Raw genomic sequence first — 57,195 nt, forward strand, 5'->3', positions numbered from 1 at the left:
GTGCATCAATAGTTCCAGTGGTTGGATCCATATGACCTTGAATCAGTGCATGATAAATCTTGTCCACAGTGCGATTTCTAAAGGCATCCTTTAACACAGTAAATGCTCGATCACTTTTAGCAACAATCATTAACCCGCTAGTGCCAACATCTAGGCGATGAACAATGCCTTGTCGCTCTGCTGCCCCACTTGTTGAAATTGAATAACCGGCTGCCATCAATGCACCGACAACAGTTGGTCCCGTCCATCCTGGACTTGGATGGGCAGCACAACCCACGGGCTTATCAATAACAACGATTGCATCATCGTCATAAACAATTGAAAGGCCCTCTAGCGGAGTGAGCGGAATTGGATCTTGATTAATTGGAGCTGGCATCAACACATCAATAACTTGGTTGGCGCTCACGCGATCTGATTTAGCCATGGCTTTTCCAGATGTTCTGATATCGCCATCTTCGAGCAGCTTAACTACTGCTGTGCGCGAAAGGCCCAGCACACGGGTGAGAGCACTATCGATTCGCTCACCAGCAACGCCTTCTGGCACTGACAGGGTGCGCTGTTCTCGATTACTCATATCAACTCTTCTTTTTTAATTGGTGGAATGTTTCGCGCAGTTAAAACAACAGATATAAAGGCAGCAACCACGATTGCGGTGTCTGCAATATTGAATATAGGCCAATTAGGCAGTTGTAACCAATCAATAACATGGCCACGAAGCAATCCTGGCTCTCTGAATATGCGATCAGTCAGATTTCCTAAAACTCCACCCATTACTAGGCCTAAAACAACTCCCCAACCCTTTGAGGTCAATGCAGGTGCGTAATAAGCAATTGCGATTAATACAGCAATTCCAAAGAGAGATAGAAACAGAGTTGCCCCTTCAGCAAAAGAAAAGGCAGCTCCAGAGTTTCTCACGAAGGTGAGTTGAAAAAGTGAGCCAATGACTTTTACTGGACCTCGGTTGGACAAATAATCTACTGCCCAGATTTTGGTTGCTAAATCCGCAAGCCAGATAAGCAAGGCAACACCTAAGAGTGTGCGCCACACGCGCACTGCTAGCGCCGTTCTTCCTTCTGCTTGCAGATCATGCACAAAGTGGCCCGGGGAAATACTTGTAAACGGGCCTTTCCAATTGCACTTCCACATTCTTCGCAGTTTCCATAGGTCTTAGAGTCAATTCGATCTAAGGCACGCTCTGTTTGCAAAACCATGTCACGAGCATTAATCACTAGCGACATTTCATGTTCACGTTCAAAAGTCTTAGTACCTGCATCTGCTTGGTCATCTCCGGCGCCTTCACCAGATTCTTGAATAAGTGAATCCATCTCCACTTCAACTTTTTCCAGCTCAACGCGAAGACGTGCCAACTCTTTAGAAATCTCAGTACGAATGCTCTTAAGCTCTGCTGCAGTCCATGGTGATTCACTCTCACTGACCACAATTGGTGTTGGAGCAACTTTAATTGGCTTTAGTGGTGCAACCTTTTTACCGCTCTTAGCTGGACGCGGTGGTGGTGGCATTACCAATCGGCGCTCTTCTACTACAGGGGCAGCAACTGGCGCAGAAATCGTTGAGACTGAAACTGTTTGAGATTTTTCATCAACAGTCAGAGTTGTCTTTGATGGAAATGGCTTACCTGGTGCCTTTTTGACTGGAATGCTCTTTACCGCTGCTTTTTTAGCAGGTGCTTTCTTGGCAGGAGCCTTTTTAGCTACGGCTTTCTTAGCCACTGCTTTCTTGGCTGGTGCTTTTTTTGCTGGAGCCTTTTTAGCTACCTTCTTCTTTACGGCAGCCTTCTTAGCAGGAGCCTTCTTGGCTGCTGCTTTCTTGACCGGCTTCTTAGGCATGTCGCGAACCTTAATGCTCTTCAGGGGCTGTTACCAATTAGCCACGGGCATTTTTTGGCTTAACTAGACGATAGTATTGAGCCACTACCGCAAATGAGCATTGACGGGGCCATCACCTCACGAGCTTGCTAGAAGAAATGGTGCAAACCATCTAGAACTAGCCGCGGATAGAAAAGTGAAGTGGCGTGAGTTTCACGCAAGGCGGGTGGTACCGCGAGATCTGCGCCAGCAGGTCACGTCCCTCCAGAGTTCTTTCCTACTCGTGGAGGATTTTTTATGTCGTTTCGCGCAATTCCAGCAGCAGTTGATCTGCCTGCCGTCGAGCACGAGATTTTAAAGTTCTGGCGCGATAACGAGATTTTTGAAAAAACTCTTGCGGCCCGTGAAGGTGCACCTGCATGGATGTTTTATGAAGGTCCGCCAACTGCAAATGGAATGCCTGGCGCTCACCATATTGAAGCGCGTGTATTTAAAGATGTATTCCCCCGCTTTCACACAATGAAGGGAAAACATGTAATCCGCAAAGCTGGTTGGGATTGCCATGGTTTGCCCGTTGAAATTGCTGTTGAAAAAGAGTTGGGCTTTGCCGGTAAAGGCGATATCGAAAAATATGGAATCGCAGCTTTTAATGACAAGTGCCGTGAGTCAGTCCAACGCCATGTTGGTGCATTTGCCGACATGACACATCGCATGGGCTTCTGGGTTGATTTCGATGAGGCGTATTGGACTATGTCACCTGAATATGTGGAGAGTGTGTGGTGGTCTCTCAAAGAGATCTGGAAAAAGGGATTACTCGTTCAAGATCATCGCGTTGCACCATATTGCCCGCGCTGTGGAACTGGACTCTCTGACCATGAATTGGCACAGGGATATGAAACTGTCACAGATCCTTCGGTCTATGTTCGTTTTCCAATTACATCAGGTGATTTAGTAGCACTCAACGCCAGTTTCCTAGTGTGGACCACGACGCCATGGACCTTAGTTTCAAACACTGCAATCGCAGTGCATCCAGAAGTGGATTATGTAGCTGTTGAAGTTACTGTCGATGAAGCCAGTGAAGTTCTAGTCGTTGCCGAGGCCCTACTGGAGAGCGTTAAGGGCGAGAAGAAGATTCTCAAGAAAATGCTTGGAAAAGAGCTAGAGCGCACAACGTATAAGCGCCCCTTTGATTTTGTAGAGATTCCTGATGCGCATTACGTTGTTCTTGCAACGTATGTGACAACTGAAGATGGAACTGGACTCGTTCACCAATCTCCAGCATTTGGCGCCGATGACTTAGCGGTCTGCCGTGCATATGGATTGCCTGTTGTTAATCCCATCGCACCTGATGGACACTTCTTAAAGGAAGTAGACGTTGTTGGCGGAATCTTCTTTAAAGAGGCAGATAAGTTATTAGTCAAAGAGTTAAAGGCCCGTGGTGTTCTCTATAAGCATCAACCATATGAGCACACCTATCCGCACTGCTGGCGCTGTCACACACCTTTGATGTATTACGCACAACCATCCTGGTATATCCGCACCACGTCAATTAAGGATGCTCTGCTTCGCGAAAACGCAGCTACTGATTGGCACCCAGAGACAATTAAAGAGGGGCGCTATGGCGATTGGCTCAACAACAACATCGACTGGGCACTTTCACGTAATCGTTATTGGGGTACTCCCCTTCCTATTTGGCGCTGTGAAAACAAGCACGAAATCTGTGTTGATTCACTAGCCGAGTTAGGCGCACTTGCTGGGCAAGAGCTCTCAAATCTTGATCCTCACCGCCCATTTGTTGATGACATTACTTTTGCTTGCGCTGATTGTGATTCCACGATGGTGCGTGTTCCAGAAGTTATCGATTGTTGGTATGACTCTGGAGCCATGCCATTTGCCCAATGGGGATATCCGCACAAGGAAGGCTCTGTTGAAAAGTTTAAAGAGTCATATCCTGCTGACTTTATTTGTGAAGCTATCGATCAAACACGTGGCTGGTTCTACACACTCATGACTATTGGCACTTTGGTCTTTGATAAATCCTCATATAAGACAGTGCTCTGCTTAGGACACATCTTGGATAAAGATGGTCGCAAGATGAGTAAGCACGTGGGTAACGTCCTAGAACCAATGGCCCTTATGGATCAACATGGCGCAGATGCTGTTCGCTGGTACATGTTGGCTGCAGGCTCACCTTGGGCTGCGCGCCGTGTTGGCCATGATGCAATCAATGAAGTTGTTCGAAAGACACTGCTTACTTATTGGAACACCGTTTCTTTCCACGCCCTTTATGCCAATGCTTCTAACTTTGATTTAAGCCAGCGCACAAAGATTGCAGATCGACCACTCATGGATCGCTGGATTATCTCTGAACTCAATCTCTTGATTGAGGAAGTAGATGTCGCACTCAGTGATTTTGATTCACAGGTTGCAGGTCGTGCACTAGCAAGGTTTATTGATGATCTTTCAAACTGGTATGTGCGCCGTTCACGACGCAGGTTCTGGGATGGAGATGTCAGCGCCCTTTCTACTCTTCACGAGTGCCTAGTAACTCTGACTCAACTTCTCTCTCCTATGGTTCCCTTTATTACAGAACAAGTCTGGCAAGAGTTGGTAATCCCTGCCGATTCTTCTGCAGTTGCTTCAGTTCACCTTTCTAACTTCCCAGTTGCAGATGCAGCAGTCATTGATCGCGAACTTGGAAAGCAAGTTGCACTCACCCGTCGCATCGTTGAACTGGGTCGTGCATCTCGCGCTGAATCTGGCATCAAGATTCGTCAACCTTTGGGCCGTGCCCTGATTGCTGCAAGTGGTTGGGCATCTTTGCCTGAACAAATGCGTGAGCAGATTGCAGATGAGCTCAACGTTATTGATCTCCAAGACATCGCTAGCGCCGATGGAGATTTAGTAGATATCTCCATTAAAGCTAACTTCAAATCACTAGGTGCAAAATTTGGTGGCGCAGTCCAAGAGATTGCTAAGGCAATTGCGGCCAGTGATGCAACTGCCCTTGTGAAAACTCTGCGTTCCTCTGGCACAACCCAGCTAGGTAGTTGGGAAATCGCTCTGGACGATCTGGTTATTACAGAAGTTCCAAAGTCCGGCTGGATGGTGGCCTCTCATGAGGGTGAAAGCGTGGCACTTGATCTAGAGCTCACCCCAGCACTTATTGCTGCTGGGCATGTGCGCGAAGTTATTCGCTTTATTCAAGAGCGCAGAAAGAGTGATGGTTTTGAAATCTCAGATCGCATTAATGTGAAGTTCAATGCAACTGCCCAAATTGCTGCAGCCATTGCCAGCGATGAAGCTCATATTAAGGATGAAGTACTAGCACTCTCCATGGTTCAAGACTCTTCACTTACAGTTGAAGATAATGAACTTGGTATTGCAGTCACACTTACTAAAGCGAGCGAACTAACCCCATAAGTAATTGCACTCCGAAGAAGAGAACAATAAAAGATAAATCTAGGCTCACTGCTCCAAGGCGAAGTGGCGGGATGTAGCGTCCGACAAATGCCATTGGCTTATCTGTGATGCTATAAACAAGTTCCACTAGCAGCAGACCAATACCTTTAGGTCGCCAGTTGCGTGCAAACATACGGACATAATCCAGGATTAAACGAGCTAGTAAAGCAAAGAGAAATAACTGCAGGACGTTAGCAAGTAACGCTCCGATACTCACTGAGATCAGCTCTGATTAAAGAAGCTTGCTTGAGCTGCAGCTGACTTGTCTTCAACATCGATTGAAACATTAGCTGGAGACAAAAGGAAAACCTTCTTTGTCACTCGCTCAATTGTTCCGTGCAAACCAAATGCAAGTCCACTTGCAAAGTCAACTAAGCGCTTGTGCTCTGACTCATCCATGTCTGTCAAATTAATGATGACTGGATTGCCTAAACGAAAGTGCTCACCGATTGTGCGGGCCTCGTTATAAAAACGTGGGTGCAATGTGACGATGCGATCTAGGACTGGTAAATCTAATTGCGGTGCAACTTCTACAGAAGAGGTTGTCACAACTGAAGAGACCGGACGTGGTGAGCGCGGTTTGATTCGCACATCACTTGATGTCGTTGCTGGAGCAGTTGAAGTTGCAATTGGTGTATCGAATTCTGGGTCGTCCATCAAACCTAAGTAGTTCGCGACGCGCTTGAGTGCATTAGCCATAGGTAAACGGTACCTGTAGCCCTAGCGCGAACCCAGGATTTGGATACCTATCCGAATATGTGTCGCACCATGGGCAATGGCCTCTTTAAAGTCCCCACTCATGCCAGCAGATAATTTATTTGCCTTTGGAAAATCGGCCATAAAAGCCTTATGTATCGCTGATAATTTTGAAAATGCAGTTGCAGGATCAACACCTAAAGGAGCAACGGCCATCAGACCTTGAAGTCTGTGGGTCGGCGATTTCTCTATCTCCTTGGCCAGTTCATAGAGCTTTTGCTCACTTACTCCCCCGCGCCCCTCTGAACCATCCAGTGAAACCTGACAGAAGATATCGAGAGCATGCGCAGCGCTTTTCTCAATCACTTCAAAATGTCGAATCTCATCCAAAGAATGAATCACATTGGCCCAAGAAGTAATTGATTTCAACTTATTACTCTGTATCTGGCCTTGAAAATGCCACGTTCCCGAGATTGCAACCGCCTTTGGCGCTGCATCTGAATCTCTATTTTCACCAAAATCACTCACACCTAGGTCCTTCAAAATCTCAACATCACTTGCTGGAAAAGTCTTAGTCACTGCAATAAGTGTTATCTCATCGACTGACCTGCCCGCACTTTCAGCAGCCTTTGATATCTGCTCACGAACTGCCTCTAAGTTGCCTGCAATCTCACTTCTGCGATCTATAGCCACACCACACCTGCATTTCTTCCCGTGATGTTATGGCGGCGATAGGAGAAATACTCATCATTTTCCAAAGTACAGATTGTTGAAGCTTCATAGGTAACACCGATTGCTACTAAATCTGCAATCAAAGCTCTCGGTAAATCCAACGCCGGGGTTAAGTTGTTAGTCAGAGATGATGCCGCAGGATGCTTAGCAACTACTTCATCGGCTAACTCTTGTGGAACTTCATAACACCGCCCGCAAATAGATGGACCTAACTGGGCATGAATTTGATCTGCACCTAGTGTTCGCATCGCATCGACAGCTTTAACCGCCACTGAATTCATGAGCCCACGCCTGCCAACGTGGACTGCGCCAACAACTGTTGATGATGAGAGCAAAAGCGGAATGCAGTCAGCAACCATCACCGCTAAGGCAATTCCTGGCTCACGTGTAATCAAGGCATCACAGGTTGGGTCATCACCAATACTCTTTACTTCAACAACTTCATCACGATGGACTTGATTCATAAACTGAATAGGTCCAGTAATTTTCGATAGAAGTTCGCGATTACGTGCAACAGTCTCAGCACAATCACCCACATGTTGAGCTAAGTTCAATGACTCATAGGGCGCAAGGCTTGCGCCATTGCGCCTAGTAGTAAAAACGCTAGGCAATTGCCCTTACTTCATGAAGTCTGGAACGTCGATCTCATCCTCGGCGACGAGTTCTTCAAAAGTAACTCGGCGGCGTGGAGTTGATTCAGAATCTAAATCCAAAGCAACTGAGATTGGGTCATTGCTTGGAATTGGATTAGCAACCCCGCCCAAAGTCGCAGCATCAATAACTGGAGTCACAACCTTGCGCGGTTCCCCACCTTCAAAGCCAGCTGCAACAACAGTGATACGAACTTCATCACCTAGAGCATCATCAATTGTTGTTCCGAAGATGAACTTGGCATTTGGGTGAACAGCAGATTGAACTAACTCACAGGCCTCATTGACTTCAAAGAGACCAAGATCAGATCCCCCAGAAACTGAAAGCAAGACTCCCATAGCACCATCAATGGATGCTTCAAGAAGTGGTGAAGAAATAGCTAACTCAGCAGCACGTAGTGCGCGATTTTCTCCCCGTGCAGAACCAATTCCCATTAACGCAGAACCTGCTCCGGACATAACTGCTTTCACATCTGCAAAGTCAAGATTGATTAATCCAGGCTGAGTGATGATCTCTGTAATTCCTTGAACACCAGAGAGTAGAACTTGGTCTGCACTCTTAAAGGCATCTGCCAAAGTAATGGTGCGATCTGAAATCGCAAGAAGGCGATCATTTGGAATAACAATTAAAGTATCAACTTCTGCGCGAAGTGCTTCGATGCCAACATCTGCTTGAGCTGAACGAAGTTTTGCTTCAAATGAGAATGGGCGTGTAACAACACCAATAGTTAGTGCACCAATATCTTTAGCAATCTTTGCAACGACAGGTGCTGCGCCAGTTCCAGTTCCGCCACCTTCTCCTGCGGTAACAAAAACCATATCTGCACCGCGCAAAATTTCTTCAATGTCATCTGCGTGATCAAGTGCTGCTTCGCGTCCCTTATCTGGATCCATACCTGCGCCAAGACCACGTGTTGTTTTTCTACCAATATCTAATTTCACATCTGCATCACTCATTAATAAATGTTGTGCATCTGTGTTAATTGCAATGAACTCAACACCTTTGAGTCCAACATCAATCATGCGATTGATTGCATTTACTCCACCGCCACCAATACCAACAACCTTGATGACTGCCAAATAATTCTGCGGTGAAGCCACTTGTATCCTCCTTGGGAACCATAAACCTCTACTTGAGCCTTATAATTCAACGTTTTCTATAAGGCGAACGTAAAGTGCGCAAGGCTCTTAATCAAACACCGACATGATTTATTTATTGTGTCGTTTAAAAAACTTTATTTAACGATTGGTGCATGTGGTGCAGAGAGATCCATCCTCTTTAACTTTGCATTTTCTGGTTGTTCCAATAAAGCCTTATAAACCTTTGCTTTTAACTCATTCTCTGTTGCAAATCCCCAACGAACTTCGACCTTTCGGCCCTGCACATCAACGTCCATGACATAAGCCCCTGTGCTTCGAACCTTAAGAATCTTTAGATTCGACCTAATCTCCTCCGGTAATGATTTCATGAACTCCACGGCCGCCACGGCAATTTCAACTGAGCCAGCCTGAATCTGTGGCAAAGCGGCTGGCAGCTGGCCCTTAACTACAAAAGCTTTTCCTGAATCATCTATCGCTTGATTTTTGAAGATGGCAACTGGGGTTCTTGATGTAATAGAAATCGTAACTTTGCCTGAAATCCAATTTCTACTCACTTGTGCATCTTGCACAAATGCAAACTTTTCATAGGTCGCTGCAACTGCCCGCGGTTCCACTCGTGCCAGCTTCTCTCCGACCTTAATACTTTGAGGCAATCTTTGATCTGTCCCCGTTACTTCAACAGAGCTGACCGTGAAAAGAGTTGACCAACCCAAGGCATAGGAGGCAGCTCCTACAAAGATCGCGGTAGCAAGTGCTATGAGGCGTTTGTTTTTCATTTATCCGAAACGACGGCTCAGACCGTCAACGATGATGGGTGCCAAAGAACTGACATCTCCTGCGCCAAGAGTGATGATCACATCTTGTGGCTCTGCTGAATCAATAACTGAATCTGTGACCTCAATGAAATTAGGTATGTACTCCCCATGGCTCATTGCATCTGTAATCAAACGGGATGTAACACCGGCAATTGGTTTTTCACTTGCTGCATAGACCTCTAGAACAATCGCTCGATCTGCCATATCGAGCACTTTGGCAAACTGGGATGAAAAAGCTTTAGTTCGTGAATAGCGATGTGGTTGGAAGATAACGATTAAGCGTCCATCACCTGCAAAGCGACGTGCAGCTTTTAATGTCACATCAATCTCTGTTGGGTGATGTCCATAATCATCTATAACTCGGATTCCATGCACTGTTCCCTTGAGTTCAAAGCGTCGTCCTGTGCCCCTAAAGACAGCCAATCCCGTGAGTAATTCAGGGGCAGCAAAACCAAGATTTAATCCTGTTGCAAGTACCGCAGCGGCATTAAGTAAGTTGTGATGGCCTGGTACTTGAAGTTCAATGAAACCAACGACTTTACCCCGCCAAATTGCACGGGCGCGTGAGCCCATTGCCTCTAACTCAATGGAATCTAATCTCAAATCGCACTCTTCGCCAACTCCATAAGAAATCAACGCACACGTTGTAATAGTTGAGGCCAAGGCCTTAGCGCCTTCATCATCTGCGCAGTATGTAAGGAAGCCTTCAGCCTTAATAGTTGCAGCAAAATCTTTAAAGGCTTGGGCGACGTCGGCTGGAGTTGCAAAGAAGTCAACATGATCATGTTCAACATTTGTCACTATTGCGGCATATGGATGATATTCAATAAATGAGCCATCAGATTCATCGGCTTCTGCAACAAAGATTTCACCTGTTCCGCGGTGAGCGTTAGAGCCAGAAGCAGTAATTGTTCCGCCTATTGCAAAAGATGGATCAGCTCCACATGCCTGTAATGCAACAGCCATCATCGAAGATGTTGTGGTCTTGCCATGGGTGCCTGCCACAGCAATACTCTTTGATTCAGACATCAATATTGAAAGTGCGGCAGCGCGTGTAAGAGTCATAAGTTTTAACTCTTGGGCTCGCATAAGTTCTGCGTTAGAAGTTGAAATCGCAGTTGAGTAAACAACTAAATCAGCACCATCCACATTAGCGGCGGCATGCGTTGTTGAAATAGTTGCACCGAGTGCCTGCAGAGCTTTAACCACTGATGAATCTTTAGCATCTGAACCACTGACAGTGATTCCGTGAGAGAGTGAAATACGAGCCAAACCGCTCATACCTGCGCCACCAATGCCAATAAAGTGAACGCGCTTGCCAATCAGAGATTGCAACGTTGGCTTATTCATCGAGCCTCCAGTGCATGCTGGCCTAAAGCTGCGATTTTTAGAGCTGCATCTGCATCTAGCGTTGATCCCTCAAGGGGTGCTGAGTTACTTGAAGCAAGTAGGGCATCAATATGAGTGTGCAAATAGCTGGTTGTGAATTCCTTTTGATCAATAACTTCAGCTCGCCCATCTGCGACTAAACCACGTGCATTGTGGAACTGTTCTCCGTTTCCAATTGGCAGTGGCACAAAAAGAGCGTAACGGCCAAGGGCCCTAAATTCAGCGCAAGTCACTGCCCCACTGCGCGCAATAATCAGGTCAGCAGCTAAATAGGCATCAGCCATCTGGTCCACATATGCCACTGGGCGATAGAGATCAGTAGCTGGTGGCAACACATTTGCACGACCCACTGAATGCATCACGGCAATACCTTTGGTTGAAAACATCGGCACGCCTTGCTCTATCACTTTATTTATTGCAACCGATCCTTGTGATCCGCCCATGACGAAAACCAAAGGTGTAGCAGGACTAAAACCCAAACGAATCTTTGCCTCTGCTCTGGCTTTGTGCCAATCAGCTCCAGCGCTCTTGAGCGCAGCGGCAACATCACTTCGAAGTGGTAAGCCCGTAATCAAAGCTTTACTAAACATGCCTGCGTTAACTCCATGAGCAACTGCTAGATAAGGGGTGAAGAGTGCGCCTAGTCGATTTGCCCATCCAGGCTTTGCATTGGCCTCATGAATAATCGTTGGAACGCCGAGAATGCGAGCTGCGATATAGGCAGGTGCACTGACATAACCACCAAAGCCAATGAGTAAATCTGCACCTTTCAAGAGCGAATGGCAGGCCTTTACTGATGCAACTAAGTCAAAGGGAATATTCAACCAAGAAGGCGAAGGCTTTCTTGAAATTCTAACCTTTGGAATATTGCTAACGCTAAAGCCTGCAGCAGGAATCAAAGTATTTTCTAAACCTTGCGCAGTTCCTAAAAAGCTAATTTCATCTTTTGGATTAGCGCTTTGCCACACACGTGCCACAGCCAGCGCTGGTTCAATGTGGCCTGCGGTGCCCCCGCCAGCAAGAACTATCGAAGCCATTTAGGTATTCCTGTTTTTTCCAGTTCTCTATAAATTGCTGGATCTCTACGGGCCGCACCAATAACAAATGCAATTCCCATATACGTAGCAATCAACGCCGAACCTCCATAGGAAAGTAGTGGCAAAGTTACACCCACCACTGGAAGAACGCTGACTGCAGAGCCGATGTTGAGCACAGTTTGAACACCTATCCAGCACCCAATGCCTGAACAGACATAGCGCACCATGGGATCTTGGGTTCGCAATGCAATTTTAAATATAGAAAACAAAAGTGTTGAAAGCATTAACAAAGTTGCGATAGTTCCAAACAGACCTAACTCTTCACCGATGACAGAGAAAATAAAGTCGGTATGGGCTTCAGGAAGATTTCCCCACTTTTGGCGACTAGCTCCAAGTCCCACACCAAATAAGCCACCACTAGCTAGGCCTAAAAGGCTGTGAGCAGGCTGCCAACCCACTGATTTGTATTGATCTTCAGCAAATGGATTGAGAAAAACCGAGAATCGAGCAACGCGATAAGGAGCCGAAATAATCAATGCTGCAATACCCAAAAATCCCACTGCTGAAATCGCTGCAAATAGTTTGAGGTGGACTCCAGAAACCCAGAGCATTCCTGCCAAAACAAAGGCAAATACTGAAGCTGTTCCTAGATCTTTTCCAAGTAGAACTAAAAAGATACAAAGTAAGAATGCTGGAGCAATCAGTTTAAGAACATTAGCTTGAATGTCTCCAGCGCTCTCTCGTTTAGCCAAAATTGAGCCCGCCCACAAGATCATTAAGAACTTGGCGATTTCACTGGGTTGAACATCAGCAAAGCCAAGTGATATCCAGTTGTTATTACCATTCACACTTTTGCCCACACCAGGCAATTGCACGACAGCAAGTAATCCTACTGAAGCTAGAACACCAAAGCGGGCAAAGAATTTCCATCTAGCTAATGAAAAGCGAGAGAGCACCCATGCCATAGGAAGTGCTAGAACTAAGAATATGAGTTGGCGAAAGAGAATTGCCCACGTTGCGCCCTTGTTTTCAAGAGAGTAAATAGAGGAGGCAGAAAAAACCATGATGAGTCCAAAAATGCTCAAGGCCATCGTGCTGCCAACTAACATGTAATAGAGATTGATGGGGCGTGAGAAAAGCGTGCTTCGCTTTTGTACTTTCATTTGCTCACAACCTTCTTCACTGCCGCAGCAAAGCGATCACCGCGATCGGCATAGGAAACGAATTGATCCATAGAGGCACATGCCGGTGCTAGTAAAACCGTATCCCCTGATTGAGCAAAGCCTTGGGCCGCACTCACTACTTTTTCCATTAACTCCTGCGATGAATTACCATCGATTAGAACACGTGGAACATCTGGGCAGAACTTGATAAGTGCAGCTTCAATGAGAGCTCTATCGGTGCCAATGAGAATGGCAGCTTTAATTCGCTTGGCAGTGCGCTCTACTAACTCTTCCATCGCTGCACCTTTAGCCAATCCCCCAGCAATCCAAATCACTGACTCATGTGAAAGTAGTGATGCAGTCGCCGCATGCGGATTTGTGGCTTTGGAATCATCGACCCAGTTGATTGAATCAGCTGTATGCACTGTTTCAATACGGTGGCGCCCCGGTCTAAAGGCCTTGATTGCACTTCGAATATCTTCATGAGAAACACCAACGGTTCTGGCAAGAGCAGCAGCGGCCAAAGTATTGGAAACATTATGTGGGATTGTTGGTTTTACTTCAGCTAACTCAGCAAACATAGATGCTTCTTGTGGATCTTGAACAAATGCACGATCAACCAGTAGTTCTTCCACCAAGCCAATCTCACCTGGTGCTGGAGTCTCTAAGCTATAAAAGACTTTGCGGCCCTGCCAATGGCTTGAGCGCTTAAGAATTTCACCATCACTTGCATTTAAAACCGCAGTTGTTGCACGATCAAGGATTGTCAGTTTGGCTTTAGCGTAAGCATCAAAGCTTCCATGCCAGTCAATGTGGTCATCGGCAATATTGAGGATTGCACATGCCACAAATTGAGCCTGCTTAGACCAGTGAAGTTGAAAAGAGGAAAGCTCAAGAACTAGTACATCAAAAGCATCACTGCGATCAACGACTTCAATAACAGTTTCACCAACATTGCCACAGGCCGTTGCCTTGAGCCCACCACTTTTTAGCATTGCTGCAACCATTTCAACTGTGGTGGTCTTTCCATTGGTGCCAGTTAATGCCAGCCACTTTTGCCCTGGTGCAATCTCGCTCTTAATCTGCCACGCCAAATCAACTTCATTGAGAAGTGTTAGACCTGCCGACATTGCTGCAACCACCAATGGGTGATCTTGTCGCCAGCCTGGTGAAACGACTACTGAATCAAAATCCTTAATTACTACATTCTTAGCATCAATAACTGTGTGTTCTGATTTAGCAGCTGGGTTTTCATCAGCGATGCTTACAGCAGCACCTCTTTTCACAAGTGATCGGGCAACAGCATTTCCCGTAACACCTGCGCCAAGAATAAGAATTCTCTGGCCATCAAAAGAGAGTGGCATGGTTATTACTTAGCTACCCACTGTGCATAGAACAGACCCAAACCGCCTGCAACGCACAGTCCAGCAATAATCCAGAAACGAATAACAACAGTTATCTCAGCCCAACCCTTTAACTCAAAGTGATGATGTAGCGGTGCCATACGAAAAACACGCTTGCCGCCACTGAGCTTGAAGTAAAGAGTCTGAATCACTACTGACATTGTGACAATAACAAATAGGCCGCCAAGTGGAATCAAAAGCAGTTCCACTCGAAGCGTTGTTGCAAAGCCTGCAATAGCTGCTCCAAGGGCTAGTGATCCAGTGTCTCCCATAATGATTTTGGCAGGTGCGGTGTTCCACCAAAGAAAACCTGTGCAACCTCCAGCAAATGCGGCAGCTAGAACAGCTAGGTCAAGTGGATCTCGAACTTGGTAACAGTTAGCTGTTGTGATCGCATCGATTGAGCAACTTTGACCAAACTCCCATACACCGATTAATACAAAAGCTAGGAAAGTCATGATGGTTGCACCTGTTGCTAAACCATCTAGACCATCAGTCAAATTCACACCATTACTTGCCGACATCACCATCAGGATTACAAAGGCGATAACTAGTCCAGTACCTAGGTAGATTGAAGTTTCTTTAACCGTTGAAAGATATTGCGAAATTGGAGTGAGTTTGTATTGATCAGCAAACTGCAGACCTGCATAACCAAAGACACCAGCAAGTGATGCCTGGGCTAGAAGTTTGTAGCGTCCCTTAAGGCCACGAGAGTTTTGACGTGAAACTTTGAGCCAATCATCAAGAAATCCAACAAAACCTAAACCAACAACTAAGCCAATAACTAATAAGGCCGAAGCCGTTGTAGGGGTACCTGAAATAAGGTGAGCCATGAGATAACCAAAAATTGCTGCAAGGATAAAAATGATGCCGCCCATTGTTGGCGTGCCATGCTTTGTTTTATGTGTTGATGGTCCATCGTCTCGAATGATCTGACCGTAACCACGTGCTGCAAGAATTCGAATGAGAACCTTTGTGCCAAAGAGGGCAAAGGCGAGAGCGAAAGCTCCTGCGATAAGGATCTGTCTCATGAATCGACTCCACTCTTTTCTTTCCAGGCACGTTCTAGTGATTCTGCGAGAACTTCAAAACCTTGCGAACGAGATGCTTTCACTAGAACAACATCACCAGGTGCGAAGTAGTCCACTAAATCAAGAGCTGACTCAATCGTTGGGCGTTGGTGAATCACCATTGCGCCAACAGGTTCTCCATATTCAGGAGCATTGATTTCAACTAGATGATCAATTCCTAATTCAACCGCAAGGGCCCCAATTGCAGCGCTCTGTGGTGCCTGTGTCTGGCCAAGTTCATTCATCTTTCCAACAAAAGCCCATGCAGAACCCCCACGTTCTTGGGCAAAGAGAACAAGTGCGCGCATTGCAGCACTCATCGATTCTGGGTTGGCGTTATAGGCATCATTTATAATGAGTAAATCAGCGCTTTCATGGAGTTCCATGCGCCACTTACTCGATATTTCAGCTGTAGATAAAGAACTAGCAATCAACTCCAACGGCAGTGCTAACGCAGTTCCCACTGCAGCAACTGCAAGTGCATTTGCTACCTGATGGGCTCCCACTGCGCGCATTCCCACGGCATCTCTTCCAGCTGGTGTTACTAGATCAAAGTGTGGTCGTCCTTCGCGCATTTCAATATCGGCAGCGCGCACCTGAATATCTGCTTTTTCACCAAAGAGAATTACTTGGCCTTGATGCTGAGATGCCATCTTAGGTGTGAACTCATCATATGTTCCTAGGATTGCAATCCCGTCTTTATCAAGTGATGCAATCAGCTCACCTTTTGTCTGTGCAATTACTTCACGAGATCCAAACTCACCAATGTGAGCAGTTCCAACGGTGAGAACAACACCAATGTTAGGTTTTGCAATCTCACACAAACGAGCAATATCACCCATATGTCGCGCACCCATTTCAAGGATACAAAAACGAGTGCGATCATCACATTGCAGCAAAGTGATAGGTAGACCTAAGTCATTGTTAAATGATCCAGCAGGAGCAACGGTTGGACCCACTGCGCCCAACATGTGAGTCAACAAATCTTTTGTACTGGTCTTTCCTTGAGAACCAGTAATACCAATGACCACTAGTTTGTCTAAGCGCTTTCTAACAAAAGCTGCCAGGATAGATAGAGCCTCCAGAACATCTTTCACAACAATGCATGGGCCATCAATGCGCTGTGATGTAAGGGAGAACATCGCACCGTTTCGATAAGCATCGGCTGCAAATTCATGTCCATCAGCGTTCTCACCTTTAAGGGCTAAAAAGAAACATCCAGGTGTTGCTAAACGTGAATCAAATACCGGTGCCTTTGAAATCAGTAAATCCCTATCGCACAACAGCTCTCCGCCAACTAATAGGGCGATCTCACCTGCAGTTAAAGTGATCATTTCTTATCTTCAATCGCTTTAGCTAATTCAATGCGATCATCAAATTCATGTACTTTTCCATTAATCTCTTGGCCTTTTTCGTGGCCCTTGCCCAAAACCATCACAACATCGCCGGCTTGGGCCAGATTGACCGCTGCACGAATAGCTTGGGCTCTATCAACGATTACTTCACTAGGTGGCACCACATCTATATCTAAAACCATCTGAACCAGAATCTCTTCAGCTTTCTCAGAACGTGGATTATCACTGGTGTAGATAGCAATGTCAGCGCCTTCATGGAGTGCTTGACCCATCAAGGTGCGCTTTGTTTTATCTCTATCTCCCCCGCAACCGAGCACGGCAATTACTTTTCCATCACTTATCTCAGCTGCAGCTTCCAATACTCGCTTTACAGCATCTGGTGAGTGGGCATAATCAACGAGTGCTGTGAAGTTTTGTCCAAGGCGCACAGCCTCTAATCGCCCAGCAGCGCCGGTGAGTGTTGGCAAGATTGCAGCGATATCAATGGGATCAATTCCACTTTCAACTGCAATGGCAACTGCCATCAAAAGATTGTCATAATTAAATCCGCCATGCAAAGCAGTCTTACCTTCAATAAGAATTCCGCCGCTTCCGCGGATGGAGACTGACGCACCAACATAATCAGAGGCAATCGATGCATAGTGCCACGTGGCGCTTGTATCTAATCGAGACAAAGTAACCACAGGGAGTTCTGTTTGTGCCGCTAGACGCTTTCCATAAGGGTCATCAAGATTGATAACTGCTAAGTCTGCATATTCAAAGGTAAACAGTTTGGCCTTTGCCGCAAAGTAATCTTCCATATCTTTATGAAAATCTAAGTGGTCTTGCGAAAGATTGGTAAATCCGACAACAGCAAAGTGGCTTCCACGAATGCGCTCTAGCGTTATTGCATGGCTTGAAACTTCCATAATCAGATTGCGCATGTGGCGCTCACGCATCACTGCAGAAAGCGCCTGCAAATCAGAGCTTTCAGGGGTAGTGCGCTTACTAGCAATGCTCTCAACGCCAATGCGAGTTTCAACGGTTCCGATTAACCCGCTATCTCTGCCAGCTGCGGTCATGATTTGATGGAGCAAGGTTGTTACAGTGGTTTTGCCATTAGTTCCTGTAACACCAACGCTATAGAGATCTCGCATTGGTTCTGAGTAAAACCAAGCACTGGCTATTCCAGCAGCTCTGCGAGGATTTGTGGAAACAAGAACTGGAACACCTTTTATCTCTTTAGCACCGATGGCATCAGTAAGAACTGCAACTGCTCCACGTGAAATGGCATCGGAGGCAAATTGCGCCCCATGGACCTTTTCACCAGGCAGAGCGATAAAGAGATCTCCCGGTAAAACTGAATCACTAGCTTGGGAAATTCCGCTGACTTCAATACTTTCTAGCTCTTTAAAAGTTGAATCAGCCCCAACTATGGCGCATAGCGCAGAGAGTTTTTTCTGATGGCTAGTTATTGGCCGTTGCATCCTGGGCCTTCTTTGCAGCTAACGCTTTTTTATCCAAAGGAATTGGTTCAAATGCTGTGCCAGTCGGTGCAATATGGCGAGACTGTAAAACAAATGACATTACTTTCTTAAATACTGGCCCACCTAGAACGCCGCCCCAGTGCATTCCTTTTGGATCTTGAATTGTTACGCTGATTACATAGGCAGGATTATCTGCTGGTGCAAAGCCGATAAATGAAGCGGTGTATCCGCGGTAGCAACCGCATGTGTCATCAATGCGCTGTGCTGTACCAGTCTTACCTGCCACGCGATAACCAGGAATCGCTGCACTTGGAGCAGTTCCATTTCCAGAAACAACACTCTCCATCATCAAACGCATGACCTTTGCAGTCTCTGAACTAACAACCCGCTGACTTGTGCGCCCTGGTGCTGGCGTGAAGTTTCCACTTGCATCTCGAGTTCCTGCAATCACAGTGGGTGAAACTCGAACACCATCATTTGCAATCGTTGCAAAAATACTTGTTGCTTGCATGGCAGTCAGTGAATAGCCCTGACCAAATGCCATCGTTGGCGCAGAAGTTCCTGACCAATCGGCTACCTTTGGAAGAATTCCGCGGGATTCACCAGGTAGACCTGAACCTGTTTTTGTACCCACGCCGAATTTAGTTAAGTACTCATAGAACTTGTCGTTAGATATGAGTTCACCAATTTGAATTGATCCCGTATTACTTGAAACAGCCAACACCCCAGCAGTTGTTAAGTATTGTGTTGGATGCTTATCGTGATCATGGAAAACCTTTGTTGAGCGCTTGAGTGCATATGGCACTGTAATAACTGTCTCGGGAGTTACTTTTTTCTCTTCAATAGCTGCAGCCAAAGTCATAACTTTGCCCGTTGAACCTGGTTCATAGACATCTTGAACTGATGGGTTGCGCATCGCAACTAACGCCACTTTTGACGTGTTATTAGGATTAAAAGTTGGCGCAGTGGCATGGGCCAAAATTTCACCAGTCTTTGGATCCATCACAATGACAGTTCCACTGAGGGCATTTGAAGATTTAACGGCATCAGAGATAGCTTGGGATGCAACCCATTGAATATCTCGGTCCACAGTTAAGCGAACAGTTGTGCCAGTTTGTGCTGGAATGATTTCAGATTGAGAACCTGGGATTTCTGCCCCATATCCATTAGCAAATGAATACTTGCCATCAATTCCTGAAATCGTTGAATTCATACTTGATTCAAGTCCGGTTGCACCTTTGCCATCACGATTAACAAAGCCCACTAAAGAGGCGATTAATGAACCAGATGGATACTCACGGATGTAGCCGCGCTCGGGGAAGAAACCAATAATTCGATCTGGACTCATTGCTGGATACTGAGAGTTAAATTCTGAGATTGATTTAGTGAGTTTCTGCCATAGCGCTGGCTTGGCATTTTGATAGACCATATTCCATTTGCGCTCACCAGTGATGCTGGCTTGAACTTGGGCAACCGGTAAATCAAGAATCGGTGCAATGAAGTTAGCCACTCGTGCTGGGTTTGTAATCTGAGTTTGATCAACCACGATGCTGGTTGCAGCAACGCTTCTGGCAAATGCGATTCCATTGATATCGGTGATTTCACCGCGTGGAGCAGGTAGAGATTTAGTATTTTCCATTTCATTCACAGCACGCATGCGGTAATCCCCCGCCTGCACTGCCTGCACCTGAACTAGGCGCAAACCAAATACGAACATTGCTAATGCCAATAAAAAGATTAGCGCTCTAATTCGGTTATGAGCTAATGAAAAGTTACCCATTGTCCACACTCTCTGCTGGTTTTACTGGTGGATTAAGGCTCAAGAACGTTGGGGTTTCAGATGGCTTCATGCCTAAGGCAGTTGCTGCCTTAGCCAAGTTCTCAGGTGCTGCGATTGCATCAATCTGACGATTGACCGCTTCACGTTGATCACTAACCATCTTTGCCTCAAGCTTTAAATGACTAAGCGTGAATGCATCTTGTGCAAGCAATGTATTGATGAAGAGAAGGAACATCAATGCAAGGATGCCTACGACAGATACAAACTTGGCAAAATACTTACGATTTTCTTGTGTCTGCTCTGAAACATCAGGAACTAGTTTGAGTGCAACTTCTGCAGTCTTAGTTGCGATGATTTCACGTGAGCGCGTGATTGCTGGAGCAAACGCAGTCATTGCCATTATGCAGCCACCCTTTCAATTGCACGCAGACGAACAGATGCTGAGCGCGGGTTTTCATTGAGTTCTTCATCTGTTGCAACTTCGCTGCCACGAATAACAAGTGAGAACTTGGCAGCAAATTCAGGTAGATCAAATGGCAGACCACGTGGAGTGCCAGAGGTTGTCGATGCGACAAATAACTCTTTAACGATGCGATCTTCAAGGGATTGAAATGACATCACGACTAAGCGAGCACCAATATCGAGTAACCCCATAGCTGCAGGCAGAGCGCGAGTAATCGCACCGAGTTCATCATTGGTTTCAATGCGAAGTGCTTGGAATGTGCGCTTGGCAGGGTTTCCACCTGTGCGACGCGTTGCCGCTGGAATCGCCTCTTTAATCAGATCAGCTAACTGAGAAGTTGAGTTAAGCGGTGCAACGGCACGGGCTTTAACAATTCTCTCCACCACTCTGGTTGCAAACTTTTCTTCGCCATATGTGCGCAAAATCTTTACTAACTGGCCTGGCTCATATGAGTTAACAATCTCGGCAGCAGTTAATGATTGGCTGCGATCCATACGCATATCTAGAGGTGCATCTTGTGAGTAGGAAAAGCCTCGCTCACTTTGATCTAGCTGCATAGATGAAACCCCAAGATCAAAAAGAGCACCATCTATTTTTGTAAATCCGTGGGATGCAACAACATCGGCAATCTGATCAAAGGTTGCATGAGATGTGCGAAGACGATCGGAAAATGGAGCAAGACGACTAGTTGCACTAGCCAGAGCATCGGCATCACGATCAATACCGATAACAGTTAAGTGAGGAAACTTGGTAAGAAGGGCTTCTGTATGACCACCTGCGCCAAGAGTTGCATCAACTACAACTGGATGAGCGTTAGCTTGAATTGCTGGGGTCAGTAAATCAATGCAACGATCTAGCATCACAGATACGTGTGCAAAGTTGTTATTCACTCTCTCCCCCTTTCAACTCATCCGTAAGTTTTTTCTTTTCTTGCGCTTTACTGCAGTGCTCTCATCTCTGGTCACCGCCGGCCGACGGATCTGTTTTATATCGGCGCCGGGGAAGGGGCGCCGTTATTTTCGAAGGGTCGGCGGTGGCCACAAATGAGAGAGTTAGAACAGGCCTGGGAATACCTCCTCTGAAACATCAGCAAATCCCTTTTCGCGATCTGCTAGATATTCATTCCAAGAAGTTGCATCCCAAATTTCAACGCGAGTATTTGCACCAATAACAACGCAATCTTTTTCAAGTCCTGCATATGTGCGAAGTCCTTGAGGAATAGTTACGCGACCTTGACGATCAGGAATTTCATCGTGTGCACCTGCAAACATCACACGCATGTAATCGCGAGCTGATTTTGCAGTGACTGGCGCTTGTTTTAGCGTCTCTGTAATAACTGAAAACTCTGCTGATGGAAAAACATAAAGACAACGTTCTTGTCCTTTAGTAATTACTAAACCTGAAGAGAGTTCTTCGCGAAATTTCGCGGGCAAAATTAAACGGCCCTTGTCATCAAGGCGTGGCTCGTGGGTGCCAAGAAACATTTTTAGCGCCCCCTTCCCCAGGTTCGCTGCGCTTACTTACCGCGCTTAATCCCCCACTTTACTCCACTTTCCTCCTTTTTCAACCACCTTTCGCCACTATTTACCCTTATCCGCCCCACCCCTCCCCACCTGTTTTTGGGCATGAAAAAAGGGCCCCTCAGGAGCCCTTGAATGAAGAGAAGCGCTTACTTAGTCAGTAGCACCGTTATTGCGCTCATCCCAGCGTTGTTCAAGGCGAGCGCTGATCGTTGATGAGCCCTTGCGCTTTGGCATAGATGGACGCCCGATAGATGAGATAGCTGTAATGACCCCGCCTAGGGCGATGATGAAGCCCAATACTCCCACAGGAGTTGTCTTTGAAATCAGACCAGTAAAGAGGACCAGAATTCCAAGGCCAACGAGTCCAAGGCCTAGCAGAATGCGGTTTTTGCCAAGGGGCTTAACCTCACCCGATAGGGCTGAAACTAGACGTGGATCCTCCGTCATTAGCGCAGCTTCCATCTCCTGGAGCATTCGCTTCTCATGATCAGATAAGGCCATGGCTCAACAATAGAACACCTCTGGGCTTTGTGGCTACTTAAAAGCTAATCCTCATCATCTTCACTGGCACTTATCAGCCGGGCAGGACGCACAGAACCCTTACCAAAGCGTGCTCGGGCTTGATCTATAGCCCCTTCGGCTTGGCGCCAGCCAACTTCGCGCTCGCCCAGCATCATTTGGTGCGGTGCTCCCTCACTTAAGTTCTCTAAAGAGACCCCAACAAGGCGCAATCGGGCCCGCTCAATGCGAAGTGCTTGATAGAGCCCCTTCACAACCTCATAGACATCATGGGTGCTATCAATTGGCAGCGGCAAAGTCTTACTTCGATTAATCGTTGAGAAATCAGCAAAGCGCACTTTGATACTTATTGTCTTTGCAAATAAATCACGATCGCGCAATCTGGCAGTTGCTCTCTCAGTTAATCTCAAAAACTCAGTCAAGATCTCTTCTGGATTATCTAGATCCTGCGCGAAAGTCTCTGCTGCACTGATACTGCGATCAGGCTCTTCCGGTGTGACATCACGGTAATCGCGGCCCCATGCAAGTTCATATAAAGATGCACCATTTGCTTCACCCAGTGCTCTGATCAGTGTGGCCCGCGGCAGCTTTGCAATATCTTCAATCGTTCGAAGTCCTAATCGCTCTAGAACTTCTGCAGTCTTTGGTCCCACTCCCCACATCGCTTGAATAGGTAGTGGATGTAAGAAGGTGAGAATGCGATCTGAAGTTATCTCTAACATTCCATTAGGTTTGCAGTTGGCCGATGCTAACTTGGCAATGAACTTAGATGGTGCGATTCCAACTGAGCAGGTAATGCCCTCTTGCTCCTCTACTTTCTTGCGAATAGCAACTGCAATTTCACGCCCTGTGCCAAGTAGTTTTTGTGAACCGGTCACATCCAAAAAAGCCTCATCAAGTGATATTGGTTCCACCCACGGCGTGAAACTATGGAAGATCTCCATGACATGTTCTGATACTTCTTGATAGCGGGCCATATCAACAGGTAAAAAGATTGCATGCGGTGCTAATCGGCGAGCACGGCCCACTGGCATTGCTGAGTGAATACCGAATTTGCGTGCTTCATAGTTTGCAGCAGAGACAACACCGCGTGCTCCCATGCCAATAACAACGGCCTTTCCCTTTAACTCTGGGTTATCGCGCTCTGCCACGGAGGCAAAAAATGCATCCATATCAACATGAAGAATGGTGGCCTGGGTGGCGATTTCCTCACTCATATTGCCAGCGTACTTTCTTTTGTGCGCCAAGATTCATAGGCCGCGCGTAAATCCCATGCACCCGTTGCCCGAAGTGAAATACCGCGGGCCCCCGTGCGCCGGGTAATGCCACGAATGAGTAGCAGGGATGAGGAATAGAGGGTGCTGGCAAAGTCGGTCTGGGCATCGCTAAAGAAAGTTGAATCACTGCATCCATATCCATCATCCAGGCTTACAAAGATGACGCGCTTTCCACTTCGCACCGGCGGGGTTTGCATCGCAACTTTTATCCCCGCCACTAATACTGAAGAGCGCGAACGCTGAGCTAGTAAATCACAGGAGCGCACGGCGCCAATAGAGTTAAGGAAATCGCTATAGAAGCTCACTAAGTGCTCAGACATATCAATACCTAATCGCGCTATCTCATGTTGAACTATTTCAGCAGGGCTCATATCAGGTAGTCCACTGCTAATTAACACAGGGGGCGCAAAAGCTAAATTCATCTGCGCTCCTGTTACCCCAGCGTTAGGTGATTTTTGCAGATCAGAGAAATGTAAGAGCAAATCACGGCGGTTAACATCGCTATGCAAGCGATCAAAGGCACCAGTCAAGATTGCACTTTCTGTAACAGGGGCGCTACATCCAGAGCGGCGAACAAAATCAGTTAAATCTATATAAGGCCGCCCGGCGATAATCGATGCAACTTCCCCATCACTAATCTTTGTAATTGTGGAGAGTGCAATACGAACTGCACTGCCATTTTCTTCCACCCGATACACCGAATCAGATTCATTGATATCAAGGGGTGCAACCTTTAACCCCATCTGTCGCACTTCATCAACGATTAAACGCCTTGGATACATCCCAGGATCATGTGTGAGCACACCAGCTAAAAACGCTGCTGGGTAATGAGTTTTAAGCCAGGCTGATTGATAAGTGGGCAGGGCAAAAGCTGCAGCATGTGCCTTACAAAAACCAAAGGATGCAAAGGCGCGCAGAACTTCCCAAATCTCATGAACGATAGGTAGTTCATAGCCCTTGGCCGTTGCTGCAGGAAAGAACCAATCGCAGACTTCTTGTTGTCCATCCCTATCTCCCAGCGCCCGCCGCTTTTCATCAGCGCTAGCTAGTGAGACCCCTGTCATCGTTGCAATGATTTCAATGACTTGCTCATGAAAAACAACAACACCTTCGGTATCGCGCAAAATCTCATAGAGATCTGGGTGAATGATTTGGGCTTTAGCCCAGCCATGACGGGCCTTTAAAAAGGGCGTAATCATGTCGGATTTCACTGGCCCTGGTCGAAAGAGTGAGATATCAATAATCAAATCAGTAAATGTTTTAGGCTCTAACTTTCCAACAAGTTCGCGCTGGCCCGGAGATTCAATTTGAAACAAACCTAAAGTATTAGTGGATTGGATTAAGGCATAAGTATCAGCATCATCTAAGGGCACGGCATCGATATCAACGTTGAGATTTTCCGTGCGCTCTATCTCAGTTAAGGCATAAGAAATAGCCGACTGCATCCTCACACCCAAGACATCGAGTTTTAATAGACCAATAGCTTCAACATCATCTTTATCAAAGACCACCATGGGATAGCCGCTGGCATTAGAAAGAAGTGGCGTTCGATCAAGTAAGCCGCCATCAGATAAAACAATGGCGCATGGGTGCATCGATAAATGCCGTGGCAAACCATCAAGGCGCTCAGCTAGTGCAATTGTCATTGCAGTTAATGGCGCAGAGATATTAAGAGAGCGCAGCTCAGGTAAGTTCTCTAGGGTCTTTGAGATATTACGTGCTCTCACATGCGGCATCGACTTTGCCAACATATCAATCTCCATGCCTGGCAGGCCAAGGGCGGCTCCTGCATCTCGTATTGCATGGCGAGCACGGTATGTATCAACCATGGCAACAGTTGCACATCGAGATTGATTGCCCGGCACATCCCAATCAGTATTGCCATAGCGTTTAAAAACCATGTCATAGATTTCAAGTCGCCTATGTGATTCAACATCTATATCGATATCGGGCAAAGCTCTGCGCAGCGGTGAACAAAAGCGCTCCATCAATAGACCATGTTGCAAGGGATCAACGCCTGAGATTCCAAGTAAGTGACAGATTAAGGAACCGGCGCCACTTCCCCGTGCAGCAACTCGAACACCGGCACCACGTGCCATGTCACAGATATCGGCAACAGTTAAAAAATATGATTCAAAGCCAAGGGTTGCAACTGTTGATAGTTCATCATCAAGGCGTGTGCGAGCTTTTTTAATCATCGCACTATCGCTATAGCGCCAGTTGATTGCAGCTTCACTGCGAGTGCGCAGCAATACACGCATCTCATGGGCTGAATCTGCCCCCACCACATGGGCTTCAGGTAGATGCGCACCGCCTAAACCAATATCTCGCTGAGGAGATAACAAAGAGCGCTCTGCCCATGCACGCGTTGTTGCTAGTAACTGGCGTGGTGTTCGCTCTCCTGCAGCCCGTGCAATTTCACCGGCCAATAAAATCATTTCATCACTTGATTTTAAAAAGCCTTCAGCATTTTGTCGCTCGATATGGCGCGGATGCAACGGCACTAGCTGGCGAGCACAATCTAAAACATCTGCCACAGGGCCATCGGCCCTATCGCGCATACGAACTGCGTTAGTAATGAGGGCATCAATATCGTGATCACGGGCGAAAATTAAGGACTTTGCTGCATGGGATGTGGAGCGCGGACCTTTACCAGCCACCAGATGTGAAACACATTCAATGGCGTTATCTGCAAATAAATCACGGGTTTGGTTAAAGGCGGTGAAAGCTGCATCAATACGGTTATCGGTAATAAGTGAGCCCACTAATGAGTGCGGTCCATGCAGGGCATAGACGTTAGTGCTGTAATGGCTAAAGCGTTGTAGGAAATCAAGAGTCAGCACAGGGTTGCGGCTATCACTTGTCATTGCAAGAGAAGTCAGCAACCTACAGAGCGAGCGCCATCCCCCATCACTATGAGCCAAAAGAGTCAGGCGATTATTACTGCCTCCCATATCAACTGCCAGATTGACTCCAATAATTGGAGCGATACCGAAATCAACACAGCTTTGCGCAAAGCGAATAGCACCGGCTAAACCATCACGATCAGTTAACGCCAGCGCCGGCATCTCAAAGGCAGCAGCGCGCTCTACTAAATCAGCTGGCTGTGTTGTGCCGTATTTGAGTGAATAAGCACTGGCAACGTTTAAGTGAATAAAGCTCATACGTTACGGATAATCCATTGACCGCTAACTTCATCGCGCTCTAATTCAAATGTTGTCAGCGCCCCAATAGGTGCTGCCTCCACGCGCCACAGCGCACGTGCTTGATCATCAGGCCTGTACTTGCCATCGCTAATGCGATTCCACCAACCGCCTGCTTCACACCATCTAGATAAGACTGCATGAATGCGAAAGCGCCGACCCTTGAAAGTAAATTCGATAGGCGTTGTTGCACCATCGATCGTGACATCGTGGGCGGGATTGACCTGCATCATGGGCTGAGGGGCCTTTCTGAGTATTCGAACAGATGTTCGAAAAATAGACCCCTGGACTGACAAATAGCAAGCGGGTGAGCGTGTCGTGGCTCTGAGTAGTTGAAATTTCAACTACTATTGCCCCTGTTCGTATTCACCAATCTAAGGAGCACCATGGACGTAGTACTCGTAATCGCTCGCATCTTGTTTGCTGGCATCTTCATCTCTTCAGGAATCAGCCACCTCACCAAATTGGATGCAATGACTGGTTATGCCCAATACAAGAAGGTTCCAGCTGCAAAGCTCAGCGTGATCATTTCAGGTCTGATGATTCTTGTTGGCGGCCTCTACATCGCATTTGGTGTCTATGCAGATCTTGGCGCACTACTTCTCGCACTGTTCTTAATCCCAGCAGCGTTCATGATGCACGCATTCTGGAAAGAGACTGATGCAACTGCAAAGCAAAATGAAACTATTGGATTCTTTAAAGATCTCTCACTTGCAGGAGCCGCACTCATAATCTTCGTACTAGTTGGTTCTGGTACAGATTTTGGTCCAAGCATTACAGGTGCATTCTTTAACCTATAAACAATTAGTCAGTAAAGCCCCTACGGAGAAATCTGTGGGGGCTTTATTTTTTAATAATGTGTGATTGATACCCGGCCAAAAGCAACATAAGTACCGGATACATCATTGCAACTGGAAGAGTAAGAACTTGCGCAAGAGCCCCGGTCACAGATGGCCCAATGAAATAACCAGCAATACCAATCACGCCAACGCGCGCAATGGCAATAGATGATGCAATTCCAGGAACTTCAGAGGCTGCCAAAATATAGGCAGGAAACATTGGACCAATACCCAATCCAGCACACGCAAAACCAATATTGACGATGACAAAGGCCAGAATTGGTTGTGAGTCAGAGAGTGGCACAGCGATTGCAATGCCAGCACCTAAACCGATACCACCTAAATAACCCCCGTAGAGCACTGTCTTTCGTGGCCCAAAGTGATCAAGTGCTCTATCACCTAAAAAGCGGGCGGTAATCATTGCTAATGAAAAGACGGCAAAAGCTGAAGCGTTAACGCCTATGCCATAGCCCATGTCATCTCGAAGCAAGATTGCGCCCCAATCACTGGCAGCACCTTCTGCAATAAGGCCGCCTAGCAAACCAATACCCATCCCCCACAGTGGAAGAACTGATTTGCCAAAGAATGGAATCTTGGCATCGGTCTCTTCTTCTCCGCCGCTATGTTCATCTTGATCTGAAGTCAGAAGCATGCGCACAGCTGGAATAAATAAGAAGAAGCAGACGATGCCGACTCCAACTAAGTTATCGCGCGGTGAAACATAGTTAGCAATTGATCCACCTAAAACTGTTGTTGCAAAAGCACCTGATGACCACAGGGCATGAAATGAAGACATCACTCTGCGACCTAAGATCTTTTCAATGACAACGGCTTGGGTATTTGATGCGATATCCATACTGGAATACCCAAGGCCCATGATAAATAGGCCGAAAATCAATGTAATGGGAGAAGTTGAAAAACCCATCAATATCAAACCAATAGGCATGATGATGATTGCCACTCGAATGACCACCTGAGTGCCATAGGAATGAACTAAGCGTCCAGTGAGTTGAGCGCCAAGGATTGCACCAATAGTGCTGGAAATAAGAATTAATCCCAGCTGCCCGTTATTTAAACCGTTGGCATCACGAATCTCCGGAATGCGAGCGACCCAGGCCATGGAGACAACGCCCATAAAGAAAAAGGTTGCCAGCAGCCCTACGCGCGCACGCCTTGCACTTGTGAATAAATCATTGCTCATAAGGTGATAACGGTAACTGAGAATGCCCTATTAGTCTGCCTGCACTGCCCATTATCCTTCAGGTTCTTCTAACTCTAAAAAGCCTTCAGCGATATAGAATCAAACCCATACCAACTCACCAAGGAGCTCTCCGTGGACAACATCACCGCCTTTAATAATCATCTTCCAGTCAAGGTTCGCTTTGGAGAAGGTGTGGCAGAGACGTTGCCAGCAGTTGTTGCAGAGCTTGGTGCTAGCAAAGTCTTTTTGATGGTTGATAAAGATATTGAGAAGTTCAATCCAGCGGCAGCAAAGCTCATTGATCAGATGAAGGCAGCTGCTGGCATCACCGTTACTGTCTTTGAAAAGCCAGCAGGTGAGCCAACAATTCAAATGGTCGATGATTCAATCGCAGCACTTAAGGCAGCAGGCTCTGATGTTGTTGTTGCACTCGGTGGTGGCTCAATTATTGATACAGCCAAGGCTGCGCGTCTGTGCGCCCAACTCAACTGCACATTCCGTGAATTCCAATCAAAGCCACCTGTTTATCCAGCACCAACACTTCCACTTGTTGCCCTTCCAACATCTGCTGGCACAGGCTCTGAAGTATCTGGTGGTTCTGTTATCTCTGATCCAGAAGCTGGTCGCAAAGCAGGTATTGCTAATGGAAACCTTCGTGCACAAGTAGCACTGGTTGACCCAGTCCTTACATATTCAATGCCTCCTTCAATGACAGCAAACACTGGTATCGATGCTCTTGCTCAAGCAATCGCTGGAATCATCGCTAAGTGTTCAACTCCTATTGGAGATGCCATTGGTTATGAAGCAGTGCGCATGATGACTCCAGCTCTAGTTGCTGCCTTTAAAGATGGCAATAATAAAGTTGCACGTGCTGGCATGGCATCGGGCAGCATGATGGCCGGTCTAACAATGAATATCTCTGACTGCACAGCAGAACACTCACTAGGTCAAGCAATCGGTGGCTTAAAGCATGTTCCACACGGTCTAACAATTGGTTTAGTTCTAGTTGAAACACTGACCCGCGAAGCAAAGATTGTGCCTGAAAAGATGGAGCGCGTTGCAGATGCGATGGGTGTGCCACAAGATGGCACTAAGGATGGATCTCGATGCGTTAACGCTGTGAGAAAAATCCTTGCAGAGCTGCAATTCCCTGTGCTTTCATCCCTTGGCTTTGTTGAAGGCGATATCGATGAACTAGCTGAAATCGCACTTAAAGACTTCTTTATTACACAAGCTCCAAAGCCTTGGAGCAAGCAAGAAGTAGTAGATGCATTTATGTCAGCGCTAAAGCTTGAAAGCCGTGTTGCATAGATAGTGGAAGAAGTTCTTAATAACCCTTCAGTTATCCGAGTAACTGCCCTACTCAAAGAGTTGGGTTGTTCTGGTGAAGTAACTATTCTCTCTGACTCTGCTCGCACAGCACTCGATGCGGCCAATGCTCTAGGCATTGAGGTGGGACAAGTTGCATCCTCCATTGTTTTTAAACTCCCTAGTGGCAATCCACTGCTAGTTATTACAAGTGGGCGCCATCGCGTGGACACTGAACTAGTGGCTAAGAACTTAGGTGTTGAAAAGCTTCACCGCGCAGATGCTGACTTTGTTAAAAACGCCTCAGGCTTTTCCATCGGTGGCGTCTCCCCTGTTGGTTGGGTGAACAAGCCAGAAATCATTTTGATTGATCAGGCTCTCAATGATTACGGAGTTGCTTGGGCAGCAGCTGGGCACCCACACTCTGTTTATCCAACATCTTTTGAAGAGCTTGCGCGCGTAACAGGTGCTACGCCGATGGTTGTTGGAGACTAGTGAAATGAGGAACAAAACTTTTGTAACCGCAGTTTTTGCCTCTTTTGCCTGGAACCTATATCTAGTTGGCGGTGTCATGCTGGGTGCTTCTTACGCTCTTGATCGCGCGGCAGGTGGCCAATTTGAGGTTTTTCCAACTTACCTCAGAGTTATTTATGTTCTAAACTTTGCCTTAATTGTCTATCAGATAGTGATTTTTACTCGCTTCACATATGGACTAGCAATTAAGCCGAAATGGATAGTTAAAGCCTTTGTTATTCTCGGTGTGTTAGGAATTCTTGCCAATGCAGCATCTCGAAGCGCAAATGAGCGTTGGAACGTTATCCCCGCATTCGTAATTACAGCAGCATTTTATGGAATCTTGAAGTCTCAAGCGAAAAACACAAGAGTGGCTAAGGTTTCAAAACCCACGGGACATGACAAGTTATGAACACATTAGGCATGATTGCACTAGTTATTGATGACTATGACGTGGCTATTTCTCACTACGTTAATGATCTTGGTTTCACTCTTATTGAAGACACAGTCCTGTCTCCTGAAAAGCGTTGGGTGGTAGTTGCACCTAGCTCACAAGGTGCTCGAATACTGCTGGCTAAGGCTGCTAACGAGGCGCAGGTGGCAGCAATAGGTAATTCAACTGGTGGGCGTGTGGGGTTCTTTATGTATACAACCAACTTTAATGAAACCTACGAGGGATACAAATCAAAAGGTATTGAGTTCATTGAAACTCCCCGCCAAGAGGCCTATGGTCAAGTGGTGGTTTTCAAAGACAAATATGGAAATAAGTGGGATTTAATTGAACAGAAATAGTGATGCCTCTAAGGCAAGAATCTTTGAGTGGCTAGGTGTTGCAACTGCAATTGTTTACTCACTCCTTGTTGCTGCCAACATCGGAGCTGAGTTCATTGGTTTCACATTACTTCTCACATCCTCTGCCCTGATTGGTATCTGGGCATATCTTGGCAAACACCGTGGAATTCTTTTCCTGCAGTTCTTTTATGCAGCTGCAGGCATTATCGGAATGATTCGCTGGTTCTAAATGATCGTTGCCTACTTCTGGACAATTACTCCAAGTCATATTCCCTTTGCTTTAGGTGCAATGGGTATGGACAGATTTTTTCTTCGTTCATCTAAAAATGTTGGGTTCTTTAAATCCTTAGGCACTGGCAAAGGCGAGACTTTCACTCCTGCAGATGCCAACACTCTTCGCTGGGGTTTGATCGCACAAGTTAAAGACATTGATGCTTTTGATCAATCTTTTGTTGTAAAGCAGTGGCGCAAAAATAGTGTGAGTGAATTTCGCGCCGTTCTTGAACCAATCTCATCTCACGGTCAATGGGCAAAGCAGGAACCATTTGTTGCAACTGCAAAAGACTGGACTGGCCCAGTTGCTGCAATCACACGGGCACGTATTAAGTGGCATCAGAACTTTCGCTTTTGGAGCTCTGTGCCACCTGTGACAATGTCATTGAAATCAGCACCTGGATTGATCTCTGCCATTGGAATTGGTGAAGCACCTATTGGTTTGCAGGGCACTTTCTCTTTGTGGGAGTCAGGGGATGCAATAAAGAACTTTGCCTATAAGGGCGCAGCCCACCAAAAGGCGATTGCAGACACATCTACCTATAAATGGTATTCAGAAGAGCTCTTTGCACGCTTTGCGCTCAGAGATATTCGCGGTTCGATTAATAGTTAGTAAGGCTTTTAGGGCAGACTTAAGCCATGTCGATCCGTCATTACACACCAAGACGGCGCCGCCATGGCCAACTATCACCTCGCGCCAATGGCATTTTGAACTCGGTTTTTGGCATCGCAATTGTGCTCCAAGTCCTCTATCCATTAGTTAATGGTGAGGTTTTGCGTTTGCTCACAATCAATGTTGTCTATTGGGGTGCGGGTGCAATGTTGTTACATGCACTCCTTGCATATGGTGCTCGTTATGCCATTACGTACTTCTTCTTTACTTTCTTCTTCGCCCTCATCATCGAACACGTTGGACTCTTAACGCAGTGGCCTTTTGGTAACTATTCATACTCTGGCAATTTAGGGTTAAAGATTTTTGAAGTACCACTCGTTGTGCCATTCGCTTGGATCATGATGGCCCATCCAGTTTTAACTGCTGCCCGCCGCATCGCAGGTAATTGGGTATTTCTCTATGGCGGAGTTGCCTTAGCTGCTTGGGACTTGTTTCTAGATCCGTTAATGGTGGCACAAGGTAATTGGACCTGGGTTGTTACTGGTGCACACGTTCCTTTCCAACCTGAGATTCCTTTATCAAACACTTTTGGTTGGTTACTCAGTGGAATGTTCTTAATCGGCGTTCTGCATGTTATTACCCCGCGTGAAAAGCGAAAAGGTGGGGCAACCTTTGTAACTACAGATACTTTCTTATTGTGGACTTTGTTCTCAGGCTTTGTTGGCAACTTGTTCTTCTTTAGCCGTCCAGGTGTTGCCTTCTTTGCCGGAAGCATCTTTGGCATCGTCCTTGCCCCGTATTTCTTTAACCGCTGGTTGGGACGCCCTTAGAGTCCATGGATTACCTCTTAACAATTCCTTCTAGTTTTATTCTCCTTATCTCCTTGATCAACTTCATCACTATTCGTAACCCAAAGAAGAGCGCTCAAATAAATGAATCAATCTCAGTAGTTGTTCCCCTGCGCAATGAGGCGACAAATGTTGCAGAACTAATTGACTCACTTCGCGCCCAAAAGAACCTTGCTCAAGTTGAGTTTTTGCTTCTAGATGATAATTCTGAAGATGAGACTCTTGCTCTCTTGCACCAACACACATCTGGTCTATCTAACTTTCATATTCTGAATGGATCCATGCTGCCACAGGGGTGGATTGGTAAGACGTGGGCGTTGCAACAACTCTTTGAAAGAGCCAGCGGTGAAAACATCGTTTCAGTTGATGCTGATGTGCGATTGGTTCCTGATGCAATAAACCGTGCAGTTACATTGCTTAAGAACACACAGTTAGATTTTCTCTCCCCTTATCCAAAGCAGTTGGCACATTCTTGGTCTGAACGACTCATTCAGCCACTGCTTCAATGGTCGTGGATGTCCACAGTTATCTTACGAATTGCTGAAAAGAGCTCTATCACTTCAATGGTTGTTGCCAACGGTCAGTTCTTTATTGTTAGACGAGCAGCCCTTGCTCAAGTGGGTGGTTATGAGAGCGTTCGTAACAAAGTTTTAGATGATGTGGAGTTAGCAAGGGCTCTTGTTAAAGAAGGCTCACATGGTTGTGTGGCAAATGGCGCAGAAATTGCCTCCACTCGAATGTACTCATCATGGAAGGAGATCCAAGCCGGTTACGGTAAATCTCTGCACGCAGCCTTCGGTTCTGTTTTTGGTTCTGCTATTGCAATCACATTCCTCTTTCTTACAGGTATTGCTCCACTTATCGCCGGCATCACAGGTTCAACTATTGGTTGGTATGCCTATGCCGCAGTTACTCTTACCCGTGTAATGAGTTCAGTTAAATCTGGCAAAAATCCTCTGGATGCGCTTTTGCATCCCATCTCATCCGCGCTTCTTACGTACCTCATCATTTACTCCTGGCTAATGCGTGGGCAAGTGCAATGGAAAGGCCGCACGCTATGAAGATAGTTGTCATTGGCGCCGGTATGGGCGGCATGATGTCAGCTGCGCGTTTAGCTAAAGCCGGTCATGAAGTTAGCCTCTATGAAGCATCAGATCGTGTGGGAGGAAAACTTCACACTGAATGGATCGGCAAGGTTGCCTTTGACACAGGGCCATCTCTTTTAACTCTGCCGGCTGTATATAAAGATTTCTTTGCGCGCACCGGTAAACATTTAGGGCTGCTCTGTGAGATAGAGACTGTGGATCCATCTTTTGATTATCGATTTGCCGATGGCACATATGTTAACTTCGCTAATCTTTCTAGGCATCACACGCTCAATAATCTTCGCGCAGCCTATGGTGAATCTGTCTCGCGCCAGTGGGATCAACTGATGCGCAGGGCTGAAAAGATGTGGGATGTTTCCCGTGAGCCATTTATTGAAAATGAACTGCGCTCACCGCTCTCATTACTCAAGCGCTTCTCACTTATTAGAGATCTAAAGATTATTGCGCCCTGGAAAACTTTGAGAGATTTTGCGACCGAAGAACTAGCAGATGAACACCTTCGATACATCCTGGATCGCTATGCAACCTATAGCGGCTCTGATCCACGCAAAGCCCCTGCAGTTCTCTCCACCATCGCATACGTTGAAGAATCTTTTGGTGCTTGGCATATCAAGGGCGGTCTTGGAACGCTGGCAACACTGGTGCATGAGCGCGCCGAGAAAGTCGGCGTTACTTTCCACCTGAGCTCGGCTGTTGCATCGATTAATCTAAAAAGAGGCAAAGCAACTGGAATTACCCTAGAAAATGGTGAAGTAATTAACGCCGATGCAGTCATTGCAAATGCTGATGCATCACTGATCTATAACAAGTTAATCACCGGCAAGATTAGAAAGATTAAGAAGGTTCGAAAGAATCTAGAGAAAGCCGATGCCTCACTTGCTGGCTTCTCATTGCTTCTTGGCATGCGAAAAGATGATTTGGCCCCGCTTAATCACCACACAGTTCTATTTCCAAAGGACTATGACGCAGAGTTCGATGCGATATTTACTCACAAGCAACCTGTCACAGAACCCACTATCTATATCTGTGCTCCTGGTGATGAGGCAATGTCTAAAGATGAACTACTCGAAGGGTGGTTTGTTCTAGTGAATGCACCTGCCCACGGCGCTCATGGCTTTGATTGGAACAACGCAGAGTTTGCACGCACCTATGCCAACAGCATTATTGATCAGATAGAAGCTAGAGGTATTGCTGTTCGCTCACGCCTGGAATCAATGACGATTAGAACTCCTGCAGATTTAGAGAACGCTGTTAGAGCACCTGGTGGTTCTATCTATGGAACTTCAAGTAATGGTCCGCGCGCAGCTTTTATGCGCGCAAAGAATCGTTCTCCAATTAAATCTTTGTATTGCGTTGGTGGTTCAGCCCATCCTGGTGGCGGATTACCTTTAGTCGGTTTGAGCGCTGAAATGGTTGCTAATGCAATTGGGAGCGCGCAAAACGGACAACCATTAAAAAGCCACTAATTTGAAGTGCTAAGAAAGCCACGGAGAGCACATAAACACCTGGAAGATTTAACTGCCACATAATCAAGACGACAAATAAGAATGATGCGCGCACTGGACGCTCTGCTGGTGTGACAACACCAATATCTTCGACTCCGAGTGAGACTAATTTGGCTCGTGCGTACTCTTGGAAAGAAGCAACGCACCACAGAGTTATTACTAGCCAGGCTGGAACGCCGATGACATAAAGGGCATAGAGCCAGAGCGCTTCACTGACACGATCAACTACAGAATCAAGGGTTGCACCCCATGAACTCTGACGCTTTTGAAATATTGCAACGCTTCCATCAATGCCATCACAAAAGAGAGAGAAAACTAGAAAACCAACTGCCCACCATGATGTTGCAGTTAGAGCTGTGGCAGCGGCTGAAACAAGACCTAACATTGTTAAAACATTGGGTGAAATACGAAGCAGAGTTGCAACTAGACCAAATCGATAGGAGATATTGAGCCACCAAGCAACAACGCCAGTTACAGGGGCATCGTTATGCAACGAACTCCATGTAGCGGTGAACTCTTGCTTACTGAGCATTTTCTCTCTTCCCTTTTCTGGCACTTGAGTATTAATAGTATAGAAGTGCAGGCTCACAAGAGCGGCCAGAATGGCAAAGAGAACTGGGTGAGGGTACCTTTACGCTGTGAGTTCAGCGACTAAGTCAGAGTTACAAGAGACGCGCGATTGCGTAGAGATTGAACTCACTCAATTCATGCGTGATCAGAGCGCATACCTGCTTTCAATCTCACCTGAATTACAACCAGTTTCCTCCGCTCTCTCATCTTTTCTTCTTGATAGCGGTAAGCGATTACGTCCTCTCTTTGCCTATGCTGGAATCAAAAGCGCAGGTGGTTCATTAACGCCCGCAACTACTAAAGCCATCTCTTGCCTTGAACTGCTTCAAGCGTGCGCACTTATTCATGATGACTTAATGGATGGTTCTGACACACGCCGCGGTAAGCCATCTATTCATCGCCACTTTGAATCTATCCATGTGCAAGATGCCTTAGAGGGCTTTGCACCTGCATACGGTTTAGCTTCTGCAGTTTTGCTTGGAGATTTAGCACTTGTCTGGTCAAACCAACTTCTTAATACTTCCGGGATTTCTGCTCACGAGCTTCGCCGCGTCATGCCAATCTTTGATGAGATGCGCGTTGAGTTAATGGCTGGACAGTTCTTAGATATTCATGAGCAAACACAAAAGAACACAGATCTTGATCGTTCAATGAAGATTGCTCGCTACAAATCAGGTAAATACACAATTGAGCGACCTCTTCACATGGGAGCATTACTAGCCGCAGATGCCTCCCCTGCACTTCTCACCGCTCTCTCCGATTATGGATTACCCCTGGGTGAGGCTTTCCAATTCCGCGATGACCTACTTGGCGTCTTTGGTGATCCCTCTGTTACAGGAAAACCTGCCGGTGATGACCTGCGTGAAGGAAAGCGCACAGCCCTTATCGCTATGACCGATGCCAAATGCACAGATGCCATGAAGGCCGAGAGCCGTAAATATTTTGGGAAGAATGATATTGATGACAAAGGTGTGGCTATCTTGCAGGAGATGATTGTTTCAACAGGCGCAAAAGCAGCCCTTGAAACTATGATTGATGAATTAACCTCAAAGGCATTAAAAGCTATTGAAAATCCAGCAATTGATATCGCTGGACGAGATTTACTCAATGAGCTAGCCCTAATCGCCACGAAGCGGAGTATGTAAATGGTTGCCAGAGTTAAAGGCCCCACAGATCACGTTGTAGTTGTGGGCGCAGGCCTTGCTGGATTAAGCGCAGCACTTCGACTCGCTGGTGCTGGTCGAAAAGTAACTGTATTAGAGCGCGAAAGTGTTCCTGGTGGGCGAAATGGTTTGCTCAACAAAGATGGCTATGCATTTGATACTGGACCATCAGTTTTAACTATGCCATCTCTTATCAATGATGCCTTCAACTGCGTTGGCGAAGATATGAAAGATTGGTTGGAGCTCACTCCACTCACACCTCTCTATCGCGCCTTCTATGCTGATGGCTCACAGTTAGATGTTCATGCAAATACCGGTGAGATGGAAGCAGAGATTGCAAAGCACATCAGTAGCCAAGAAGCTGCTGGATATCGCAGATACGTAGATTTTGTTACAAAACTCTATAAGTATGAGATGAATGATTTCATCGATAGAAACATAGACAGTCCCCTGAACTTGCTCACACCTAACCTTGCCCGCTTAATTGCACTCGGAGGCTTTCGCAGACTCTCTCCTAAAGTAAATCAATTTATGAAAGATCCTCGCCTACAAAAGGTTTATTCATTTCAAGCTATGTATGCAGGAGTAAGCCCGCAGCAAGCTCTAGCTATCTACGCAGTCATTGCATACATGGACTCTGTTAATGGAGTTTTCTTTCCTAAGGGTGGAATGCACGCAGTTCCTCGCGCACTAGCAGCAGCTGCAGAAAAGCATGGAGTGGTCTTTAAATACAACACAACCGTGACAAATGTTGAAGTCAGCAATGGCCGTGCAAAAGCTGTTATCACCGAAGCTGGTGAGCGCTATGAGTGCGATGCAGTGATTTTGAATCCAGATCTACCTGTTGCCTACCGCGAGTTACTCGGCAAATCACCAGTATCAATTAAGCGCCTGAAGTATTCACCTTCTTGTGTGACTCTATTGATTGGTTCAAGTAAGAAGTATGACTTTGCAGCACACCACAACATCCACTTTGGTCACTCTTGGGATGGCGTTTTTGATGAACTCATCAAAAAGAAGCAGTTAATGAGTGATCCCAGTATCCTGGTCACCATTCCCACTCATGATGATCCGAATTTAGCTCCCCCAGGTAAGCATTCTTATTATGTTTTGTTCCCAACGCCTAACTTAGATAGCAATATCGATTGGACTAAACAAGCCGGTCCATACCGTGATCAAATGATTAAGACCATTGAAGAGCGCGGCTACACGGGCTTTGGTGATTCCATTGAAACTGAAGTGATGACCACTCCCCTTGATTGGAAAAATCAAGGGATGGAGATGGGTGCACCTTTTGCTAGCGCACATACATTCTTCCAAACTGGTCCCTTTAGACCACGCAACATGGCACAAGGAATTGAAAACGTTGTCTTTGCCGGTTCTGGAACACAACCTGGCGTTGGAGTTCCCATGGTTTTGATCTCTGGACGACTTGCTGCAGAGCGAATTGTGGGACCTGTTAAGTAAATGGATGAGCTAGAGGCATCCTATGCCGAGTGCAAAAGATTAAATTCTCTTCACGGCAAAACCTATTACTTAGCCACACTTCTTCTACCTAAAGCTAAACGCAAATATGTTCACGCCCTTTATGGTTTTGCCCGCTATGCCGATGAAATCGTTGATGATCTTGCATCAACACTGACTGTGCAGGAAAAAGCAGATGCTTTAGGTGTGTGGGGTGCCAAGATTTTGCAAGATCTCAAAAGCGGCAAAAGTGATGATGCAATCGGACGAGCGCTAATAGACACCGTGAACACATTTGCAATCCCCCACGAGTACTTTGAAGCATTCTTACATTCCATGACTATGGATTTAACTGTGCAGGAATATCAAACATATGAAGATCTCTTGGAGTATGTCTATGGATCAGCTGCCGTTATTGGTCTTGAGATGGTGCCGGTGCTTGGAGTTCTTCAAGACGGTGCCCATGAGTGCGCCGAGAAGCTAGGTATTGCTTTTCAATTAGCTAACTTCATCCGCGATGTGGGAGAAGATTTAGATCGTGGCCGTATTTATCTGCCTATAACTGAGCTTGCCGAGCATGGTGTTACACGTGAAATGCTTGAAGAGCGCGTCCTCACGCCACAAATCATCAGCGCACTTAAGTTTCAAATTGCCCGTGTGCGCCAACTACAACAAGAGGCAACTCCAGGAATTCAAATGCTTGCAGCATCTAGTCGCCCATGTATTGAGGCAGCAAGTGAGCTCTACTGCGGCATTGTTGATGAGGTAGAAAAGATTGGTTATGACATCTTTAACAAACGTGCCAAGACTTCTACTGCGCGCAGATTACGCGTCTTTATTAGCGCTTATTTGAAGCGCCTAGCCGTATCCAATTAGTTAAAACGCCAAGCACTAGCGCAAAACCAAAGAGCAGGTCTTCCACTGGAGCTGATGCTATTCGCCAGCCAATAATGGCATCTGGGCTATACATCACGATATTTCTTGAAGTCAGCCACCAATTCGTAAGTAGCTGGAACCCAACAATGATTGCGTATGAAGTCCAAAAGACTCGGCGCCTAAGTAGCTGTGTATTGAATAGATAGAGATCAAAGGAAATAGCAAAGAGCACTGCAAAGATTGCGATTTGTGTGTAGGTCATTTGTAGACCTGCCAATGTTTCTTGACTGTGCGCACAGCTTCAATAGTCATGAGCGCTGCAATAGGAACAACGATGAAGAACAAATACTCTTCCAGCGGTATACCGAATGGACCAAAAATGCCAAGGATCTGAGCTTTATCAAAATACCAATGCCCACTTGCAATCGCGTATTTGTCCCACGCGATGAATAGAAAAGCTACTGGAGCAATTGCAAGCACTACTCGCTTAAACTGCTTGAGAACCCCAACCTTTAAAAACACTTCTAGCCAGAATGAGCCAACGACGGTGAAAACAATCATGGCTAGGTATCCATACTTTTGCACGAGATAACGCTACTCTAATAACCACGGGAGCCGCATGCGGCTGAGAGGGTTTGAAATTCAAACCGACCGATTGACCCGTCCGGTAATGCGGACGTGGAAAGGAAACTATGTCATTCACCCTTTTTACAGCGTGGGGCTATGAAGTCTCGACTCTTGAATTCATTGCAGCAATTACTTCCATTACTGGCGTCTGGCTTGGCACAACTGGAAAGCGCATCACTTGGCCTTGGTGGGCATTGAGCAGTGCTCTCTATATGGTCTTCTTTTATCAAGTTGATCTCTTTGCAAGTGCAGCTCTGCAAATAGTTTTCATTGTTGCCGCCATTTGGGGCTGGCGTGATTGGGCACCAACTGGTGCAACCCCTGGCTATCTAAACAACCGTCATCGCTTATTCATTGGCGCAGGAACCTTGATTGCTGTCTCTGTACTTTCTCCCCTGCTCTCGCGCGCAGGTGCTGCAGCAACATGGTCTGATGCATTTTTACTTGTTGGCTCACTTGCTGCGCAGATTCTTATGGTTTACCAAAAAGTTGAAGCGTGGATGCTCTGGCTCATCATTGACTTAGCCGGAACGATTCAATACGCCTATTTGGGTTATTGGTTTACTGCCGCGCTATACGCACTCTTCACACTCGTTGCGATAGTTGGCTGGAAGCGTTGGTATGTCCTTAATCGCAATTGATGGCAGAGCAGGAGCTGGTAAAACAACGTTAGCTGCCAGCTTCTTTGAAGAACTATCTGCCGATAAACCCGTCGCGGTTATCCATATGGATGATCTCTATGACGGCTGGGAAAATGCTCTGAGTGAGCGCCTCACTCAAACTTTAGAGTCAATTGTGAAGTCACATCAGGACAAGGTTGCTTTTGAAATAGATATCTTCAACTGGCAATCGATGTCCTTTGATTCAAAGCGAGTGATACATCCTGTTGATATCTTGATTTTAGAAGGCGTAGGAGCGGGGCAAAAAGTAGTACGTGATGCTGGTGCAACCTTGTATTGGCTAGATATTGATGCCGAAGTTGGAATACAAAGGGTTTTGAATCGAGATGGCAACCAGATTGCATCGCAGATGAAGCAGTGGCAGATTGCTCAAGAAATTCATTTTTTGCGAGATAAGACACGCGAAAACGCGGAACACATTCAAAGCTCACCAGCTTAAAAGCCCTAAAATCGCCCATATGTCAGATCTATCGGGTGAGCTCATTGATGGGCGTTATCAACTCACTCGCCAGGTTGCCAATGGTGGAATGGCCAGCGTCTATGAGGCTATCGATACCCGCTTAGATCGAAAAGTTGCAGTAAAGATTATGCATCCGCATTTAGCCCAAGATGAAGCTTTCGTTAATCGCTTCATTAGAGAAGCTAAAGCCGCAGCCGCACTCTCACATCCCAACATCGTTGCTGTTCAAGATCAAGGGTGGAATCAAAACGGAGTTCCGGCTGTCTTTATTGTTATGGAGTTAATCGAAGGTCACACGCTTCGTGAATACTTAAATGAGCGTGGCAGGTTTGAAATTAAAGATGCCATGAACTACCTCACTCCCATTCTTAGCGCACTTGCTGCAGCCCATGATTTAGGAATTGTTCACCGCGACATGAAGCCTGAAAACATTTTGATTTCAAAAGAAGGTCGCGTAAAGATCGCAGATTTCGGTTTAGCGCGCGGAGAACTCATTGGTTCAACTATGACGGCTGAATCAAGTGTTATCTTGGGTTCAGTTTCATACCTTTCTCCTGAGCAAGTCCAGCGCGGTGTTGCAGATTCTAGAAGTGATGTCTATGCAGTTGGCATCGTGGCATTTGAAATGCTGACAGGTGAAAAACCATTCCTAGGCGAGACACCTATTCAGATCGCCTATATGCATGTGAATCAAGAGATTCCTTCCCTTCGCTCTAAGCGCAAAGAGATTCCAGAGGCTCTGGATACATTGATTTTGCAAGCAACTAACCGTGATCCAGATAAGCGCCCCCGCACAGCAGGTGAATTCCTTAAAGCGCTGGAATCTATTCAAAATGAAATTGACCCAAAGACAAATCAGATGAAGTTAGCTCTTGATCTTCCCGTGGAGCCTATTAAGGAAAAGCCACGAGGAAAGATGAAGAAGCAGGTAGAGGAAGAAAAAGAAGAGAGCATTGAGATTAAAGAGACAACTAAAGAGATTAGAGCTGCCAAGGAAGAGAAAAAGAAGGCGAGCAAGCGTGTTCGCCGTAACCGCAAAGTTGCCATCATTTTGGCTATCGCACTTGGTATTGGTGGTTGGTACACATTGGTGGGGCCTGGTTCGCGCGTAGTTGTTCCATCGGTAGTTGGTGGAACATATGAGGAAGCAGTTTCTACTCTTACCCCTCTTGGTCTAACAACAGTTATTTTAGAAAAGCGCTTTGATGAAGATATTGCCAAGGGTGCAATCATTGAAACTGATCCCCCAGGTGGTGGACGTGTTTCATCTGGTGGGCAGGTCAAGTTAATCCTTTCAAAGGGCCCAGAGCGATACATCATCCCGCCAGTTACAGGACTTACTCCTGAGGCTGCCACCACTGCCCTCGAGAAATTCCCATTAATAGTTGGCGCAAATACCGAAGTCTTTAACACAGAGATTCCTAAAGGTTTTGTGATTTCTACATCCCCTGCATCTGGCACACAAGTTAAACGTGACACTCCAGTTTCACTAGTTATAAGCAAGGGTGTTGAGACGGTGGCACTTGTTTCTTATTCCGGTAAGAGTGGTGAACAAGCACTTAACGAATTAAATGATTTGGGATTTAATGTTGAATCAACCTATGCCTTTAATGAAAAGGTTTTATCGGGAGTGGTTATTTCTCAAAGCCCAACCGGTGTGGAAGTTGCACCGAAGGGTTCAACTGTATCTCTGGTTATTTCTAAGGGCTCACAGTATGTCTTTATCCCTAACGTCTTTTCACTTGATCAACTCAAGGCAACTCAAGCGTTGCAAGACCTGCAGCTCAAGGTAGTAGTGAAGAAATTAGGAACTAAGAAGGTCAAGAAGGTTACAAATATCTCTCCTAAGGTGGGTAGCAAAGTTAAACGTGGCAGTACGGTCACAATTACCGTAGGGTAAGCCAATGCCTAAGGAGTCCAAGAAGCCACGTATTGGTGCCCACGTCCCAACAACTGGCGGAATGGCAAAGCGCTCCATTGAATACGCCCAAGAAATTGGTGCAAGTGCTATCCAAGTTTTTGCTTCAAGTCCACGTATGTGGGCAATGCCAGCAGCAAAGCCTGAACTTGATGTGGCTTACAAAATCAAAGCAGCAGAGATGGATCTTGAAACCTATGTCCATGCTCCCTTTCTTATTAACTTAGGCTCACCAACTGAGGCCACATACATCAACTCATTAGCTTCAACTAAATATTCTCTCCAACGTGCTGCAGATATTGGAGCGTTAGGCGCAGTTATTCACACTGGATCTGCTGTGGATGTAAACCACGTTGAAAAAGCGTGGAAGCAGATTCATGAAGGCATGATGCCAATTCTTAACGCTCTGCCTGATGATGCTCCATATTTGTTATTAGAACCAACTGCAGGTCAAGGCCAATCCTTAGTTAAGAAGCTAGATGATCTTGAAAACTATTTGAAGGCTCTGGAGTATCACCCAAAGGTTGGTATCTGTCTTGATACCTGTCACGTATTTGCCGCAGGCCATGACATCTCTGTTAAAGGTGGAATGACTGCAACTATTGATTTACTCGTTCAAATCGCTGGCGTTGAGCGTTTTCAATTAGTTCATGCCAATGACTCGATGGATGTGTGCGGAGCACTCAAAGATCGTCACCAAAACATTGGCGATGGCCACATTGGCGTAGAACCTTTTGCTGAGCTTCTTGCTCACCCAGCAGTAGCGAATGCCCCATTGATTCTTGAAACACCAGGCTTGGAGGAAAAGCACAAGCCTGAAGTTGCGCTACTAAAGAAACTTCGAGATAAGAAGTGAGCGAAACAAAACATCTCTTTAGAATGAAGTTGGCCCCTTGGGCACTTCTTGCAGTTGCTGCAGCATGGGGCTGGGCATTTGTGATCATGAAGGATGCAATCCAGCGTCAGAGCGTTAATAACTTTCTTTTCACCAGATTTTTACTCGGCGCAGTGGTTATGGTGCTTATCCGTCCGAAGGTTTTAAGTCTTCTCAATAAAGACATTCTGATGCGTGCTGGAGCTGCCGGCACTTTTCTAGGTCTTGGATTCATATTCCAAACCCTTGGACTAGATCGCACGGGGGCTGCAATTACAGGTTTTGTGACTGGCCTCTATGTTGTTTTAACACCACTGATTGCCTGGTTAGTCCTAAAACAAAAGGTGAATAGATTTACTTGGATTTGTATTGCTATTGCAACTGTTGGACTTGGGTTGCTTTCTATTCGTGGGTTCACTGTGGGAATCGGTGAGCTCCTAGTATTTATGAGCGCAATTTGTTTTGCCTGCCACATCATTTCACTGAGTAAATGGAGTTTGGGCCGCGATGTCTATGCCATGACAGTGGTGCAGTTGTTTATGTGTGCCGCACTGGCTGGTATCGCATCTATTCCAGAAGGTTATTCACCGCCGCCTGATGCAGGCGTGTGGGGTGTAGTGATTTTTACGGCAGTTTTTGCAACTGTCATCGCTTTCATTATTCAAACCTGGGCTCAGGCACATATGAGCCCAACTAAAGTAGCCGTTATTTTGACGATGGAAGTTGTCTTTGCCGCCTTCTTCGCAATCATCTTTGGTGGTGAGCGCTTAACGCTACAGAGCGCGATCGGTGGAATCCTTGTCGTGACTGCGATGTATTTGATAGTTATCAAAGAATCAAAGTAGGCTCACATCTATGGCAATTGATCTTCGTTCAGACACAGTTACTCGCCCATCACAAGGCATGCGTGATGCGATTGCATCTGCGCCAGTTGGCGATGATGTTTACAGCGATGATCCAACGGTTAACTCACTTGAAGAGCGCGTAGCTGGGATGTTTGGCAAAGAAGCTGGTCTGTTCACACCAACGGGTTCACTTGCCAATCAATTAGCAATTCGTATGCTGGTTAATCCTGGCGAGGAACTCATTGCCGAGACTAATTCACACATCGTTCGCGCTGAACTCGGCGCTGCTGCAGTATTTAGCGGCATCACTACACGCACCTGGCCCGCTACACATGGATTACTCAAGGCAGCCGATGCACTTGAGATTGCCCGTCCAGATTCAGGGCCATATTTAGTTTCAACCACAGCAATAGCTGTTGAAAATACGCATAACTTTGGTGGCGGAACTGTGCAACCAATAGATGAGATTAAGGCTTTGCGCAAAGGTGCAGATGCGATGGGATTAGCCCTTCACTTAGATGGTGCCCGCATCTGGAACGCACATGTTGCAAGTGGTGTTGCATTCAATGAATACGGAAAATACTTTGACACCATCAGCGTCTGCTTGTCCAAAGGACTTGGTGCTCCTATTGGTTCAGTAATGCTTTCAACTAAAGAGCGTGTTGCTAAGGCACGTGTGTGGCGCAAGCGCTATGGCGCTGGCATGAGACAAGTGGGATTGCTAGCAGCTGGTGCTCACTTCGCACTCGATAACAACATCAATCGCTTATCTGAAGATCATCGCCGAGCTAAAGAGATTGCCGTTGCAATTGCTGCTATTGATTCTTCTCTTATTGACCCAACAACAGTTCAAACAAATATTGTGGGATTAGATCTGGCTCACCTACCAATAAGTGCAGCTGAACTAGCAACACGTTGTCGTGAAAAGGGCTTGTGGATTAGTGCGCTGGGACCAAAGTATGCGCGCCTAGTAACTCATTTAGATTTTGATGATGCTCAATGCAAAGAAGCTATTGAGATTTTAAAGGTAGCCCTCGTGGCGTAGTAGCCACTCCTTCTTGTTAACTCCGTAAGCATAATTTCCTAACGCTCCCCCAGTTTTAACAACTCGGTGACATGGAACAACCAACATAATGGCGTTATTGGCGCATGCACTTCCTGCTGCACGCACCGCTGCTGGAGATCCAGCACGCTGGGCAATATCAGAGTAAGAGAGAACTTTGCCACCAGATATCTTGCGCATTGCTTTCCATGCAGCTTGTGAAAACGGAGCACCTGGTTGGCTGACTTTGATGCCATTAATGGCAGTGATGTCCCCGTCAAAATAGTCATTGATTAAATCACTAATGACAGGAATGGACTTAACAATCTTTATATCTTTGCCAGCTTTAAATGCACTGATTGTTAAAAGATTGGCACCAATTAAAATCTGATCATCAGCTATGAGATTCAGATTTCCCACAGGAGTCTTATGGGTTGTTACTAATAATGTCACAAGGAGAAAATTAGCGGTCGCGCAACATCTCAGCAACCAGGAAGGCAAGCTCCAAGGACTGAGAGTGATTTAAGCGCGGATCGCATGCAGTCTCATAGCGAGAAGCAAGGTCCTCATGTGAAATCTGCTCGCCACCACCAACGCATTCAGTGACATCATCGCCGGTTAGTTCAATATGAATTCCACCTGGATGTGTACCCAACGCCTTATGGACTTCAAAGAATCCCTTTACTTCATCCATAACATCATCAAATTTACGGGTCTTATAACCTGTTGGTGCCTCATATGTATTGCCATGCATTGGATCGCAGACCCACAAAACCTTTGCACCCGACTTAGTAACACCATCAACAAGTGCTGGCAAGGCTTCGCGAATCTTTCCAGCACCCATACGAGTAATAAAAGTAATGCGTCCTGGCTCACGATTTGGATCTAGCTTGTCAATGAGTGCAAGTGCGTCATCAACTGTGGACTTAGGTCCAAGCTTGATACCAATTGGGTTTCGAACCTTTGAAGCAAAATCAACATGAGCACCATCTAATTGACGTGTGCGCTCACCAATCCAGATGAAGTGACCTGATACATCGTATGGATTTCCGGTACGTGAATCGATACGTGTTAGCGCCTTCTCGTATTCAAGAATCAAGGCTTCATGACTTGAGAAGAAATCAACAGATTTAAATGACTCAGGATCTACTCCTGCTGATTGCATAAATGAAAGCGCACGGCCAATTTCATTAGCCATCTTTTCATAGCGCTCACCAACGGATGAATCGCGGATGAAGCCCTTGTTCCACTCATGCACCTGGCGAAGATCAGCAAAACCACCTTGTGTGAAGGCGCGTACTAAGTTCAAAGTTGAAGCTGATGTGTTGTAAACACGAACTAAACGGTTTGGATCTGGAGTTCTAGCAGCCTCATTGAACTCAATAGCATTGACTGCATCTCCGCGGTAAGCAGGAAGAGTTACATCCCCACGAGTCTCCATGTCATTAGAGCGTGGCTTAGCAAACTGACCTGCCATGCGTCCAACTTTTACAACTGGCAATGATGAGTAGTACTGCAGAACTGCAGCCATCTGCAAAATAGTTTTAATGCGGTTTCTAATTGAATCTGCAGTTGCTGCAGCAAATGTCTCTGCGCAATCTCCACCTTGTAACCAGAAAGCTTTTCCTTCTGCAGCAAGTGCAATACGTGCCTTTAAATCATCACATTCACCAGCAAAGACAAGTGGAGGAAAAGATTTAAGTTCAGCAACTGCTGCCTTGATTGGAGCACCCTCTGGACCGCCAGGCCACTGTGGTTGCTGGGCAGCCACAAGGCCAGGCGTGAAGAGATTATCTAGAGGAGAAGTCATGGGTTAAGGATAGAGAATCAATTGATAATCGCGTACCGCAATTATCCGAAGAAGATCTCTGACTCCTTATAGCGCTCTAGGGGAACGAGTTTGAGCTGTTCTGTGGCAGATGCCAGCGGAACACGCACGATATCGGTGCCATGAAGTGCAACCATCTTGCCCCAGTCACCTTCGTGAGCGGCAGTAATCGCCTGGAGACCAAATCGTGTAGCAAGAACACGGTCAAATGCTGTTGGTGATCCACCACGTTGGATGTGCCCCAGAACAGATGTGCGTGCTTCCTTGCCTGTGCGTGTTTCAATCTCATTAGCTAGCCAATCGCCAATTCCTGAAAGCTTGACGTGACCAAATGAATCAAGTGTCTGATCCTTTGTGACCATGTCGCCCTCTTGAGGAATAGCACCTTCTGCAATAACGATGATGGGTGCGTAATGAGATTTGAATCGAGATTCAACCCATTCGCATACCTTTTCGATTGAGAACTTTTGCTCTGGAATCAAAATACAAGCTGCTCCGCCTGCAAGGCCTGAGTGAAGTGCAATCCAGCCAGCATGGCGACCCATTACCTCAACGATTAATGCACGGTGATGTGACTCTGCTGTTGTGTGTAGACGATCGATTGCTTCAACTGCGATGTTCACCGCTGTATCAAATCCAAATGTGTAGTCAGTATTGTTCAAATCATTATCAATTGTCTTTGGAACACCAATAACTTTAACTCCCAGTGAATCCAGCTTTGTTGCAACACCCAAAGTATCTTCGCCACCGATTGCAATAAGCGCATCGATTCCAGCTTTAGCTAGGTTGTCCTTAATCTTTTCTACGCCGCCCTCAATCTTGAAAGGGTTAGTACGAGAAGATCCCAAGATTGTTCCGCCGCGAGGCAAGATGCCACGAGTTGTTTCAATATTCAGAGGCATTGTTAAGCCCTCTAGTGGACCTTTCCAACCATCGCGGAAACCGACAAATTCATGTCCGTACTCTTTTACGCCTTTACGAACTACGGCACGGATCACAGCATTTAGACCTGGGCAATCTCCGCCACCAGTAAGCACACCAATACGCATTATTAACTCCATTGAAAAGAAAATGATGAAGGGCTCGAGCTATCAAAAGCGCCCGGCCTGTGGTCAACGCTGACTGGAACAGTCTAGCCTTGCCACATGGCCAATCAACAAATTATCGCCGGCGTGGATTCATCCACTCAGTCGGTAAAAGTAGTGATGCGCGATGCCCACACGGGTCAACTCGTGCGCCAAGGCCGAGCAGCACATCCAGAAGGTACTGAAGTTGATCCCACACATTGGAAAAACGCCCTCGATAGTGCAATAAAAGATGCGGGCGGATTAGAAGATGTTCAAGCAATTTCTATCGCAGGACAACAACACGGCATGGTCGCACTCGATAGTAATGGTGAAATTATTAGACCAGCGCTTCTATGGAATGACACACGTTCTGCAAAAGCTGCCGAGGATTTAAACCGCGAAGAAGGCGGTAATGCTGAAATTGCTCGAAAAGTTGGTTCAGTATTAGTTGCATCATTTACTGCTTCAAAGCTTCGTTGGATGGCAGATAACGAACCAGAAAATGCCGCCCGTGTTGCATCTGTGGCCCTTCCCCATGATTGGCTCTCATGGCAACTGCAAGGTGGCAAAGATTTCACCACACTTTTCACAGATCGAAGTGATGCATCTGGAACTGGATACTTTGATCCAACAACTTCTCATTACCGCGAAGACATCTTGCGCCTTGCACTGCGCCATGACTCTGAACTGCGACTACCAAAAATTATTGCACCGAACTCTTTTGGCGGAACAACGACAACTGGAATACCAATTGCTGCAGGTGCTGGTGATAACGCAGGAGCAGCTCTAGGTGTGCAGGCACAACCAGGAGATGTTGTAGTTTCACTTGGAACATCTGGCACAGCATTTGCAGTCTCTGAAACTGCCACCCATGATGCAAGCGGAGCAGTTGCAGGTTTTGCTGATGCAACTGGTCGCTTCTTACCTCTTGTCTGCACATTAAATGCTGCACGCATCATGGATGCTGCAACAAAGATTCTTGGAAAAACACATGATGAAGTGGGAGCACTTGCACTATCTGCAACTGCTGGTGCAAATGGCTTAACTCTTCTGCCATATTTTGAAGGAGAGAGAACTCCTAACCGCCCAGATGCCACTGGAGTTTTCTCTGGGATGAACCTGAATAACTCAAATCCTGCCGATATTGCACGTGCCATGATTGAAGGAATGTTGGCTGGATTAGCTGATGCTGTTGATGCATTGATTGCACTTGGTGTGAACGTCAATCGCATACTTTTAATCGGAGGCGCTGCAAAGAACCCAGCAATTCCAACAATTGCTAGCGCACTCTTTGGCCGCGAAGTTTTGGTTCCGCCAGCCGGTGAATATGTTGCAGATGGCGCAGCTAAGCAAGCAGCATGGGCACTGCTGGGACAGATGCCAACGTGGGATTTAGGAAAAGTTTCACATCACGAATCTAAAGCCACACCACACGTAATGGATAAATACCGAACGCTGCGAGATAACACCGCAAATTGGTAGAACTTTAAGCTGTAACGCGAACACCCTTACCAACAACAATGATTCCACCAGGACTAATAGTGAATCGAGCACGATCTCGCTCTAAATCAACACCAATCTGTGCACCTGGCTCAACAACAACGTTCTTATCCAAAATGGCATTGCGTACGATTGATCTATCACCAATTCGAACTGATGGCATCAATACAGAGCCTTCAACAAGAGCGCCTCTTCCAACTGAAACATCATAGGAAACCACTGAGCCATTCAAGACTCCTCCAGAAATAATGGAGCCAGCGCCGACGATGGAATCATTTGCGCCACCGTTTTCGCTGAATTTGGCAGGTGGCAATGATGGTGGATTAGTAAGCAAAGGCCATTCGCGGTTATAAAGATTAAAGATTGGATGAACTGATACTAAATCCATGTGTGCGTCATAGTAAGAATCAATTGAACCCACATCGCGCCAGTAACCCTTATCGCGATCAGTCTCACCTGGCACCACGTTATTGGCAAAGTCATACACCTTTGCTTCACCATTTTTGGTTAGGAAAGGAATGATATTTCCACCCAAATCATGGCGTGACTCAATATCTTCAGAATCAATAATCAATGCTTCTTCCATGACACTGCGCTTAAAGATGTAGTTACCCATTGAAACCAAAGAGAGATCAGGATGACCTGGCATTGCAGGAGGATCAGAAGGCTTTTCATGAAATGCCTTAATTGTGATTCCATCTTCAGCTAATTCAATAACGCCAAACTCATGTGCTTCAGAGCGTGGAATGCGAATGGCTGCAACAGTTATTCCTGCACCTGTTTCAACATGTTGAACAAACATCTGACCTGGATCCATGCGATAGACGTGGTCTGCACCAAAGACCAAAACATGCTCAGGATTTTCATCATGGATTAAATTAAAGTTCTGCAAAATCGCATCAGCACTACCTGTATACCAACGTGGACCTAAGCGCTGTTGGGCAGGAACCGGGGTGATGTAGTTGCCAAGAAGAGCTGACATTCGCCACGTTGTTGTGATGTGACGGTCAAGTGAGTGAGATTTGTATTGAGTGAGCACGGCAATCTTTAACATGCTGGCATTTACTAGGTTAGATAAAACAAAATCAATCAGGCGATATGAACCACCAAATGGAACTGCAGGCTTTGCGCGATCTGCAGTTAGAGGCATTAAACGCTTTCCCTCACCGCCGGCAAGGACAATTCCAAGGGGAAGTTTAAGTTTTGCCATGCGCTAACGATAGCCTGTACCTCTTGATGCGGGTAGGGGGTTGATATGAGCGAGCTAAAAGTTGGCATCGTTACCAAAGAATGGCCCCCTGCAATCTATGGCGGGGCTGGTGTCCATGTACTCCAGTTAACGCAAGCCCTTCGCACAAACAAAGATGTCCATGTTGATGTTCACTGCTTTGGTGGAAAACGCGATGATGCTTTTGGATATGAGACTCCATCAGAGTTCACTTCATCAAATCCTGCAGTGCAAGCTATTGCCACTGATCTTGAAATCGCAACAAATTTGTCTAACGTTGATCTAGTTCACTCTCATACTTGGTATGCAAACATGGCAGGCCACTTTGCATCGTTGCAGTATTCAATCCCCCACATTGTTAGCGCCCACTCACTTGAACCACTTCGTCCTTGGAAAGCTGAACAACTTGGCGGGGGTTATGCGATTTCATCGTGGGCAGAAAAAACTGCCTATGAAGGCGCTGCAGCAATCATCGCCGTGAGTGAAGGAATGCGCGCAGATGTTTTAGCTGCCTATCCATCAGTTGATCCCAGCAAAGTTGTAACAATCCGCAACGGTGTTGATACAGCAAAATTTGCCCCAAATAATGATGCAGCCGTGCCAGCTAAATACGGCGTTACCGGTCCTTATGCAATCTTTGTTGGTCGCATTACTCGCCAAAAAGGTTTGGCACATTTGCTTCGTGCTTGGAAAGAGGTTCCTTCCGAGTATGGCCTTGTACTAGCTGCAGGTAGTCCAGATGAAGAAGGCATCGGCAAAGAAGTTGCTGATTTAATTGCAGAGCTTCAAAAAACCCGCAGCAACATCTGGTGGATTAAGGACATGCTCCCTCACGCTGAACTCACTGCGATGTTGACCCAAGCCCAGCTATTTCTATGTCCCTCAGTCTATGAACCACTTGGAATTGTTAATTTAGAGGCGATGGGCTGTGAAACAGCCGTTCTGGCATCTCGTGTGGGCGGAATTCCAGAAGTTGTTGCACATCAAGTGAGCGGTGAGTTGGTTGACTACAACGGTGATGGCCCAGCTTTTGAAGCCGCGTTCACGCAATCCATTACGCGTTTAATGTCACAGCCAGAACTGCTAAAAAAGTATGGAACTGCTGGCAGAGTACGCGCCATGAGCGAATTTGGTTGGGACGCAGTAGCTGCGGCAACCATTGCTCTCTATCGCCGTGTGATTGCATAAATGACTCGTAAATCCTGGATTCAATTCGGCATTGTCGGCTTTTTGTGGGGAATTCCTTATCTTCTTATGAAGGTAGCCGTTGCTGATATTCCACCTGCGCTCATCGTTGCTGGGCGCACGCTCATTGGTGCTGCAATCTTGATCCCTATTGCAATGAGGAAAAATACTTTCAAAGATGCGATTAAGGGTATTAAGTATGTTGCCCCGTATGCAGCACTTGAAATGATTGGTCCATGGATTCTCATAACAAGTGCTGAACAAGAGATTTCTTCTGGTCTTGCAGGATTACTTGTTTCAACTGTTCCTATTTTTTCAACTATTTTCTCTTCACTTCGTGGGGATCACAGCGTCTGGCAGCCAAAGAGAATCTTTGGTCTAGTTGTTGGCTTTGTCGGAATTATTGCCTTGGTTGGAATTGAATCTATAACTGGGAGTAGTAATCCAAAAGCCATCGCAATGGTGATTCTGGCTTCAATTCTCTATGCCTACGCCGTGCTGATGATCACCGCTAACTTGCCAGGTGTTGATGGAATTGCAATCAATGGTGTGGCAATGGGAATCACCTGTATTTTCTACACACCAATCGCCATTGCAGTATGGCCAAGTAATCCAGTTTCAGTAGAAGCAATATCAGCCCTCGTGGCACTTGGTGTATTTAGCACCGCTATCGCCTTCATGCTCTTCTTCATAGTCATCGTTGAAATCGGTGCAGCCCGTGGCTCGCTCACTACCTATGTAAACACCGCTGTTGCTGTGGTTCTTGGAATTATTATCTTGGATGAGCCAATTACTCTGGGAATTATTGTGGGTCTGCCTATGGTTGTTTTAGGTTCTTTTCTTGCAAGTCGTAAAGAAAAAGTCTAACGACGCTCTTCAAAACCTAGTTTGTCGAGCATGCGAGCATCACGCTGCCACTCTTTAGAAACTTTAATGTGTAGACCTAGGAAAATCTTGGCAACAAGTGCGCGCTCAATATCTGCGCGAGCTCTGATGCCAATCTCCTTTAAGCGGGTACCTTGATGGCCAAGCAGGATTGCGCGCTGTGTGTCACGTTCAACGTGGATAGTTGCGTGAACATCATAAAAGGGGCGAGATCCCTTTTCTTCTCGCTCACCAAACTCATCAATTGTTACAACGATGGAGTGAGGCAGTTCTTCTCGGACATCCTGTAGCGCAGCTTCTCGGATGAATTCACAAATTAACTGCTCGATTGCTTGATCACTAGTTGTGCCCTCTGGGTAATAGGCAGGACCAGTAGGAAGCGCGGCTCCGATGAGGCTATTGAGCAAATCGATTTGATCATGAATAGCAGCTGAAACAGGAATGATTTCATCCCACGTAAAGCCCTGAGCTAACTCCATGATTCCAGTTAAGCGAAGCGCCAGCTTTTCTTTAGACAATAAATCAGTCTTTGTAATAACTGCAAACTTCTTTGCCCGTGGATGCTTAGCGATTTCTTGTGCGATGTATACATCCCCAGCACCTGATGTTTCATCAGCTGGAATACACAAAATCACAACATCAACTGAATCCATAGATTGATCGACAACTGCGTTAAGGCGATGGCCTAATAAAGTCTTTGGCTTATGAACTCCAGGTGTGTCAACCAAAACTGCTTGGAAGTTATCTCCATGAACAATGCCGCGAATAGCACTACGGGTGGTGTTGGGATGATGCGAAGTAATTGCAATCTTGCTACCAACTAAAGCGTTAATGAGAGTGGATTTTCCAACGTTAGGGCGGCCAACAATGGCAACGAAGCCCGAACGGAAATCACTCATAGGCATATTCTCTCATTGATTTGCACCTATGAACTCCACTGCATCTGCAACGGATGTGATCAACTCAGCGGCACGTTCACTAATTAAGCGATGACATCCCTGACTCATTGCAGAGTTAATTGGTCCAGGAATTGCCATGACTGGGCGAAGAAGTTCGGCGGCATCGTGTGCGGTGCGAAGTGAACCACTTTTATAGGCCGCTTCAACCACCAAGGTTGCTTTGGCAATCGATGCAATCAAACGATTTCGCACAAGAAACCTAGATGGCATAGCGCTCTCATGTGGCATGAGTTCACTAATGAGTGCGCCATGTGCACTCATCTCATTAAAGAGTTTTTGATTCGATTTCGGATATGCCACTTCAATCCCCGTTGCCAGAACTGCAATCGTTCTTCCATTTGCATGAAGGGTTGCACGATGGGCATAGGAATCAATTCCATATGCTCCCCCGCTAATAATCGTCCACCCTAAATCTGAGAAACCACGAGCAAATTCACTAGCAACGTTGGCCCCATAGTTTGTGGGTTTGCGAGAGCCTACGATTGCTAATGAGTCAGTTATCAAGCAGGTTGAATCCCCTTTAACAATTAACCCGATGGGTGGATTTACAAGTTGGTTGACACCTATTGGCCAATGCTCGTGCTCAGGAGTTAAGAACTGCGCCCCAGCTTTTTCAATCTCATAGAGAATCTGACCTACATCAGCCACACGTATAGAAGTAATAATGGCCCTTGTTTTCTCCGCTGGGTAGCTTGCAGAAAGTATGGATTCCAAAACTTTAAGTGGACCGTGCGCAGAGATCTCAGCGCTCCAGAAGAAATGTCCAGGTTCAATGCATGAGAAGAGAATGGCGCGGGCTTCAAAGGGGGTCAAAAATGCTGGTGTTTGTATGTACATAAGGCGCCACGTTAAATCTGGCGGGTGATAAAAAACTTAGATCAAACTACTGCTTGTGAATAAGTGCAGCTACATTTGAAAAGGACTGACGGTGTTGTGCACAAGGCCCATGTTCATTCAGGGCTTGTGTGTGAGCTGCAGTGATGTATCCCTTATGTCCAGCAAAACCATAGAGCGGAAACTCTGTATCCATCTGACGCATAATGCGATCACGAGTTACCTTTGCAATGACCGAGGCAGCGCTAATGCTGACAACTACTTGGTCGCCTTTCCACACAGCTAAATTAGGAAGACCTAAACCTTCAATGGCATAGCCATCAGTTAAAACATAGGCCGGTATTACATCTAGGCCATTGACTGCTCTGCGCATGCCATCAAGATTTGCTGCGTGAACACCGCGTGCATCAACTTCCTCAGCTGGCACAATCACCACACTAATACTTGATGCAATGGATTCAATAAGTTCAAAGACTTCTTCGCGCTTGCCTTCACTAATCTCTTTTGAGTCGCGCACAGGTGCAAGCTCTGGTGCGAAAGGATCTTTTAAAACAACGGCTGCGATAACTAATGGACCAGCACATGCCCCGCGTCCTGCTTCATCAACGCCGGCAATAGGAGAGATTCCTGATTGAATGAGCAGCTGCTCAATAACCTTCATGTGGAACTACTTTAAAACGTTAATTTGTGGAACATAAGTAATGTGTTTGAACGGCCAGATAACTGCAACAACTCGGCCAGTAATGCGAGAGAGTGGAACAAAACCCTTATTGATATCGTCTTGGTGATATCTGGAGTCGGCACTTGCATTGCGGTGATCTCCCATAACCCAGACTTTTCCCTTAGGCACGGTGACATCAAAATTCATTTCACTGGCCTTATTTCCAGCAAAGATGTAAGGCTCTTTGATCGCCGTGCCGTTAACTGTTAACAGGCCAGCCTTGTCGCAGCAAATGACTCGATCTCCCCCAACGCCAACTACACGCTTGACCAAGTACTGCTTAGCTGGATTAGGCAACACACCAACTGCAACTAATCCTGTCTTTAACTTAGAAACATATTTGTTTGTTGAATAATCTGTGATTTCAGGTAGCCAACCTGCGGGATCGCGGAAAACTACAACATCACCACGGGCGATATTGCGCGAGAGGAATGGAATTTTATTAACAGCAACTCGGTCTTTGATCTGCAGAGTGTTTTCCATTGAGCCCGAAGGAATATAGAAAAACTGAACAAGGAAAGTCTTTATAAGCAGGGAGACA

The 57,195-nt window shown here is 46.3% G+C and carries 59 protein-coding genes (2 of these 59 cut by a window edge); 23 read left to right on the forward strand and 36 right to left on the reverse strand.

Annotation, left to right across the window (positions count from 1 at the left end):
* The 3 genes in view from A7sIIA15_RS04210 to A7sIIA15_RS04220 are tightly spaced (at most 2 nt apart) and all read right to left on the reverse strand, a layout consistent with a single transcriptional unit that may run on beyond the window.
* Positions 1-574: the 5' portion of an RluA family pseudouridine synthase gene (locus A7sIIA15_RS04210; protein WP_095685928.1), read on the reverse strand. It extends 368 nt beyond the left edge of the window; 574 of the gene's 942 nt are visible here — the first part of the coding sequence; it begins with the start codon at positions 572-574; the stop codon falls past the left edge of the window.
* A complete protein-coding gene (lspA, locus tag A7sIIA15_RS04215; protein WP_223298226.1) occupies positions 571-1,053 on the reverse strand; it encodes a signal peptidase II in 483 nt (160 codons plus the stop codon). The genes A7sIIA15_RS04210 and lspA overlap by 4 nt, the downstream gene beginning before the upstream one ends.
* 2 nt (positions 1,054-1,055) lie before the next feature.
* Complete coding sequence (locus A7sIIA15_RS04220) at positions 1,056-1,847, reverse strand: TraR/DksA family transcriptional regulator (protein WP_095685930.1); 792 nt, start codon at positions 1,845-1,847, stop codon at positions 1,056-1,058.
* Between the two features lie 276 nt (positions 1,848-2,123).
* Here A7sIIA15_RS04220 and ileS point away from each other — a divergent pair, with 276 nt between their 5' ends.
* The gene (gene ileS / locus A7sIIA15_RS04225) at positions 2,124-5,249 is read left to right on the forward strand and encodes an isoleucine--tRNA ligase (protein WP_095685931.1); all 3,126 of its coding nucleotides are present in this window, start codon (positions 2,124-2,126) and stop codon (positions 5,247-5,249) included.
* Here ileS and A7sIIA15_RS04230 read toward each other — a convergent pair.
* The 21 genes from A7sIIA15_RS04230 to A7sIIA15_RS04330 form a co-directional block, all read right to left on the reverse strand.
* Positions 5,224-5,505, reverse strand: coding sequence for a YggT family protein (locus A7sIIA15_RS04230; RefSeq protein ID WP_223298227.1), 282 nt, complete (start codon positions 5,503-5,505; stop codon positions 5,224-5,226). The genes ileS and A7sIIA15_RS04230 overlap by 26 nt on opposite strands.
* A gap of 5 nt (positions 5,506-5,510) precedes the next feature.
* Positions 5,511-5,987: a cell division protein SepF gene (locus A7sIIA15_RS04235; protein WP_095685932.1), complete on the reverse strand. Its 477-nt coding sequence runs from the start codon at positions 5,985-5,987 to the stop codon at positions 5,511-5,513.
* Positions 5,988-6,008: 21 nt separating this feature from the next.
* On the reverse strand, positions 6,009-6,677 hold the full coding sequence (locus A7sIIA15_RS04240; RefSeq protein ID WP_223298228.1) for a YggS family pyridoxal phosphate-dependent enzyme: 669 nt from the start codon (positions 6,675-6,677) through the stop codon (positions 6,009-6,011).
* Positions 6,668-7,327, reverse strand: a complete 660-nt coding sequence (pgeF, locus tag A7sIIA15_RS04245) for a peptidoglycan editing factor PgeF (RefSeq protein WP_095685933.1) — start codon at positions 7,325-7,327, stop codon at positions 6,668-6,670. Before pgeF ends, A7sIIA15_RS04240 begins: the two co-directional genes overlap by 10 nt.
* Positions 7,328-7,333: 6 nt before the next feature.
* Complete coding sequence (ftsZ, locus tag A7sIIA15_RS04250; RefSeq protein WP_095685934.1) at positions 7,334-8,467, reverse strand: cell division protein FtsZ; 1,134 nt, start codon at positions 8,465-8,467, stop codon at positions 7,334-7,336.
* Between the two features lie 134 nt (positions 8,468-8,601).
* Positions 8,602-9,243, reverse strand: a complete 642-nt coding sequence (locus A7sIIA15_RS04255; protein WP_095685935.1) for a cell division protein FtsQ/DivIB — start codon at positions 9,241-9,243, stop codon at positions 8,602-8,604.
* Complete coding sequence (murC, locus tag A7sIIA15_RS04260; RefSeq protein ID WP_223298229.1) at positions 9,244-10,632, reverse strand: UDP-N-acetylmuramate--L-alanine ligase; 1,389 nt, start codon at positions 10,630-10,632, stop codon at positions 9,244-9,246.
* Positions 10,629-11,708, reverse strand: coding sequence for a UDP-N-acetylglucosamine--N-acetylmuramyl-(pentapeptide) pyrophosphoryl-undecaprenol N-acetylglucosamine transferase (locus tag A7sIIA15_RS04265; RefSeq protein WP_095685936.1), 1,080 nt, complete (start codon positions 11,706-11,708; stop codon positions 10,629-10,631). The genes murC and A7sIIA15_RS04265 overlap by 4 nt, the downstream gene beginning before the upstream one ends.
* A complete protein-coding gene (ftsW, locus tag A7sIIA15_RS04270; protein ID WP_095685937.1) occupies positions 11,696-12,871 on the reverse strand; it encodes a putative lipid II flippase FtsW in 1,176 nt (391 codons plus the stop codon). The genes A7sIIA15_RS04265 and ftsW overlap by 13 nt, the downstream gene beginning before the upstream one ends.
* Positions 12,868-14,235 carry a UDP-N-acetylmuramoyl-L-alanine--D-glutamate ligase gene (gene murD / locus A7sIIA15_RS04275; RefSeq protein WP_095685938.1) on the reverse strand — a complete coding sequence of 456 codons (1,368 nt, stop codon included), beginning with the start codon at positions 14,233-14,235 and terminating at the stop codon, positions 12,868-12,870. Before murD ends, ftsW begins: the two co-directional genes overlap by 4 nt.
* A gap of 5 nt (positions 14,236-14,240) precedes the next feature.
* Entirely contained in the window at positions 14,241-15,305 is a 1,065-nt protein-coding gene (gene mraY, locus A7sIIA15_RS04280) for a phospho-N-acetylmuramoyl-pentapeptide-transferase (RefSeq protein WP_095685939.1), read from the reverse strand.
* Complete coding sequence (locus A7sIIA15_RS04285) at positions 15,302-16,678, reverse strand: UDP-N-acetylmuramoyl-tripeptide--D-alanyl-D-alanine ligase (protein WP_095685940.1); 1,377 nt, start codon at positions 16,676-16,678, stop codon at positions 15,302-15,304. The genes mraY and A7sIIA15_RS04285 overlap by 4 nt, the downstream gene beginning before the upstream one ends.
* Positions 16,675-18,165: a UDP-N-acetylmuramoyl-L-alanyl-D-glutamate--2,6-diaminopimelate ligase gene (locus A7sIIA15_RS04290; RefSeq protein ID WP_095685941.1), complete on the reverse strand. Its 1,491-nt coding sequence runs from the start codon at positions 18,163-18,165 to the stop codon at positions 16,675-16,677. Before A7sIIA15_RS04290 ends, A7sIIA15_RS04285 begins: the two co-directional genes overlap by 4 nt.
* Positions 18,146-19,945, reverse strand: coding sequence for a peptidoglycan D,D-transpeptidase FtsI family protein (locus tag A7sIIA15_RS04295; protein WP_095685942.1), 1,800 nt, complete (start codon positions 19,943-19,945; stop codon positions 18,146-18,148). Before A7sIIA15_RS04295 ends, A7sIIA15_RS04290 begins: the two co-directional genes overlap by 20 nt.
* Positions 19,938-20,345 (reverse strand): cell division protein FtsL, encoded by a 408-nt coding sequence (gene ftsL / locus A7sIIA15_RS04300; protein WP_095685943.1) that lies wholly within the window; start codon positions 20,343-20,345, stop codon positions 19,938-19,940. The genes A7sIIA15_RS04295 and ftsL overlap by 8 nt, the downstream gene beginning before the upstream one ends.
* A complete protein-coding gene (gene rsmH / locus A7sIIA15_RS04305; RefSeq protein WP_095685944.1) occupies positions 20,345-21,298 on the reverse strand; it encodes a 16S rRNA (cytosine(1402)-N(4))-methyltransferase RsmH in 954 nt (317 codons plus the stop codon). Before rsmH ends, ftsL begins: the two co-directional genes overlap by 1 nt.
* A gap of 162 nt (positions 21,299-21,460) precedes the next feature.
* Positions 21,461-21,892: a division/cell wall cluster transcriptional repressor MraZ gene (gene mraZ, locus A7sIIA15_RS04310; RefSeq protein ID WP_029636811.1), complete on the reverse strand. Its 432-nt coding sequence runs from the start codon at positions 21,890-21,892 to the stop codon at positions 21,461-21,463.
* Positions 21,893-22,081: 189 nt separating this feature from the next.
* On the reverse strand, positions 22,082-22,432 hold the full coding sequence (locus tag A7sIIA15_RS04315; RefSeq protein WP_095685945.1) for a DUF3040 domain-containing protein: 351 nt from the start codon (positions 22,430-22,432) through the stop codon (positions 22,082-22,084).
* Between the two features lie 44 nt (positions 22,433-22,476).
* Complete coding sequence (gene dinB / locus A7sIIA15_RS04320; protein ID WP_095685946.1) at positions 22,477-23,667, reverse strand: DNA polymerase IV; 1,191 nt, start codon at positions 23,665-23,667, stop codon at positions 22,477-22,479.
* The gene (locus A7sIIA15_RS04325; RefSeq protein WP_095685947.1) at positions 23,664-26,891 is read right to left on the reverse strand and encodes a DNA polymerase III subunit alpha; all 3,228 of its coding nucleotides are present in this window, start codon (positions 26,889-26,891) and stop codon (positions 23,664-23,666) included. The genes dinB and A7sIIA15_RS04325 overlap by 4 nt, the downstream gene beginning before the upstream one ends.
* A complete protein-coding gene (locus A7sIIA15_RS04330; RefSeq protein ID WP_095685948.1) occupies positions 26,888-27,163 on the reverse strand; it encodes a DUF6504 family protein in 276 nt (91 codons plus the stop codon). The genes A7sIIA15_RS04325 and A7sIIA15_RS04330 overlap by 4 nt, the downstream gene beginning before the upstream one ends.
* Positions 27,164-27,316: 153 nt before the next feature.
* Between A7sIIA15_RS04330 and A7sIIA15_RS04335 the strand changes: the two genes are divergently transcribed.
* Positions 27,317-27,730 (forward strand): DoxX family protein, encoded by a 414-nt coding sequence (locus A7sIIA15_RS04335; RefSeq protein WP_095685949.1) that lies wholly within the window; start codon positions 27,317-27,319, stop codon positions 27,728-27,730.
* Between the two features lie 43 nt (positions 27,731-27,773).
* Here the strand turns inward: A7sIIA15_RS04335 and A7sIIA15_RS04340 are convergent, their stop codons facing one another.
* The gene (locus tag A7sIIA15_RS04340) at positions 27,774-28,970 is read right to left on the reverse strand and encodes an MFS transporter (RefSeq protein WP_095685950.1); all 1,197 of its coding nucleotides are present in this window, start codon (positions 28,968-28,970) and stop codon (positions 27,774-27,776) included.
* A gap of 132 nt (positions 28,971-29,102) precedes the next feature.
* On the opposite strand from A7sIIA15_RS04340, the gene A7sIIA15_RS04345 reads away from it, so the two are divergent.
* The 9 genes from A7sIIA15_RS04345 to A7sIIA15_RS04385 are packed head-to-tail and all read left to right on the forward strand — an operon-like array spanning position 29,103 to position 35,889.
* Positions 29,103-30,281 carry an iron-containing alcohol dehydrogenase family protein gene (locus tag A7sIIA15_RS04345; protein ID WP_095685951.1) on the forward strand — a complete coding sequence of 393 codons (1,179 nt, stop codon included), beginning with the start codon at positions 29,103-29,105 and terminating at the stop codon, positions 30,279-30,281.
* Between the two features lie 3 nt (positions 30,282-30,284).
* A complete protein-coding gene (locus A7sIIA15_RS04350; protein ID WP_095685952.1) occupies positions 30,285-30,773 on the forward strand; it encodes a YbaK/EbsC family protein in 489 nt (162 codons plus the stop codon).
* 4 nt (positions 30,774-30,777) lie between these two features.
* Positions 30,778-31,203, forward strand: a complete 426-nt coding sequence (locus A7sIIA15_RS04355; RefSeq protein WP_095685953.1) for a hypothetical protein — start codon at positions 30,778-30,780, stop codon at positions 31,201-31,203.
* The gene (locus tag A7sIIA15_RS04360) at positions 31,200-31,583 is read left to right on the forward strand and encodes a VOC family protein (protein WP_095685954.1); all 384 of its coding nucleotides are present in this window, start codon (positions 31,200-31,202) and stop codon (positions 31,581-31,583) included. Before A7sIIA15_RS04355 ends, A7sIIA15_RS04360 begins: the two co-directional genes overlap by 4 nt.
* On the forward strand, positions 31,570-31,812 hold the full coding sequence (locus A7sIIA15_RS04365; RefSeq protein WP_095685955.1) for a hypothetical protein: 243 nt from the start codon (positions 31,570-31,572) through the stop codon (positions 31,810-31,812). Before A7sIIA15_RS04360 ends, A7sIIA15_RS04365 begins: the two co-directional genes overlap by 14 nt.
* Complete coding sequence (locus A7sIIA15_RS04370; RefSeq protein ID WP_095685956.1) at positions 31,813-32,469, forward strand: spheroidene monooxygenase; 657 nt, start codon at positions 31,813-31,815, stop codon at positions 32,467-32,469.
* 26 nt (positions 32,470-32,495) lie between these two features.
* Positions 32,496-33,299: a carotenoid biosynthesis protein gene (locus A7sIIA15_RS04375; RefSeq protein WP_095685957.1), complete on the forward strand. Its 804-nt coding sequence runs from the start codon at positions 32,496-32,498 to the stop codon at positions 33,297-33,299.
* A 5-nt stretch (positions 33,300-33,304) separates the two neighbouring features.
* Positions 33,305-34,378 carry a glycosyltransferase family 2 protein gene (locus tag A7sIIA15_RS04380; RefSeq protein ID WP_095685958.1) on the forward strand — a complete coding sequence of 358 codons (1,074 nt, stop codon included), beginning with the start codon at positions 33,305-33,307 and terminating at the stop codon, positions 34,376-34,378.
* The gene (locus A7sIIA15_RS04385; protein ID WP_095685959.1) at positions 34,375-35,889 is read left to right on the forward strand and encodes a phytoene desaturase family protein; all 1,515 of its coding nucleotides are present in this window, start codon (positions 34,375-34,377) and stop codon (positions 35,887-35,889) included. The genes A7sIIA15_RS04380 and A7sIIA15_RS04385 overlap by 4 nt, the downstream gene beginning before the upstream one ends.
* On the opposite strand, the gene A7sIIA15_RS04390 is transcribed toward A7sIIA15_RS04385, so the two are convergent.
* Complete coding sequence (locus tag A7sIIA15_RS04390; RefSeq protein ID WP_095685960.1) at positions 35,840-36,460, reverse strand: CDP-alcohol phosphatidyltransferase family protein; 621 nt, start codon at positions 36,458-36,460, stop codon at positions 35,840-35,842. The two genes, A7sIIA15_RS04385 and A7sIIA15_RS04390, sit on opposite strands and share 50 nt — an antisense overlap.
* A 106-nt stretch (positions 36,461-36,566) precedes the next feature.
* On the opposite strand from A7sIIA15_RS04390, the gene A7sIIA15_RS04395 reads away from it, so the two are divergent.
* The 3 genes from A7sIIA15_RS04395 to A7sIIA15_RS04405 are packed head-to-tail and all read left to right on the forward strand — an operon-like array spanning position 36,567 to position 40,001.
* On the forward strand, positions 36,567-37,643 hold the full coding sequence (locus A7sIIA15_RS04395; protein WP_095685961.1) for a polyprenyl synthetase family protein: 1,077 nt from the start codon (positions 36,567-36,569) through the stop codon (positions 37,641-37,643).
* Positions 37,644-39,128, forward strand: a complete 1,485-nt coding sequence (gene crtI / locus A7sIIA15_RS04400) for a phytoene desaturase family protein (RefSeq protein ID WP_095685962.1) — start codon at positions 37,644-37,646, stop codon at positions 39,126-39,128. It begins immediately after the preceding gene.
* Positions 39,129-40,001, forward strand: a complete 873-nt coding sequence (locus A7sIIA15_RS04405) for a phytoene/squalene synthase family protein (protein WP_095685963.1) — start codon at positions 39,129-39,131, stop codon at positions 39,999-40,001.
* On the opposite strand, the gene A7sIIA15_RS04410 is transcribed toward A7sIIA15_RS04405, so the two are convergent.
* Positions 39,964-40,263, reverse strand: coding sequence for a lycopene cyclase domain-containing protein (locus A7sIIA15_RS04410; protein ID WP_095685964.1), 300 nt, complete (start codon positions 40,261-40,263; stop codon positions 39,964-39,966). The two genes, A7sIIA15_RS04405 and A7sIIA15_RS04410, sit on opposite strands and share 38 nt — an antisense overlap.
* Positions 40,260-40,586, reverse strand: a complete 327-nt coding sequence (locus A7sIIA15_RS04415; RefSeq protein ID WP_223298231.1) for a lycopene cyclase domain-containing protein — start codon at positions 40,584-40,586, stop codon at positions 40,260-40,262. Before A7sIIA15_RS04415 ends, A7sIIA15_RS04410 begins: the two co-directional genes overlap by 4 nt.
* Before the next feature lie 107 nt (positions 40,587-40,693).
* Here A7sIIA15_RS04415 and pnuC point away from each other — a divergent pair, with 107 nt between their 5' ends.
* The 6 genes from pnuC to A7sIIA15_RS04445 are packed head-to-tail and all read left to right on the forward strand — an operon-like array spanning position 40,694 to position 46,450.
* On the forward strand, positions 40,694-41,269 hold the full coding sequence (gene pnuC / locus A7sIIA15_RS04420) for a nicotinamide riboside transporter PnuC (protein WP_095685966.1): 576 nt from the start codon (positions 40,694-40,696) through the stop codon (positions 41,267-41,269).
* Positions 41,250-41,747: a uridine kinase family protein gene (locus A7sIIA15_RS04425; RefSeq protein WP_095685967.1), complete on the forward strand. Its 498-nt coding sequence runs from the start codon at positions 41,250-41,252 to the stop codon at positions 41,745-41,747. Before pnuC ends, A7sIIA15_RS04425 begins: the two co-directional genes overlap by 20 nt.
* Positions 41,748-41,766: 19 nt before the next feature.
* Positions 41,767-43,668 carry a Stk1 family PASTA domain-containing Ser/Thr kinase gene (pknB, locus tag A7sIIA15_RS04430; RefSeq protein ID WP_095685968.1) on the forward strand — a complete coding sequence of 634 codons (1,902 nt, stop codon included), beginning with the start codon at positions 41,767-41,769 and terminating at the stop codon, positions 43,666-43,668.
* 4 nt (positions 43,669-43,672) lie between these two features.
* Positions 43,673-44,542 (forward strand): deoxyribonuclease IV, encoded by an 870-nt coding sequence (locus A7sIIA15_RS04435; protein ID WP_095685969.1) that lies wholly within the window; start codon positions 43,673-43,675, stop codon positions 44,540-44,542.
* Complete coding sequence (locus A7sIIA15_RS04440) at positions 44,539-45,405, forward strand: DMT family transporter (RefSeq protein WP_223298232.1); 867 nt, start codon at positions 44,539-44,541, stop codon at positions 45,403-45,405. Before A7sIIA15_RS04435 ends, A7sIIA15_RS04440 begins: the two co-directional genes overlap by 4 nt.
* Positions 45,406-45,415: 10 nt before the next feature.
* The gene (locus tag A7sIIA15_RS04445; protein WP_095685971.1) at positions 45,416-46,450 is read left to right on the forward strand and encodes a threonine aldolase family protein; all 1,035 of its coding nucleotides are present in this window, start codon (positions 45,416-45,418) and stop codon (positions 46,448-46,450) included.
* Here A7sIIA15_RS04445 and A7sIIA15_RS04450 read toward each other — a convergent pair.
* The 3 genes from A7sIIA15_RS04450 to A7sIIA15_RS04460 are packed head-to-tail and all read right to left on the reverse strand — an operon-like array spanning position 46,427 to position 49,324.
* Positions 46,427-46,900: a methylated-DNA--[protein]-cysteine S-methyltransferase gene (locus A7sIIA15_RS04450; RefSeq protein WP_095685972.1), complete on the reverse strand. Its 474-nt coding sequence runs from the start codon at positions 46,898-46,900 to the stop codon at positions 46,427-46,429. The two genes, A7sIIA15_RS04445 and A7sIIA15_RS04450, sit on opposite strands and share 24 nt — an antisense overlap.
* Positions 46,901-46,910: 10 nt before the next feature.
* Positions 46,911-48,257, reverse strand: a complete 1,347-nt coding sequence (locus tag A7sIIA15_RS04455; protein WP_095685973.1) for a class II 3-deoxy-7-phosphoheptulonate synthase — start codon at positions 48,255-48,257, stop codon at positions 46,911-46,913.
* A 41-nt stretch (positions 48,258-48,298) separates the two neighbouring features.
* Positions 48,299-49,324, reverse strand: coding sequence for a 6-phosphofructokinase (locus A7sIIA15_RS04460; protein ID WP_095685974.1), 1,026 nt, complete (start codon positions 49,322-49,324; stop codon positions 48,299-48,301).
* 96 nt (positions 49,325-49,420) lie between these two features.
* On the opposite strand from A7sIIA15_RS04460, the gene xylB reads away from it, so the two are divergent.
* Complete coding sequence (gene xylB, locus A7sIIA15_RS04465) at positions 49,421-50,824, forward strand: xylulokinase (protein ID WP_095685975.1); 1,404 nt, start codon at positions 49,421-49,423, stop codon at positions 50,822-50,824.
* A gap of 4 nt (positions 50,825-50,828) precedes the next feature.
* On the opposite strand, the gene glgC is transcribed toward xylB, so the two are convergent.
* Positions 50,829-52,052 carry a glucose-1-phosphate adenylyltransferase gene (gene glgC, locus A7sIIA15_RS04470; RefSeq protein WP_095685976.1) on the reverse strand — a complete coding sequence of 408 codons (1,224 nt, stop codon included), beginning with the start codon at positions 52,050-52,052 and terminating at the stop codon, positions 50,829-50,831.
* Between the two features lie 45 nt (positions 52,053-52,097).
* On the opposite strand from glgC, the gene glgA reads away from it, so the two are divergent.
* Positions 52,098-53,258 (forward strand): glycogen synthase, encoded by a 1,161-nt coding sequence (gene glgA, locus A7sIIA15_RS04475; protein ID WP_095685977.1) that lies wholly within the window; start codon positions 52,098-52,100, stop codon positions 53,256-53,258.
* Entirely contained in the window at positions 53,259-54,122 is an 864-nt protein-coding gene (locus A7sIIA15_RS04480; protein WP_095685978.1) for a DMT family transporter, read from the forward strand. It begins immediately after the preceding gene.
* On the opposite strand, the gene era is transcribed toward A7sIIA15_RS04480, so the two are convergent.
* The 4 genes in view from era to lepB are tightly spaced (at most 46 nt apart) and all read right to left on the reverse strand, a layout consistent with a single transcriptional unit that may run on beyond the window.
* Positions 54,119-55,039, reverse strand: a complete 921-nt coding sequence (gene era / locus A7sIIA15_RS04485; protein ID WP_095686450.1) for a GTPase Era — start codon at positions 55,037-55,039, stop codon at positions 54,119-54,121. The genes A7sIIA15_RS04480 and era overlap by 4 nt on opposite strands.
* A gap of 12 nt (positions 55,040-55,051) precedes the next feature.
* Positions 55,052-55,936, reverse strand: a complete 885-nt coding sequence (gene dprA, locus A7sIIA15_RS04490) for a DNA-processing protein DprA (RefSeq protein ID WP_095685979.1) — start codon at positions 55,934-55,936, stop codon at positions 55,052-55,054.
* A 46-nt stretch (positions 55,937-55,982) separates the two neighbouring features.
* Positions 55,983-56,594, reverse strand: a complete 612-nt coding sequence (locus A7sIIA15_RS04495; protein WP_095685980.1) for a ribonuclease HII — start codon at positions 56,592-56,594, stop codon at positions 55,983-55,985.
* 6 nt (positions 56,595-56,600) lie between these two features.
* Positions 56,601-57,195, reverse strand: partial view of a signal peptidase I gene (gene lepB / locus A7sIIA15_RS04500; protein ID WP_095685981.1) — the 3' portion only. It continues 59 nt past the right edge of the window; the window shows 595 of its 654 coding nt (coding positions 60-654); its start codon lies beyond the right edge, outside the window; the stop codon is at positions 56,601-56,603.

The sequence above is a fragment of the Candidatus Planktophila vernalis genome (assembly GCF_002288185.1).
Taxonomy (GTDB): Bacteria; Actinomycetota; Actinomycetes; order Nanopelagicales; family Nanopelagicaceae; genus Planktophila; species Planktophila vernalis.

Bases quoted from the DNA above. Each gene is read 5' to 3' on its own strand.
- A7sIIA15_RS04220 (WP_095685930.1), bottom strand. From the start codon at position 1,847: ATGCCTAAGAAGCCGGTCAAGAAAGCAGCAGCCAAGAAGGCTCCTGCT.
- ileS (WP_095685931.1), top strand. From the start codon at position 2,124: ATGTCGTTTCGCGCAATTCCAGCAGCAGTTGATCTGCCTGCCGTCGAG.
- A7sIIA15_RS04235 (WP_095685932.1), bottom strand. From the start codon at position 5,987: ATGGCTAATGCACTCAAGCGCGTCGCGAACTACTTAGGTTTGATGGAC.
- A7sIIA15_RS04255 (WP_095685935.1), bottom strand. From the start codon at position 9,243: ATGAAAAACAAACGCCTCATAGCACTTGCTACCGCGATCTTTGTAGGA.
- murC (WP_223298229.1), bottom strand. From the start codon at position 10,632: ATGAATAAGCCAACGTTGCAATCTCTGATTGGCAAGCGCGTTCACTTT.
- A7sIIA15_RS04265 (WP_095685936.1), bottom strand. From the start codon at position 11,708: ATGGCTTCGATAGTTCTTGCTGGCGGGGGCACCGCAGGCCACATTGAA.
- ftsW (WP_095685937.1), bottom strand. From the start codon at position 12,871: ATGAAAGTACAAAAGCGAAGCACGCTTTTCTCACGCCCCATCAATCTC.
- murD (WP_095685938.1), bottom strand. From the start codon at position 14,235: ATGCCACTCTCTTTTGATGGCCAGAGAATTCTTATTCTTGGCGCAGGT.
- mraY (WP_095685939.1), bottom strand. From the start codon at position 15,305: ATGAGACAGATCCTTATCGCAGGAGCTTTCGCTCTCGCCTTTGCCCTC.
- A7sIIA15_RS04285 (WP_095685940.1), bottom strand. From the start codon at position 16,678: ATGATCACTTTAACTGCAGGTGAGATCGCCCTATTAGTTGGCGGAGAG.
- A7sIIA15_RS04290 (WP_095685941.1), bottom strand. From the start codon at position 18,165: ATGCAACGGCCAATAACTAGCCATCAGAAAAAACTCTCTGCGCTATGC.
- A7sIIA15_RS04295 (WP_095685942.1), bottom strand. From the start codon at position 19,945: ATGGGTAACTTTTCATTAGCTCATAACCGAATTAGAGCGCTAATCTTT.
- ftsL (WP_095685943.1), bottom strand. From the start codon at position 20,345: ATGGCAATGACTGCGTTTGCTCCAGCAATCACGCGCTCACGTGAAATC.
- mraZ (WP_029636811.1), bottom strand. From the start codon at position 21,892: ATGTTTCTTGGCACCCACGAGCCACGCCTTGATGACAAGGGCCGTTTA.
- A7sIIA15_RS04315 (WP_095685945.1), bottom strand. From the start codon at position 22,432: ATGGCCTTATCTGATCATGAGAAGCGAATGCTCCAGGAGATGGAAGCT.
- dinB (WP_095685946.1), bottom strand. From the start codon at position 23,667: ATGAGTGAGGAAATCGCCACCCAGGCCACCATTCTTCATGTTGATATG.
- A7sIIA15_RS04325 (WP_095685947.1), bottom strand. From the start codon at position 26,891: ATGAGCTTTATTCACTTAAACGTTGCCAGTGCTTATTCACTCAAATAC.
- A7sIIA15_RS04330 (WP_095685948.1), bottom strand. From the start codon at position 27,163: ATGATGCAGGTCAATCCCGCCCACGATGTCACGATCGATGGTGCAACA.
- A7sIIA15_RS04335 (WP_095685949.1), top strand. From the start codon at position 27,317: ATGGACGTAGTACTCGTAATCGCTCGCATCTTGTTTGCTGGCATCTTC.
- A7sIIA15_RS04340 (WP_095685950.1), bottom strand. From the start codon at position 28,970: ATGAGCAATGATTTATTCACAAGTGCAAGGCGTGCGCGCGTAGGGCTG.
- A7sIIA15_RS04355 (WP_095685953.1), top strand. From the start codon at position 30,778: ATGAGGAACAAAACTTTTGTAACCGCAGTTTTTGCCTCTTTTGCCTGG.
- A7sIIA15_RS04360 (WP_095685954.1), top strand. From the start codon at position 31,200: ATGAACACATTAGGCATGATTGCACTAGTTATTGATGACTATGACGTG.
- A7sIIA15_RS04370 (WP_095685956.1), top strand. From the start codon at position 31,813: ATGATCGTTGCCTACTTCTGGACAATTACTCCAAGTCATATTCCCTTT.
- A7sIIA15_RS04375 (WP_095685957.1), top strand. From the start codon at position 32,496: ATGTCGATCCGTCATTACACACCAAGACGGCGCCGCCATGGCCAACTA.
- A7sIIA15_RS04380 (WP_095685958.1), top strand. From the start codon at position 33,305: ATGGATTACCTCTTAACAATTCCTTCTAGTTTTATTCTCCTTATCTCC.
- A7sIIA15_RS04385 (WP_095685959.1), top strand. From the start codon at position 34,375: ATGAAGATAGTTGTCATTGGCGCCGGTATGGGCGGCATGATGTCAGCT.
- A7sIIA15_RS04390 (WP_095685960.1), bottom strand. From the start codon at position 36,460: ATGCTCAGTAAGCAAGAGTTCACCGCTACATGGAGTTCGTTGCATAAC.
- crtI (WP_095685962.1), top strand. From the start codon at position 37,644: ATGGTTGCCAGAGTTAAAGGCCCCACAGATCACGTTGTAGTTGTGGGC.
- A7sIIA15_RS04405 (WP_095685963.1), top strand. From the start codon at position 39,129: ATGGATGAGCTAGAGGCATCCTATGCCGAGTGCAAAAGATTAAATTCT.
- A7sIIA15_RS04410 (WP_095685964.1), bottom strand. From the start codon at position 40,263: ATGACCTACACACAAATCGCAATCTTTGCAGTGCTCTTTGCTATTTCC.
- pnuC (WP_095685966.1), top strand. From the start codon at position 40,694: ATGTCATTCACCCTTTTTACAGCGTGGGGCTATGAAGTCTCGACTCTT.
- A7sIIA15_RS04425 (WP_095685967.1), top strand. From the start codon at position 41,250: ATGTCCTTAATCGCAATTGATGGCAGAGCAGGAGCTGGTAAAACAACG.
- pknB (WP_095685968.1), top strand. From the start codon at position 41,767: ATGTCAGATCTATCGGGTGAGCTCATTGATGGGCGTTATCAACTCACT.
- A7sIIA15_RS04435 (WP_095685969.1), top strand. From the start codon at position 43,673: ATGCCTAAGGAGTCCAAGAAGCCACGTATTGGTGCCCACGTCCCAACA.
- A7sIIA15_RS04445 (WP_095685971.1), top strand. From the start codon at position 45,416: ATGGCAATTGATCTTCGTTCAGACACAGTTACTCGCCCATCACAAGGC.
- A7sIIA15_RS04455 (WP_095685973.1), bottom strand. From the start codon at position 48,257: ATGACTTCTCCTCTAGATAATCTCTTCACGCCTGGCCTTGTGGCTGCC.
- A7sIIA15_RS04460 (WP_095685974.1), bottom strand. From the start codon at position 49,324: ATGCGTATTGGTGTGCTTACTGGTGGCGGAGATTGCCCAGGTCTAAAT.
- xylB (WP_095685975.1), top strand. From the start codon at position 49,421: ATGGCCAATCAACAAATTATCGCCGGCGTGGATTCATCCACTCAGTCG.
- glgC (WP_095685976.1), bottom strand. From the start codon at position 52,052: ATGGCAAAACTTAAACTTCCCCTTGGAATTGTCCTTGCCGGCGGTGAG.
- glgA (WP_095685977.1), top strand. From the start codon at position 52,098: ATGAGCGAGCTAAAAGTTGGCATCGTTACCAAAGAATGGCCCCCTGCA.
- A7sIIA15_RS04480 (WP_095685978.1), top strand. From the start codon at position 53,259: ATGACTCGTAAATCCTGGATTCAATTCGGCATTGTCGGCTTTTTGTGG.
- era (WP_095686450.1), bottom strand. From the start codon at position 55,039: ATGAGTGATTTCCGTTCGGGCTTCGTTGCCATTGTTGGCCGCCCTAAC.
- dprA (WP_095685979.1), bottom strand. From the start codon at position 55,936: ATGTACATACAAACACCAGCATTTTTGACCCCCTTTGAAGCCCGCGCC.
- A7sIIA15_RS04495 (WP_095685980.1), bottom strand. From the start codon at position 56,594: ATGAAGGTTATTGAGCAGCTGCTCATTCAATCAGGAATCTCTCCTATT.